The following is a 45,178-nucleotide window of genomic DNA, read 5'->3' as shown; positions in this document are numbered from 1 at the left end:
AGCGCGTGCGTCGAGATGGAGGTGGCAATGGCGTTGGAGGCGTCGTGGAAACCGTTGGTGAAGTCGAAGACCAATCCCACCACGATGATGACGACAAGCAGGGCGAGGGCGGTGCTGACCAAGAAGTCACTCCCATCTGCGAGCAAGAACGTGGCGCCCTTCAGCGTGAGGAACGGCGGCGCCGTTCACCGTGAGCGATCGCCACCAAGGCGCGGGCAGCGCTTCGCCCCCTGTTCATGCGGGACCCGTTCTGGCCCTGCGGCAGGCAACGACGAGCAGGTTAAGGTCCCCATCTCGGAGATCATGGGCGCCGCGGTGAACCACAAGTGAACAACGGATGAAGTCTTGGTCGCAGCGGGGCTCCCAGCCCTGGTCCGGACGGATCAGCCCGTGGAGTTGGCGTCGAGTCGCGGCGGCGCGACCTCCAGCGAAATGGATCGGGGTCAGCCGTTGAAGTTCGGGGGTCCGAGGTGCCAGGAGGCGTCGGCCTGCACCAGGAGAACCGCGATGACTGCTGCCGCGGCGAGCAGAGCAACCATGATGCCCATTCGCAGTGCCGCGCCGGGGACTTCTTCGCGCTGCGCACGAGCGCCGGCGCGGCGCAGGGCCGGTACCAAGCGGGCAAGTACGTGCAAGCCGGTCGCGACGGTCCAAGCTGCGAAGGTCGCCTGGTGCAGGGTGATCCAGTCGATTCGGAAACCGAGAGGTGCGAGCAAAGTCCGGCGGCTGGTGTCCTGGCCGAACACGATGAGTAGCACGCCGGTGGTCAGCAATGCCAGCGTGCTGACGACGACCATGGGTCCGAGCAGACGCAGGAGCAGCGGGGGCGGCCCGGCCCGCTCGTAGTCGGGGTTGCCGCGGTAGTAGCGGACGATTCGCCAGCCCGTGCTGGCGGTCTTGACCAGCGCGGGTGGGACCAGCAGTGCCCCGATGGCGACGTGCCAGCTGATCAGCCCGCGCACATCGAGCAGGGTGACCAGTTCGGCGAGGAAGAGCGCGAACAGTACGAGCCCCACCCACGCGGTGATCAGGGCGTTGCCGGCGGGTCCGCCTGTGCCCGCGCGGACCGGATCGTGCCGCTCGGACTGGCCGACCGCCGCCGCGGCCGCTTCCTGCAGTGACCGGTAGAGCAGGTCGACCATGCGGGAGCTGTTGCCCTGACCCGGTTCGATGTTCACTGGCGCATGGCAAGCCGCAGGGCCATCCGAGGGCACTCGCGCACGGCCGCCTCGGCGTCGGGCGCCACTTGAGGTGGAACGACCAACCCCGAGTGCCGTGGCATGGGATAGCCCCAGTCGTCGGGGCGGATCAGGTCGGGGAGCAGCTCGAGGCAGACTCCGCGGGCTTCGCATCTGGTCCAGTCAATGGTCAGTTCAACAGCCACGGCGTCCTCCTGGTCGTGGGCGCCTCGGCGCGCGCGGAACAGTGCCCTGCGAGGTGGTGCTGGACCTCATCGGCGAAGGTGCGCAGGGTGCTGCGCAGGAAGCGGGCCGTCCCATCCGGGTGACGGCAGGCACCTCGGCCTTCGACCAGGTTGCTGAGCCGGTACAGCTCCCGAACGGTCTGGGGTGTGCTGTGGCCATAGGCGAGCGCCTCGAGGTGGTCGGCGAGTGCGGGCAGGCCGTTGCGGCACGGGCCGCACTGGCCGGCCGACTCCCCGGCGAGATAGGCCACAACCCCCGCAGCCGCCTCCAGCCCACAGTGCGCGGCCGGGAGGGCGATCACCACGCCGGCACCCGGTGCGGCCCCGTGCGACTGCAGCCCCTGGGTGGTGAAAGGACAGTCCGCGGTCTCGGAAGTCCAGGGCACCCAACCGCCGTGGTAGCCACCGACGAGGAGCGCCTGCACCGCCTCGGTGGTCCCGCCAGCGGTGGCGATGAGATCACCGAGCGTGCTGCCGCCGCCGAATTCAAAGACACCCGGCCAGCGGACCGAGCCGGAGAGGCTGACCAGCCGGGTGCCGGGGTCCTGCGGAACCCCGCGGCAGCGCCACCAATTCGGACCGTACCTGACGATCAGGGCAAGGTGAGCGAGGGTCTCGACGTTGAGCACCAGCGCCGGCTGGCCACCCAGACCGCCCGCCACCAGCGGGCCGGTGAGCGTCGCCGGTTTCGCCGGCCGGCCCAGAGCTGCCGAAACCACCGAGGTCTCCTGACCGGTCACGAATCCCTCCGGTATGCCGACCAGTCGCACCCGCTCGCGCCGCTCGGCGAGGGCGCGGGCCAGGGGGCCATCCAGCACGTCGGGGGGTCCGGCGAGAGCGGTGCGACGAGTGCCGACCACATCACGGGCGAGGGCGAGCCCGTCGAGTACCAGATGGGGCGCCGAGCCGAGCAGCACGCGGTCCTTGCAACTGGCCGGTTCCCCCTCGGCGGCGTTGCCGACCACCAAGGCGTGGCGAGTGCCAGCCACCGCGGCCAGTTTGCGTGCCGTGGGGAAGTGTGCTCCGCCGCGCCCGGTGAGCCCGGCGTCGGCGACCTCGCCCAGCAGCTGTTCCGTCCGCAGGCGGGGAAGCGGCCCCAGCCGTTCGATGTGCTCTCGGTAGGTGGCGGCGCGAGCGTCCAGCAGGCCACTGACCTGGGGTGTCGCGCGCGGACCGGTTGCCGTGGTCACCGCAGGCCTGCCAGGTCACGTGGCGGCGGGATCCGGTTCGGCGGCTCCGGCGGGACGAACCGGGACCCGAGCAGTCGCCAGCCCACCGCGCCCGTGACCACGAGCACGCAGCCACCGACCACCCCGAGCAGCCACGTGGAGCCGCGGTCGGTGCCGGTCCCCACGGCATGCACCACCGCCAGCGGCCAGCAGCCGTAGGCCAACCAATGGATGGCCTGCCATGTCCTCAGCCCCAGCCGGTTGCGCAGCAGGCTGGAGACGACCAGCACGATCGCGAGGTCGAGCGCCAAGGTTCCCAGGCCCTGCCAGAACGGCCGGTAGGTCGACAGAAAGGGCAGCACCACGTCGGTGGCGCGCAACTGAGCGTAGGGGTCGAACAACAGGGTGACCACGTGCAACGCCAGAAAGGCAACTGCGGAGAGGCTCACCGTGCGGTGGGCCGTGGTCACTGCCACCCGGGGAAGCCCCGGCAGGGGACGTCCTGCCCGGGTGACGATGCCCAGGACCACCACGATGCTGAACAGCGCCAGGGCGCTGACCCCGAAGCCGCGTCCGAAGTACCAGAGCGCATTCGTCACCGCGGCCACTCCCCGAGGTAGTGCACCGAGCCGTCTGCGGCCACCAGCCGGGCCGGAAGTCCGGTGGAAGCGAGCAGGTCGGGCGCGTCGGCACCGGCCACGAGCGCAGCCGTGGACCAGGTGTTGGCTTCCACGCAGGTCTCGGCGGCCACGGTCACCGTGCGCCACAGCTTGCCAACCGAGTGCCCGCTGAGCGGGTCGATGACGTGGGGCGCGAGGTCGGGACCGGTCGTCCGGTGCAGGGACGATGAGGTCGCCACGGCGGCGTCGGCGGCGAGGTCCACGACAGTGGCCGGCTCGTCCTTCCCGTCCCGGACCAGTACCGTCCACGGCGCGCGTGGTTCTCCCGCCGTCCGTAGGTCCCCGCCCAGGCTGACCAGCACACCGCAGCCGAGCTCACGGGCGAGCATCTGGGCGGCACGGTCGACGGCGAAGGCCTTGCCTGTGGCCCCCAGATCGAGCAGCGTCCCGGGCGGCATCCGCACGACCGTTTCCTGGACCTGCACATCTCGCCACGTGGCCCTGCGGCGCATGCTGGCACGCACCGCCGGTGCCGGCCTCGCCAAGGCGGACAACACCGTTCCGACGGTGGGATCCACCCGGCCACCGCTCACCTCGGCGGCATCCAGGGCGGCAGCAAGCATGTCACCCAGCAGCCGGCTGACCTCATGACGCTCGACCGGGCTGGCGGCGAGGCGACAGACCTCGGAGTCGGTCCTGAAGCGACTCGCGGCGTCCTCGATGGCGGCGAGGTGAGCATTCAGTAACCTGGTTGCCTCCGCGAGCGCTGCCCCGTCATCGACCACTAGCCGCGCCGTCATCGTCCACAGGTCCCACTGGACCGCCGCCCGAGACCGGGCCCGTGTCGGGGTGGCGGTCATGACCCGCTCGACGTCGCCGACGGCTGCTGGCTCGTCGGTGGGGAGAGCACGACTCGCTGCTGGTGCCGCACCTTGGGCGTGCTGGTCGAAGTCCGCGCAGAGCTCCGCTGGCCCTGTTCGTCGCCGTGCTCGCTCCGCGAGCTGCCCTCGTGTCGTTCCTCGCCGCCCTGGCTGTGCCGCTCGACCTGTTGCTGCCCGGTCGACGCAGTCGTCGAGGTCGGCCGGGGTGCGGCCGCGGCCACGCCGGCGACAGCCGTGGCGCCGAGCGTGGCGCCGGCCACGAGGGTCCACGTCACCACCTTGGCGCGATGCCGGCCGCCGTCTGCCCTGGTCCTCGTCATGAGTTCTAGCCTCCGATCGCTCTGGAGCCCCTACTGTCCCGGTCGCGGCTGTGCGGACCCTTGCGCGCACCTCTGTGCAGGCTCTGAAACCGGCCTTCAGAGCAAATCCACAGCCACTGCTGAGGCTCGGGGCCCGTTCGACGGGTCACCATGAGTGGGTGAGTGCCGCCGACGCCGCCCCGTCACCGCCGACAGCCACTGCCTCGATCTCCACGTCCACCGAGCGCCTTGAGAGGAAGCCGGTGGCCCTCGTGGTCGATGACGAGCAGAGCCTGGCCGAGGTGCTGGCCAGCGTGCTCCGCCGTGATGGCTGGGACGCCCACACGGCCTACACCGGCTCCGACGCAATTCGGCGCACCCGTCGGCTGCAGCCCGACGTGATCGTGCTCGACATGATGCTGCCCGACCTGGATGGGCTCGGTGTGCTGGCCAGGGTGCGTGCTGCCGACCCGGACGTAGCGGTGCTGTTCCTGACCGCTCGCGACGAGGTCGAGCAGCGCATCGCTGGGCTCACCGCGGGCGCCGACGACTACGTCACCAAGCCGTTCAGCCTCGAGGAGGTCATGGCCCGGCTGCGCGGCCTGCTGCGGCGTACGGGGCACGGCAGTGCCCAGGGAGGCACGGACGGCCTGACCGTCGCCGACCTGGTCCTCGAGGAGGAGGGCCGCGAGGTCTTCCGCGGTGGCGCCCGCATCCAGCTGACCACCACAGAATTCGAGCTGCTGCGCTACCTCATGCGCAACACCGGGCGGGTCGTGTCCAAGGCACAGATCCTGGCCAACGTCTGGGACTACGACTTCGGCGGCCGGGCGCACATCGTCGAGCTCTACATCAGCTACTTGCGCAAGAAGATCGACGCTGACCGGGAACCGTTGATCCATACCGTCCGCGGCGCGGGCTACGTGCTGCGTACGCCGAGATGAGGCCCCCGCCAGCCCGCCCCCGACGCCGCACGGGCAGCTTGTGGGGACAACTGACCGCCGGCATGGTGGTCGTGTTGGTCGTGGCAGGCCTGGTCGTCGGCGCCGTGAGTGAGGTGTCCGTGCGACACTTCCTGATTTCTCGGATCGACGACCAACTGGTCTCTGCCGGCGGCCGCTACGCGGCCAGCTTGGAGCACGACAGGCAGCACGAGCCGACCGAGGACAAGGGCAAGCACGACCCCGACGACGTCATCCCCGGCCAGACTGAGGGAACGCTCGGGATCCGGCTACACGCCCACCACATCGCTCAAGCCATCGTCGTCGGTCACGACGGCACCACCCATCCGGTGACGCTGAGCGCGGCCGATGCCGCAACCGTGCACCGGATCGCCGCCGGCAACACCCAGGACGTCGACCTGAGCTCCTTGGGCGACTACCGGGTGCGGGCCGCACGTGGTCACGATGGCGACACGCAGATCACCGGACTCCCCCTGCACCCGGTCAACGAGACCCTGGTCCAACTGCTCATGGTCGAGGCAGCACTGTTTGCCGCCCTGGTGGTTCTCGGTGGTACGGCGGCCGGGTTGGTCGTACGCCGCAGGCTTCGTCCGCTCGACCACCTCGCCCACACTGCACTAGAGGTCTCCACCCTCGCCCTGGCCGGTGGGGACCAGCGGCTGCCCAGCACAGCTGCTCCGAAACGCTCCACCCGCGAAGTCGATCAGGTCAGTGCCTCGTTCGACCGGATGCTGGATCGGGTGCGCACCGCCATGACGGCGCGCGACGCCACCGAGGCCCGGCTGCGCCGGTTCGTCGCCGACGCCAGCCACGAGCTGCGCACGCCGCTGGCCACGATCCGCGCCAGCGCGGAGTACGGCGCCGATACCGACACTCTGCTGCCGGCGCAGACCACCGAGGCCCTGGCCAGGATCCGGGCCGCCGCCGACCGGATGGGCCTGTTGGTCGCCGACCTGCTGCTACTGGCTCGGCTGGACGCTGGCCGGCCGCTGGCCCGCGCCGAGGTAGACCTGACCCGGCTCGTCCTGGACGCGGTGATCGACGCGAGCACGAGTGCACCGGACCACCGCTGGGAACTGGATCTCCCCGAGGAGCCGGTGACTGTCCAGGGCGACGAGCAGCGTCTGCACCAAGTCCTGACGAACCTGCTCGCAAACGCCCGTGCGCACACCCCCGCCGGAACGACCGTGACCACAGGCATCGCCGTGCATCCCGACCGGGTCCAGACGTGGGTCCGCGACAACGGCCCCGGCGTGCCCGCGGACCTCCAGGCAGAAATCTTCGAACGATTCACCAGGGCAGACAGCTCGCGATCCCGTGCCCACGGCAGCACAGGACTTGGGCTGGCGATCGCGCATGGAATCGCCCGTGCCCACGGTGGGACCCTGACCTACGAAACGTCGCCCACCGGGGGAGCATGCTTCCTGCTGTCGCTGCCGAACCATCCGGACCAGTCCAGCCTGACACAGATCGAAGACCCCGGGGCGTTGGCGAGCGAGTAGGGCCGAGGCACCGACCCGGCTGCACTCGCGGGCCGCCACCGTGACTTCCTCCCTCACGAGCATCCCGAGGCGCCCGCCAGCTCTACCCCGGTGCACGACCTGGGCGCGCGTGCTGCCATCGTGCTCGCCGCTGTCTTCCTCGCCGTCGCCATCTCGCGACTTCGATCACGGAAGGACGTGCTGGTAGGCATCGGGCTGCTGAAAGAGCCAGCGGCGGTCCCATCGGTCCAATCCGAAATCAAGAGTTGCCGAACACGCGCGCCGCATCGCTCGACCGAAATGTCCCCCGCCAAGGATGCCGTCACGGATGCCGGCCGGTCGCCAATCGCCAGAGTGCGACGAGGACCGCGATGGCGCTGCCCGCCAGGCCGATGCCGAGCAACACCTGTGCGAGCAGGTCCCAGTTGAAGCCGCTGGGAAAGGCGAACGGGTACACCGTCCACAACCGCCACATCGCCACGATGCCCGCTGTCGTCGTGACGATGTCGCCGATGTTGCGCACCCAGGCAACGTCTGCCGCGAGGTAGACGAGGTTCGCGGCAATGCTGACGAAGAGCGCCAGGTCGATGACCGGCACGACGTCGTCCATCTGCGGCGTCAGGAAGGGCAAGATGTCCCAGCCCGGTTGGACATTGATGAGGAAGAGCAGGATGCCGTTGATGAGGACGGCACTGACGTAGCCGGATCTGTGGGTCGTCGCGCCGCGTCGCCGCGTCTCTAGTGTGGTCATGGTGAGACCTCCTACCTAGCAACTCCACCGTGCCGCAGCCGTGGCTCTGCTAGCAGGGCCGAAGGTCCCGTATGCCGGAGGTTGGCCGCAATGGACGGACATGGCGCGGCCGCCGAGTGGAGCGGGCGAGATTGCGCAAGGTGGTCGGGCGCCACTCGACCACCCCGGCGACGACCAGCACGGGATCTGCGATGAAGGCTCAGCCACGGTCCGCTCGACGAGCAGACCGGATGGGCAGCCGCGGCGCTCGGTCAGAGTCTGGGGCTGGCCGGACGGGGACGGGTCCGGGTCCGGTAATAGCTGCGCCAGATGAGTCGGTGGACCGGGACCCAGCGGGGGATGGACCGCAGTCCGGGGATCAGGGGCAGCAGGACCAGCGCGAGGGTGAGCAGGGCCATCAGGGCCCACACCTGGGCGTCGGCGTTGTCGGAGGTGGAGAACGGTGGGACCTGGTACCAGAAGGTGTAGAGCCACAGCCACGGCTGGCCGGGGTAGTTGCCGGTTTCGTTCATCATGCCCCACTGGTCGCCGCCGAGTTGCATGGCGCGTGCGTGGTTCTCCAAGTAGGCGCCGTCGGAGAGCAGCAACAGTGCACGGGTCTGGTCGCCTCCGTAGAAGGTACCCGAGGACGTCAGCGACCCTTCCAGTCCGCCGGACCTGGCGACGATGAGGAAACCGTTGGCGAGCTCAGGCACCGGTCCGTAGCGACCCGGGGCGACCGCGGTGGGGGCGCCGCCGGGTGCCTTGGTGAGGGCGTCGGCATACCGCTGGGCCCAGGCGGTCTGTCGCGGGGCAGGGGCGGCGGACCAACGGTTCAGCGCCCGCGCCACGGGGCGGTTGGTGGGCGCGGCGTCTGACAGAGGTTGGAGAATCAAGTCCGCGGAGTTAACTGGGATCCGGACGCCTCCCCATCCCTGCAGCGGAACCCCAAGGAGGTTTTGCCCGGCGCCGTTGTTGTTGTACGGCGGCCCGTAGGTGGCACTGGCTGATGTGCCGGCAAGTTCCGCGGTTGCGGTGGCCACGACGTCGTTTGGGGCCGCGTCGGCCCAAGCGCGCATGGTGAGGGCCTTGTCGTCGGGGGAGGAGAACGCCAGTGACAGGCCGAGCGTCAGCAACGCCACCGCGACGAGCGCGATCGCGAACTCCCGGACGAGATCGTAGGGGCGAGTTCCTCTGGCGACGCTCGTGGTGCCTGGGTGAGGCAGTGTCTCGGTGGCCACCTCACTCATCCCCTTCCGCATCGATCGGTGGAACCACTCCGTGGCGGCGCACCAGCAGCAGGTGCCCGCCGACCAGCGCGCCGACCAACGTGGGGAGCAGCACCACATGCCAGAGCAGCATCTGCGCGGGGTTGAGGACGTTGAACCACGCGCCGATCCCCACGGCGTTGAGCCCGTCCTTCGCTTGGGTGCCGATCCACTGCGAGTCGAAGTTGGACTGGGACAGGTAACCGGTGAAGGCGGTGCCGATCGAACCCAGGAACGCGAGCACCCCGGTCACCCATGTCAGTGTGCGACGCCCCCGCCAGGCAGCCATCCAGAACACCGCCCACAGGTGGATCACCATGAAGGCGAAGAACAGCTCGACACTCCACAGGTGCAGGGAGTTGACGAAGTGTCCGAGCGCGGAGACGTGCCACCAGGTCGCGCCACCGATGGCCAACCAGGCGCCGGAGAGCAGGACGACCACGAACGATGCCAAGGTGAGGACCCCAAACACGTAGAGCCAGGAAGTGACGTAGGCAGGCTGTCGGTCAGGCAGGAGCTGGCCGGGGGGCACCAGCTCCGAGAGACCCATCCTGAGCCGGCTGGTCCAACTGCGCGAAGAGTCGGAGGGTTGCGCCGCCCCGGCCGCGGTGGGACTGCCGGGCCGGGCGGTGCTCGTCACGACTCGCTCCCGTGCTCGGGGCCTTCCGGCAGAGGCTCGGTGTCGACGGCGGCATGGGGGAAGGGCAGGGCGATGGCGAGCAGGAAGAGCAACACCATCACCGCGATGACCACCAGATTGGCGACGCTGACATTGAGCACGCCCCAGTGAATGAAGGAGCCGCTGCCGGCTGCCAGGGGTACGGTGTGGGGACTGTCCATAACGCCTCCCGCGAGACTCGGGTGTCTCACCGCGACAGGCGCCCCAGACGGAATGCCTGCCCGGGCCGACACGCTGCGATGAGCGTGCCTCGCCCGATGTCCGCCCGGCAAGGGACCAAGGTCCCTATTTCGTTGACGAGCTCGCCGCAGCCCGAGGTGGCTCCGAACACGGGGCCGGTCCACTGGGTTGGCCCCTCCACCAGTTCACGGCGTGTGAGGGTCATGTCTGTGGCCGACACTGAACCGGGAGGCGCGGCGCTGCAGGCGGTGATGCGGGTTCGCCGACGGACGGCGCGGTGCACCGCGGTCGAGTTCAGCGAAGAAGAGCCGCTTGCCGGCCTCGATGAGGCACAGGTAGGCCGCGACGAGCGCTGCGAGCACGGCATACAGGCCGAGCGGCAGGTGCGCGAAGCCGAGCACACTGGCCAGCGGCGACAGTGGCAGGAGCGACCCCATGGCGACCGCGGCCGCAACCGCAGCCACCAACGGAACGCTCGGCCGGCTGCGCCACATCGGCCTGCGGGTGCGGATGGCCAGGACGATCAGGGTCTGGGTTGCGAGGGACTCGGCGAACCACCCGGCACGGAACAGTGCAGGGGTTGCGTGGAAGGGAACGAGCATGAGGGCGAACGTGAGGAAGTCGAACAAGCTGCTGATAGGTCCGAAGAAGAGCATGAAGCGCCGGACGCCCGCGATGTCCCAGTGCGAGGGCCGGCGCAGCTGCTCGGGGTCGACCCGGTCGGTGGGGATCGCCAGTTGGCTGGCGTCGTAGAGCAGGTTGTTCAGCAGGATCTGGCTCGGCAGCATCGGTAGGAAGGCGAGGAACGCCGACGCGGCCGCGGCACTGAACATGTTGCCGAAGTTGCTGCTCGTGCCCATCAGCACGTACTTGATCGTGTTGGTGAAGACGCGCCGGCCCTCGGCGATGCCGTCGGCGACCACGCCGAGGTCCTTCTGCAGCAGGATCACGTCGGCCGCGTCCTTGGCCACGTCGACGGCGCTGTCGACGCTGATGCCGACGTCGGCCTGGTGCAGGGCCAGTGCGTCGTTGACGCCGTCGCCGAGGAACCCCGCCCCTCGGCCGGTGCGGCGCAGTGCGCGGACGACCCGGGCCTTCTGCTCGGGCGTGACCCGGGCGAACACGGTCGTGGCCTCGACCGCGGCGGCCAGGGTCTTGTCGTCCATAGCGGCGATCTGCGCTCCGGTGAGGGTCGTTCCGGTGGGCATGCCCAGGTCGGCGCACAGCTTCTCGGCCACGACAGCGTTGTCACCGGTGCAGACCTTGACGTCGACGTCGAGACCGCGCAGCCGCGCCAGGGAACCTGCGACGCCCGGCTTGGCCGGGTCGGAGAAGACCAGGTAACCGCGGAAGGTCAGGTTGTGTTCGTCGTCGGGGTGAAGGGCCCAGTGGTGGGCCGGCCCGGGGCTTGTGGCGATCGCGACGACGCGCGCACCCTGGGAAAACAACCGTAGGGCCGTCGCTTCGGCCGCGGCGGGGACGGACGTCGACCGGGCCAGCACGGCTTCAGGCGCCCCCTTCACCGCGAGCAGGGTCGAGCCGTCGTCCAGCCGCACAAGGGCAGACGACATCTGCCTCTCGTGGTCGAACGGCAGGACGGCGAGGCACGACGTCGCGACGGTCGGCGCCGGAATCGCACTGTCCCACATGGCCTGGTCCAGGGGGTCCTCGGCGAGCGCACCCGGTGCCGGTGGCGACCCGGAGGCCGCGCGGCCGAGGGCCAGCACCTCGGGGCAGGTCCGGCCGTCGGCGTCGATTGAGGCCACAAGGTCGAGGTGGCCCCCGGTGAGGGTCCCCGTCTTGTCCGTCACCAGGACATCCATGTCGCCGAGGTCCTCCATGCACACCAGCCGCTTGACCAAGACCTTCCTGCGGGCCAGTGCACGGGATCCCGCCGCGAGGCTGGTGCTGACGACGGCGGGCAGCAGTTGGGGAGTGATGCCGACGGCGATGGCCAGCGAGAAGAGCAGGGCGTCGACCAGCGGCCGTTGCAGGACCACGTTGGTCACGAAGATGAGGCCAGTCAGGGTCGCTGCCACTTTGACGAGCAGAGCGGAGAACCGGCGCAGTCCCGCTTGGAACTCGGTCTCGGGCTGCCGTTCACCGAGCCGGGCAGCCACGCGGCCGAACTCGGTCCGCGCGGCAGTGGCGACGACGATGCCCGTAGCTGCCCCTTGGTGCACCACAGTGCCCATCAGGGCGCAGCAGTCCAAGTCCGCCAGGGCGGCGCCAGCCGGGACCGGGCCGACGGTCTTGGCCACCGGCAGCGACTCCCCGGTCAGCACGCTCTCATCGCACTGCAGGCCCTCGACGCTGAGCAGACGTAGGTCGGCCGGGACGACCTCACCGCGGGCGACGTGGACGATGTCGCCCGGCACCAGAGAGACCACGTCGACCGACTCGGGCCGGCCGGCCCGAGTCACCTCGACGTGGTGCGTCACCTGGGCGTGCAGCCGCTGCGTGGCCAGCGCGGCGCGGTACTCGTTGACGAAGCTGAGGCCGACACTCGCCAGCAGGATCACGCCGATCACCACGGTGTTGGTTCGCTCGCCGAGGAAGAAGGAGGCCAGAGCGGTCGCGGCCAGGAGCAGCAGCAGCGGGCTGCGTAGCTGGCGGCCGAGCAGCAGGAGCGGCTCCACCCGGTGTGTGCGGACGGCGTTGGGGCCGAAGCGGACGCGCCGTTGTTCAACGGCGGTCGGCCCCAGACCCTCGAGGGTCGATTCCAGACGTTCCAGGACGACGGGCGATGGAAGCGAGGCGGCCGAGCCGACCGTGAATGCCTGCTCTGCGTCTACGAGCGGGGCCCGGCGCACGAGAAGTGACATACGGTGAGCGTGGGCCCGCGCGGTGCTCCCTACCAGGGCCAAAGGGCCCGATGCCTGTCGTGTCGCGGGAGCAAGGGCCGCGCACGAGGCAGCCTTCGTCGGACGGTCACGCCGTCGGACCGTCGCACACAGGCTTCTCCGCAGAGCGAACGCTGATGTCGTGCAACGCGGCCAACTGTCCCCTTCGTACGACGGCGACAGGGCATTGCACGTGGTGCAGCACCTTGCGGCTCACCGATCCGAGCAGCAGGCTGGAGAACCCACCGCGACCGCGACTGCCGACCACCAAGAGCTCGGCGCTCCGGCTTGCCTCCACCAGGGCCTCAGGCGGCCGCATCCGTGCCACCACCGGTTCGGTCTTGACGTCCGGGTAGCGCGCCGTCCACCGGGCCAGGAGCGCGTTCACGGCCGACTGTGCCTTGGAGTCGATCTTCTCCCAATCCGATGGGTCGCCCGTGGGCAGGAACTGAGGGTTCATCCAAAACGCGTGCAGCGGCGCCAACGGGATGCCGCGCAGCGAGGCCTCTTGGAAGGCGAAGGACAGTGCGTCGTCACACTCGGGCGAGTCGTCGAGGCCCACCACGATGGAGCCAGAGAACCGGGTGTTCGGTTCGCCCTCGGCCCCGTGGGAGTGCTGAGCGCTGGGGACCACGACGACGGGGCACCTGGCGTGTGCAGCCACGGCGGCAGCTGTCGACCCCGTGGTGCCGGCCCTCGGGTGACGGCCGTGGCCGACCACCATCAGGCTGGCCCCCGCGGAGGCGGAGACCAGGCCCTCGTCTGGGGTAGTGCTCGCCATGGTGGTCACGAAGGGGATGTCCGGGTTCGACTCCTTGATCCGGTTGCCCAGTCCAGCCAGCACCGCCCGAGCGTTGGCTCGCAGCGTGTCCTGGCCCGCTCGATGTCGCCGGTCGGGACCGGGTACGGCCAGGCCCAGGGGTTGGTGACCGTGGGAGGGCCCGGGTCATTGGTCCCGTGGTCGTCGAGCATCGGGCAAGCGCGAGCCGAGGCGATGTCGCCAGGACGGAGGCTCGTGGTCAGCTCGCCGGCACACAACCCGGCAAGGAGCGGCACCCCGAGCCGACCGGCGCTGGCACACGAGCGCGGGGCCGGTCCTGTCGGACCGGCCCCGGCGACACCGTCGGGTGTTCGTGTCACCGTCAGGTGTGTACTGCGGGTGCCCGATGCACGTGCACGAGGCCAGCGTGATCTGCCACCTCGACAGCCCACACGATCAGGATCGCGGCCATGAATGCCGCCAGCAGGACCGGAGCCGCTGCGGACTCGGCCAGGGCAAGAGCCACCAGGCCGAGCACGCCGACGGCCGTTGCGGTCCAGGCCTCGAAGGCACCGAAGCGGTCGTGGGCGTTGCCCGTCCTGAGCACCACGAACGCCACGAGGCCGAGGACCAGCCCGACACCGGCCATGCCACGTGCATCCTGGACGAACGGCATGTCGCCGTACATGAGGTACCCGACATAGGGGACGGCGATGGCCGCCACCAGAACCGTTGCCACCAGATCACGAAGTGTGAGTTTCATTGCTGCACCTCCTTTCCGCACCCTCATCGTGCACAACGCGAAAGCTGACGTGTCAGGGCCGAACGTCCCGACTCCGCCGTACGCGGACCGGACGGTCAGAGCCAGTCCTCGCGCTTGAACAACGCACACAGCCGCAGGCCGAGTCCGAGATGTTGGCGGTGCTGGCCACGACTCGGTGATGACCTCGTGCGGGGTCGGGCACCAGGAACGACTCAGGCGACGGGTGCGCCTTCTCCGGGGCAGAACGGACGGGTCCGTGTCGGTCCGTTCGGCGGTTGGTGCGGCCGCAGGGATCTCTCCGGGGGCACGGCGACCCACTGCCTGCTGAGGGCGTCACGGCGCAACTCAGCCGAGCGCCCTCCGAGCCACGGGGCTGGGCACCCAGCGGCGTGGGTCCTCCTCGAACCTCGCGCGGCAGGCCTCGGAGCAGAACATGTAGCGCCGGCCGCGGGTGCATGCGTGCGGAGGGTCGGTGGAACGAACGGACAGCCCGCAGACGGGGTCGCGCTTGTTCCGGCCGTCGGCCGACCGAGGGTGCCCGGCCAGGAGCTCGTCCATGAGCTGCAGTTCGTTCAACACGAGCCGGGGGAGCAGGAAGTGCTCGCGGACCCGTTCCCGTCCCCGCTCGGCGAGCCGACTTCCCTCGTCGGGGTGGTTCAGCAGGCGCCGGATGGCGGTGGCGCAGCCGGCGACATCACCGACGAGGAAGCCGCCAACGCCGTCGGCCATCTGCAGCGGGATGCCGCCGGCCCGGCCGGCGACGACCGGGGTGCCCTTCCACAGCGCCTCGGAGACGACGAGGCCGAAGCCCTCCCGGGTGGACTTCTGCACCACGACGTCGGAGAGCCGTTGCAGCGCGTTGACCTCCACGTTGCCGACGCCGGTCAGGTTGGTGAACACGTGGACCAACGGGTCAGCACCGGTCTCAGCGCGGATCTGCTCGTAGACCCGCCACCCCTCGGGGTCGTCGAGCGCCATGGAACCCGCCAGCGCGAGTTGCAGACCGGGCACGTCCCGGCGCACGAGCCGGTAGGCGTGGATGACCCCGAGCGGGTCCTTCCACGGGTCGAACCGGGCCACTTGGGTCACCAGTGGTGCGTCCAGCCGGAGCCCGATCCAGTCGAGGACCTGGCGCGCGAGACCGCGCGGCAGCGGCAGGTTCTTGGGGCTGAGTGGGTCGATCGCCGGCGGAATCACCACGGTGTGTGGGATCGGCAGCTCCGGCGGGACGAAGCTGTCCATGGTGAACACGGCCGCGTCGTAGCCCTCCAGGAACGGGCGGACGAACGCCCAGACCTCGGTGGCGGGCTGGCCGGAGTCGATGTGGCAGCGCCACACCCACCGCGCGCTGCCCTTGCCGTGCCACCTCAGCACCCCCGCCGGCTGCGGGTCGTGGACCACAACGAGGTCGTAGGACTCCTCGAACAGCTCGGCATTGCGCCGGCTGTTGTCGATGTAGGTGGCCCGTTGCCGCTCGGTCAGGGCAGCGGGAGCTCCCTGTAGGCCGTTGTGGATCGCCTTCGTGACGTCGAAGAAGGCACTGTCGCCGGTGATGACCCGCCAGTCGGCGACCACGCCCAGGTCGCTGAGCAACGGCACCACCGAGCGCAGCAGCTCCGAGACACCCCCGCCGTACGGGGTCGCGTTCAAGTGCAGCACGCGTACCCCGCGCAACTGCGCCGCCGCTTCCCGGAGATCATCCAGCAGCGCGTCTGGGACCAGGCCATGGTAGGCCGAAAGCTGCCGCTCGCCGACATCGACCGACTGAAGCATCCTGCCCTCCCGACGCGCCGGTGCGAGGGCACCACCATGCAGCGGGTGGGGGCGGAGCGGAAGGGGCCAAGGTCCCTCACATCGGAGGCGGACGGTGAACGAATTCGGGACTTCCGGCCCTGCCCCGCACGCCCCTGAAGGACACGCTGGGGCATGACCAGCAAGCAGCAGCACCGTCCACCCAACTCGCCGTCGGGGCTGTCGTGGTGGAGCGACGCCCGGACCTGTTCCCGGTCAACTTCGTGTGGAACCACGGGACTGTCGTCTTCCGCAGCGCCTCGGGCAGCAAGCTCCTCTCCGCGGTGCCGCAGCCGGTGGCCTTCGAGGTCGACGGCTGGGACGAGGCGTCCGGCAGCGTCTGGAGCGTGGTGGTGCGAGGACGCGCGCGCAAGGCACACGCGCCGTATGAGGTGCTGGACGCCCTGACCCTGCCGCTGACGCCGTGGCACCGCGGCAGCCCTGGTTCGTCATCATCGAGCCCGAGAGCATCACCGGTCGCGCGTTCACGCCCTCCGATCCGGGCGGGTGAGCGGCAGAGGACCGTGATCGCATGGCAGGCGTCCGCTCCGGTCGCCCTGGCCTCTCACAGGCCTTCTGTCGGCGCGGGCGCGCGGGCCGACCTCGACCGGCTAAAGGCTGCGTTGGTCGCGGCGGTGATCGGCGCGCACGTCGTCATGGGCTAGGGCCACTTCGGCTCCTGGCCCTACCAGCGGGTGCACGGAGTCGCCCTCACGGGACATTCGGATGTGGTGGTGGCCGCCGTCTTCGCCCTCCCTGCCATGTCCCTCATGCCCTTCTTCCTGTTGGCCCGCAGGTTGGTGTCACGTTCACTGGCACACAAGGGGGCTCGCAGGTTTCTGACGGGCCGGCTGGTCAGGCTGGGGACGCCCTGGGCAGTGACGGCGCTCGTGGTGTGGCCGGCGTGCGCGCGTCTGCTACTTGGTGGACCGCCGGTCCACGGATGCTGGCTCGTCGTACTGGTCCAGCTTCACCCGTGCTCGGCCGTGCTCGACGCTGCCGCATCCGCCGTCTCGCCGTTCACGAAGACGGATGCCTTGGGGCGTGTGCACTGGTCAGCTCTCGCGGTGGCGGTGGTCGAGGGCATGGTCTCCATCGGGGCCTCGGTGTGGTTGCTGGGTCTCGGCGCGGCGCACGAGCGCCCGATGGCGGCACTGGGACGGGCGGCTGCGCGGGCGTCCTACGGTGCCTTCGCGCTGCAGGGCCTGGTGTTGCTGGTCCTTGCCACGGCGTTGCGCTCCACTGCGGCACCGGTCGGAGGAACGGCGGCCCTCGCGTCGATGGTGACATCCTCGCGAGCTGCTTCCTGTCCTGGCTCCTGGTCACGCGGACGGTGCTCGGGCGGGTGCTCTGAGGTGGTCATCCTTCCCGGGAGGCGGCGTCGTGTCGGCGCGGGCTGCCGGGGCGCGGCGGCGTCGTCCGACGGCACGCCATGCCTCGTCGCAGCCCCACACGACCAGGGGAAGGGGCAGCAGGGCCAGGACCTGCCAGGGTTGAGGCCGTGCGGTGCCGAAGACGTCCTGCAGGGCCGGCACCAGGACCACCGCCGCGGCGAAGACGACCTCGAAGGCGATGCCCCACAGCAGCAAGGTATTGCGCCACAGGCCGATCGCCCGGAGGGAGGCCCGTTGTGAGCGGGAGGCGACCCCGGCCCCGATCTGGCAGGCAACGATGCCCAGGAACGTCATCGTGGTCGCCTGCTGCCACACGTGGTGGGCGGGGCCCGAGGCTGTGGAGGCACCCGGGTGCCAGCCCCCGGTGGTGAGGGTGAGCAGGAACAGGATGGTCACCGCGATGCTGGACACGCCACCGAGGAGCAGCCATGCGCGCAGGAGCATGACCCGGTTGATGACGTTGTGTCCTCGCTGTCGTGGGGGGCGGTTCATGAGGCCCGGCTCGGCGGGTTCCCGGCCGAGGGCGAGGGCCGGCAGGGTCTCGGTGCCGAGGTCGATCGCGAGGATCTGCATGACGGTGAGCGGCAGGGGGACCTGGCCGCCGGAGAGCGCGTAGATCAGGAAGGGCACGACCTCGGGGGTCGCGTGGGCGAAGATGTAGACGATGAACTTGCGTACGTTGTCATAGACCTGTCGCCCTGCGCGGACGGCGGTGACCAGGGTCGCGAAGTTGTCGTCGGTGAGGACCATGGTCGCGGCCTCACGTGCCACGTCGGTTCCCGACCGCCCCATGGCCACTCCGATGTCAGCGCGGCGCAGGGCGGGTGCGTCGTTGGCCCCGTCGCCGGTCATGGCGACCACGTGCCCCTGTTCCTGGAGGGCGTCGGCGATTCGCAGCTTCGCCTCGGGGGAGCTGCGGGCGAAGATGATCTCGCGGTGGGTGGCCAGCAGCCGGTCCAGCTGCTTGTCGCTGAGGTGGTCCAGCTCGGTGCCGGTGACGACGGGTGTGTCGGCGTCGCCGATGCCGACCTGGGCGGCGATTCCCTTGGCTGTGAGTCCGTGGTCGCCGGTCACCACGATGAGTCGGATGCCGGCGGTGTGGCACTGGCCTACGGCGCTGCGCACCTCGGGTCGGGGAGGATCCTCCAGGGCCACCAGGCCGAGCAGGGTGAGTTCCTCCTCCACGCGGTCGCGGGGCGCGTCGAGGCCGGCGGGCTCCGTGAGGCGGTCTGCGATGGCCAGCAGGCGCAGGCCCTCCGCTGCCCACTGTTCGATGGTGTCGTGCAGGTGTGTCCGGGTGGCGTCGTCCAGGGGCCGGTCGCCTTCCGCAGCGGTGGCCAGGGCCGTGCACCGGGGCAGGATCTCCTCGGGGGCGCCCTTCACCGAGATGCGCAGCTGGTCGTGCTCGCGGTCGATGGTGCTCATCCGGCGCAGTGACGCCTCGAACGGGAACTGCTTGACGCGCTGGTCGCGCCCCGGTGGCTGTGCCGTGCCGAGGAGCGTCGGGAGCTCGAGGAGTGCCAGCTCCATGGGATCACCGGTCCGCTGGTCCTCCTGTGGTGCCCAGGTAGCGTTCGTGCAGCGGGCGGCGGCTGTTGTCAGCCGAGGGACGACGGGTGGCAACTCCGGAGGCCGCAGCTGCCCGTCGTCCAGGTCGACGCGGGAGCTGGCGGTCCACAGGCGCACCACGCGCATCCGGTTGAGGGTGAGCGTCCCGGTCTTGTCGGTGCAGATGACACTGGTGGATCCCAAGGTCTCCACGGCGGAGATCCGTTTGACGAGGGCGCCCTCCCGGGCGAGCAACCGCACGCCGACCGCCAGCGCCAGGGTGATCGTCGGCAGCAGTCCCTCCGGCACGTTGGCGACGAGCAGGCCGATCGCGAAGTTGAGCGTGTCGGTGAGGGACAGCCCGGCCAGTAGGGTGCCCAAGGGGATGAAGGCGAGTGCCATGGCGACGGCGACGACGGCGATCAGCTGCGCCACGCGGCGCACCTGCCGCTCAAGTGGACTGGGCTCGGGCTTGACCCGTTGCGACAGCGCGGCGATGCGACCGAGCTCGGTACGCTGCCCGGTGGCGTGGACGACCGCGCTCACCTCCCCGGAGGTGCAGCTGGTTCCGCTGAACAGGAGGTCCTCGGCGTCGAGCACGCACGCCGTCACGCGACTGCTGCTGGCGCTGCGAAGGACGGCGACCGACTCGCCGGTGAGCGTGGACAGGTCCATCTCCACCTCACCGGTGAGGATGCGGCAGTCCGCGGAGACCCGCTCGCCCTCGCCGATGGCGACCACGTCGCCCGGGACCAGGGTACGGGCATCGACGGCCTGCAGGACGCCGTCCCTGAACGCGCGCGCCCGGGGCGGCAGGTAGGCGGACAGTGCCTCGACGGCGCGCTCGGCATGGCGTTCCTGCAGGAAGGCGAATGCTGCGTTGACGACGATGACCACGATGATCGCGATGCCCAATGGAGCGGACCCGCTGACCCAGGCCAAGCCCGCGGCGGCCCACAGCAGCAGCGCCAAGGGGTGCAGCAGCTGGTCGACCACCTGCCGCGGCCACGTCCGCCGGTTCCTGCGGACCAGCTCGTTGGGGCCGTGCACCTGCAATCGGCGCGTTGCCTCGCGCGAGGACAACCCGACCCGCCGGGTGCGCAGGTCTCGCAGCAGGCGGCCGAGGTCCTCCTGTAGGTCGAGCACGGCCTCCTCGCGCGCGGCGTCGGACCTGGTATCGGGGGGCATCTGCTCAGCGCCCCCGCAGGGTTGCGCCAAGTCGGTGGTACTCGTCGGCGCCGATCTCACCGCGCGCGAAGCGCAGCGCGAGGAGGCGTTGGGCCTCGTCGTTCACCTGAGCGGGTCGCCATTGCTCGGCGTCCGTCTGCCGTGCACGCGTGTGGGCCAGCGACCGAGCCAGACCGAGGGCGACGACGGTCACCAGGATGAGCAGCCCGACGAGCAGTGGAAGGACCCACGTGTAGCCGTGGCCGTAGCCGCATCCCCAGTTGTACACCGGCCCTCACCGATTTCTGGTGCTTCCCACAGTCGATCGCCTGCCCTCGGGTGTCCCACGATGCAGGCGATCGGGGCCCTGCCTCGGCGTCATCGGAGGACGGGGTGGTTGCGGACGATGGTCAGCTTGTCCCAGGCCTTGCCGAGGCCGAGGGTGTGGCCGGCGCCGATGGCCAGCAGGGCCAGGGCGGCGATGGCGTAGATGAGGTGGTCGTCCAGGAAGGGGTTGTTGGTCGGCAGGAGGGTGGCCGACCACATCAGGACGAGCATGGCCACCGCGGAGATGGTGGACAGGCGCATCGCGATGCCGAAGGTCAGGCCGATGCCGATGCCGGCCAAGCCGATCATGAACAGGTAGTCGGCCCAGGTGGCGGCAGCCACGTAGGGGACCGTGCCGGTGACGATGGTCTTGGAGCCGACCGTGGCCGATGTCGCTGGCCGGGCAGACCGGGCGATCCGGCGCCGCTGCGGGCTGTCGATGGTGCTCATGGCTTACTCCCCTTCGCGGTGTTCGGTCGTCGTGTTCGGACGCTTCGAGTTTGGGCCTGCGTTTCCCGCGGAGACAGGGACCTTGGACCCGCCCTCGGTGCGTTGGCGGAAACAGTCATCCACGGACGACAGCGACTGGGCGGTCCACGCGTGCGAGGAGGTGCTGGCTGACAGACCCGAGCAGCAGCCCGCGGAGTCCGCCGCGACCCCGAGTGCCGACCACGACGAGCTGTGCTCGTTCGGAGCGCAGCACAAGCGAGTCGACCGTCATACCGTGGACCAGCAGCTGCTGGACCTGGACGTCGGGGTAGAAGGCTCTCCAAGGCGCGAGAACGGCGGCCATGGCGTCCTTCTCCTCGCGCAGGAACGTTCGACGCAGCTCCTCTGTCGGTACGAACCGGTCCAGTCCCCCGTAGGGATCCAGCCACCATGCGTGAACGGCCGTGATACTAAGCCGTCTGAGGGAGGCTTGAGCGAACGCATACTGGGCCGCGGCGCCTGAAGGTGAACCATCCACGCCGAGGAGGATCCGGTCACGGCTGAGGGCGCTGCTGGGAGATTGGCGGACCACCACGCACGGACACTGAGCGTGTGCGGCAAGCTGCGTGGGCACCGAGCCGAGCAGGGCGCCGCGCACACGGCCGGCTCCGGTGGCACCGACCACGACGGTGTCAGAGGTACGCGACAACCGCACCAGCGCTGCCGCGGCGCCGGCGTGCGCACACTCCGCGGTGATGAGCACGTCGGGGGCGATCGACCGTGTCTGCTGGGCGGCCTCTCGCAGAAGCGGCTGGTCTCCCGTGCTCGCCATGCGCGCCGCGGGACCCCTGAATGGCCCATCGACCCCTCGGCGTGCATGCACCAGGTGCAGGGCGAGACCGCGTCGCCGCGCCTCGTCGGTGGCCCAGTCGAGGGCCGCCATGCTGGGCGGGGACCCGTCGATGCCGACCACGACTCGATTGATGTCGCTTGCCACGCCGCCGCCTAGATGAAGAGCAACTGGGCGCCCGCGGTCTTCTCGATGAAGTCGCTGGCGCTGATGATGCCCTCCACGCCGTCATAGAGGTCTTCCAGACGGAGCTTGTTCATGTCGGCGGACATCCGGCACGCCCAGAGGTGACCGCCGGAGGCGACGATCTGCTCGAGGAACTCAGGCACTTCGGGGACGTCGACGTTGGCGATCGAGCGGCGGAGGCGCTTGGTGGCCAGGGCCGTCATGCCCGGAATCCCTCCCAAGCCCTGGGGGAGGTGGGTGGCGGTGTTGCCCAGAGGCGTGAATCTCAACCTGCCCATCGTCCGCTTCTTGATCATGTCGAAGCCCCAGAAGGTGAAGAAGAGGTGGGTCTCGACGCCTTCTCCCAGAGCGGCATTGGCCAGGACGAGGCCGGGATAGGCCATGTCCAGGTTGCCCTTGGAGCAGATGATCGCCAGCTTGCGCTCGACGTCAGCGTCATCGTCGAACCGCGGAATCAGGAGGCTTGCGGTCTGGGTGTCGGTGCTCATCGTCGTCCTCCTTCGGGACCGGGCGTGTCAGACACAGCCCTGTGGCTTGGGAAGCCCGGCGATGTAGGCCATCTTCTTCGCCGGCTTCTGCGGGAACAGCACGAACAGCTGCTTGATGGGCACCCCACCGACGGTCGAGACGCGGCGCAGTGTCGGGGTTTCGTGCCGGTCGGCGTAGTCACGGCGCAGGAACTGGATCGCCTTCCAGTGCTCCTCGGTCAATGTGATGCCGAGTTGTCCTGCGAGCGTCTGCGCCATGTCCTCATCCCAGTCCTCCGGGTGGCTCAGGAAGCCTTCCTCGGTGACGTGGACGGGTCGGTTGTCGATGGTGATGACTGGCATGTTGGGCTCCTCAATGAACGGCTGGTGACGTCTCTGTCGGGCTGGAAGCGTGCGGGGACGGCACGGGCAACGGGTGCCCTGGGAGCAGCACGTTCCAGTAGAGCCACTGGAACGCCAGCTTTCCCACGTGGTTGGCTCGGGTCTCATCCAGCAGGCTCAGTGGTCCCACGTGCCTGAACGGGTACCGGCCCGGCAGGGGCTCGTGGTCGTAGTCGAAGTCGATCAGGAGAGCCTTGCCGCGGCCGGACTCGATGAAGCAGTTGGCGTGCCCGTCGAAGCACGCGTCGAAGGGGCGGCCACGGGCCAGATTGAGGAAGTTGTGGGTGAACACCTCGGCGGCGTAGTGGGCGACTGAGCCAGCCTTGGAGGTGGGCAGGTCCGCGGCGTCACCGATGGCGAAGACGTTTGGGTGAACCCGCGATCGCAGCGTGTGCGGGTCCACCGGCACGTAGTTCAGCTCATCACCAAGATCCGAGCGGCCGACGAACCCGGCGCCCATGTTCAACGGGACGGTGACCAGCAGGTCGTAGCCGACCTCGCGCTCGTCGTAGGAGACCAGTGTGCCCCGGTTCTGGTCGATGTGGTCCACGTAGAAGTCGGGTTCCAGCGCGATGCCGCGGTCGGCGAGCATCGAGCCGAGCCGCTGGGAGGCGACGGGCTTGGTGAAGGCACCGGACATCGGGGTGACATAGGTGAGCTGAACCCGGTCCCGCCGGCCCAGGCGCCGGAGCAGGTCGTCGACCAGGAAGGTGAACTCCAAGGGGGCGACCGGGCACTTGAAGGGGACGTCGGTGACGTGTACGGCCAACCGGCCCTCGGTGAACCCACGCAATGCCGACCGCAGCGCGTAGGCGCCCTCGACGGTGTAGAACTCGTGGACGCTGCTACGCCACCGCGGGCCGAGCATCCCCGGCGTCTGGTCAGGGCGCGGCTGGCAGCCCGTGGCGACCAGCAGGTAGTCGTAGGGGACGCTACGGCCGTTGGACAAGTGCACCGTCTGCGCGTCGGGGTCGACACCGTCGACCTCGCACTGCAGGAAGTCCACCCCCGGTCGCAGCAGTGCGCGCCGGGACCGCGTCAGGTGCCCGATGGCACGTGGCTGGAAGGGAACGAACAGGAACCCCGGTTGGTAGTGGTGCGTGTCGTTTTGGTCAATGATCGTGATGCGCCAGTCGTCGGGAGGCAGTTCGCGGGAGAGCTTGTTCGCCACGATCGTGCCCGCGGTGCCGGCGCCGAGGATGAGCAGGCGCCTCGGTGAGGTGTTCACTTTCCGCTCCTTCCGGCGGGAACACCTCGAAGACTGCCCCCGGTCAGTACCTCGGCACCCGGGCCCTTGGTCCCGCCACATGTCCGGGCAGTGGATGGAACCCCAGACGATGCATCGACGAGACCCGATCCCAGCCCGCAGCCGCAGCGGTCGGGTTCCCCTTGGCTGGGTCCCGACTGCCACACCCGGGCCAAAGGTCTCTGGTCAAGAACGCGGAGCGGAACGAGCGTTGTCCTACCACCTTCGTCAGTGGAAGTGCGCACCTCGGAGGCGACCATGTGCACGACCAACACCGTTCACCCACGGCGTTCTTCTTCCCGCGCGGTCACCATGGTGACCCTCCTCGTCGGCCTGGGCTTGCCCTGACGGTGGTCCCGCCGAGTATCGGCCCTTCCGCGCTGGCCGCGGCCGTGTCGTGCTCGTCAACGACGCCCGTTGCAGACCGGCCGGTCCTCCGGATCGGCGACACGGGCAGCTGCGTCCGCGTCCTCCAGCAGTCACTGATCAACCGCGGTTACTCCGTCGGCAGCTCCGGCGCGGACGGCATCTTCGGCAATGCCACCTACCTCGCTGTCCGGCGCTTCCAGGCCGACTATGTCGGTGTGTCCATCGACGGAATCGTCGGACCACAGACCTGGCGGACCCTCGTCTCGGGTGGCGCACGGTATCCCCGGAGTACCGGCCCGAACCGGACGGGCAGGGTGGTCCTGAGTTTCGACGACTGCCCAGCGAGCCTTGCGGCATTCCAGAGCGCGGTCGCGGGAGCCGAGCGACTCGGTATCGCACTGGTCCTCTTTCCCACAGGCCAGTGCCTCCAGTCGGGCCGGTTCAGTCCGTCGTACGCCCGCAGCCACGGTGCCTACGTCTTCAACCACACCATCAGCCACCCCGACCTCACGACCCTCAGTTACTCCGGAGTCCTCTACCAGCTCGGCGCTCCGGGCATCGTGACGACGTTCGGCCGCCCACCAGGCGGCAGCTACAACACCTTGACCGTCCTCAACGCTTACGCCGTCAAGGCGATGCGGATCTGGACCTGGAGCGTTGACACCCGCGACTGGACGGGCAAGTCCCAGTCCGAGGTCGTCTCATACGTCCTGACGAACGCTCGCGCCGGTAGCACGGTCCTCATGCACATGGGCTGGCACGCCTTCAACACCAGCGCGCTGTCCCAGATCAAGTCCGGCCTCGCAGCACGTGGCCTCGGCGTCTGCCGCAACCTCGGACCGACCGCGGTCGCGCCTGCGGGCGTCAACTGCTGAGCGCAGGCTCTCCGGCCCGACACGGGCGTGCGGGAGGGCCGGCAGGGCGGAAACACCGTGGACGCGATTGACCTATCGACATCACACCATCCCGTCGTGCGAGCCTCGTGACGGTGAGCCTGCTCTTGGCGGCCGGTGGTTTTCGGCCGAAACAGTGATCACCCAGCACGCGGCGTGCGCCCTGCAGCAACTCCACGGGCGCGGCGTCCACGGCATTGCCGGACTCCCGACGAAGAGTGCGCGGCTCGCGCCGCTCCGATGGACCAATGTCGTGGCTGGGTCACCAGCGGCACCCTCGAAGATGTACCCCACGCGCACGAATGGCTCCTCAATGCGTCCAGTGGGCGGGGTCTAAGGTCCCGCGCACCAAGGTGGTGCCGCGCTCTCCGCCGACCACGTCAACTGCTCCCATTTCGGTCCGCAGCGGGGTTCCTCGGCGCCAGACGGCTCTAGCATCGTGCTCATGGAAGGCCGACCCGCTTCGTGGCCGTCCATGACGGCTCTGGATCTCGAGGACCTGCTCGAGGAGCTTCGCTCTCGGGCGTCGGAGGCGCGGGCCAGACAGGACCGGTTGTCCGGGTTGTTGGACGCGGTGGTCGCGATCAGTGCGGACCTGGAGCTGTCCGAGGTGCTGGGGCGCATCGTCGAGGCCGCGTGCGCGCTGGCGGGTTCGCGTTACGGGGCCCTTGGGGTGTTGTCCCCGCATGGCGAGGAGCTGGCAGCCTTCACCACACGCGGTCTCAGCGAAGAGCAGCGACGGGCGATCGATGATCGCGGTGCTCGCTGTCGCCGCGGGGGTCACCATTGAGAATGCACAGCTGTACGAGCGCGCAAGCCAGCAGCGGCAGTGGTCGGAAACGATCAGTGAACTCACGCGGATCCTGCTGGAGAACCAGGAAGAAGGCCAAGCGCTCCAGCCTCTCATGCTGCACGCTGTGCGGACCGCGTCCGCCTCGTTCGTGGCGGTCGCCCTGGTGGACGATGCGGACGAGCTGGTGGTGTGCGCAGCGCATGCGGAACGAGAGGTGACGAGCCAGGACTTGGGGGCTGTGTCGGTGGGCAGCGTCCTGACCGGCTCAATGTGGCACGCCGTCCGGGAGGCGCGTCGCCCGCTTCTGATCCTGTCGGGGACGGATGAGGGGGACAAAGACGACCCGCAGGGCCCTCAGCTGCTCAAGGAGCTCAACGCGGACGGCCCCGTGGCGGTGTTGCCCATCTCCGTCGGCAGCGACGACCTGGGCCTGCTCCTGCTCGCCTGGGACGAGACGGTGGCCGGCGCACCGGATGAGACCTTGTCGGCGCTTGCCGAGTTCGCTCAGCAGACAGGTCTCGTGCTGGTCGCGGGGCGTGCCCAGCGAGACCGCTCGCTCATGGCGCTCTTGGGGGACCGCGAGCGGATCGCCCGCGGCATGCACAACCACGTGATCCAACGGCTCTTTACCACCGGTCTGTCCCTGCAGGCAGCTGACCGGCTCGCACAACATCCGCTTGTCCGTGAGCGGCTCGACCGCGCCGTTGACGACCTCGACGAAGCGATCCGTCACATCCGACACACCATCTTCGAGCTGCACCAGCCGATCCCCAGCGGTGGGGTGCGTGAGCAGCTGCACACCCTCGTCGAGAGCGCAGGGCCTGACGCGGACGTGCCCACCATGAGGGACCTATGGCCCTGACCGCACCGACGGTGGCCGAGGCAGTCTGGACTTGGCGTAGCGAGACCCCGCCACCGCTTGGTCCCGGGAAGGAGGACACCATGTCAACCTTCATCAGCCCGCAGAACAGTGCGGTCGGCACGGATCACCGCGGCTCCCTCGTGTTGCCCCAGGCCGCGTGCCTGCAACGTGTGGCGGCAGTTCCGGTCGGGCGTGTGGGTTTCCGCAGCGGCGGTGACGTCTTGATCCTGCCGGTCAACCACCTCGTCAGCGGCACCACGGTCGTGTTCCGCACGGAGTGGGGCGCCAAGGTCGAGGCACTCTCGGACGGAACCCCGGTGTCGTTCGAGGCCGACGCCTTCGACGCGCGTTCTCGAACCGGGTGGAGTGTCCTCGTGAAGGGCACCGCCGAGTGGGTCACGGACGACTCGGAGTGCCAGGAACTCGACCGACGCGCGGGCGCCAGTTGGCTCCCGGCGGGTATGGACCCGGTCTGGATCAGGATCCGGCCGGAGGAGATCACCGGGAGGGAACTGGGCCCGCTCGAGCCAACGGCGGCCCCTGCCACACCTGCGTGAACGAGGCCTGCACGTCAAGACGCGGTCTGCGAGGAAGACGCGGTCTGCGCGGCCGGCAGCCTACCGGCACCTCGTGACCGAACGGCCTGTCCACGTGGGCGCAACGCGGGGATGATGGTTTCCAGTCCGATGGGAGCAAGGAGGCACGCCATGGTTCACTTCCCTGCCGGAAGCGTCGTCGTAGGCCTGGACGGCTCGCCCTCCAGCGACGCAGCCCTGATGTGGGCGGTGGAGGAGGCGGTCCGACGCACCATTCCGCTGCACCTGATGCACGCGCGTGCGGACGAGGGCTGGTGGATCCGCTCCGGCGCGTTCCCACCTGCGGAGCTTGAGGACCGCCCCGACCCCGTCCTCAGTGCTGGGCTCCTGCTTGCCCAGGAGCGAGGCCCGGACCTCGACCTTACCTGGGAATCGGCCGACACCACCGCGGCGGCCGCGCTCGTGGCGCGGTCCAGCCGGGCCGACCTGGTGGTTGTCGGCAGCCGAGGCAGGAGCGCGCTCCGCGGGGTCCTGCTGGGCTCGGTGTCCCGACAAGTCGCCGCGCACGCCGAGTGCCCCGTCGTCGTGGTGCACGACGAGGCGTACCGGCTGCGGGAGCAGGGCCGCATCGTGGTGGGGGTGGATGCCTCCGCCACCTCCTCGCGAGCCGTGGAGTTCGCGTTCGCGCACGCCGCAAGACGGTCGATGTCCGTGACCGCGGTATACGCTTGGTGGAGCGACGCCGAGGAGGACCTGTCCCGGTCCGACGACGAGCGGGCGGACGTCTTGGTGAGCAAGCAGCAGCGCATGGTGTCGAACGCCTTGGCGGTGTGGCGGGAGGAGTACCCGAACGTTCCGGTGCGGGAACGGGTCGTGCGGGCTCATCCGGCGGACGCGCTCGTCGCCGCGTCGGCGGCCGCGCAACTGCTTGTCGTGGGTAGGCGCGGATCTGGTGGGTTCCGCGGGCTGGTCCTCGGTTCGGTCAGCCACAGCGTGCTGCACCGTTCCCACTGCCCCGTCGCCGTCGTGAACCCTCGGCAGGAGTGAGGGGCAACCGGTACGCGGAGGGCCGGCTCGTCGAGTAGGGGCACGATCGAGGACAGTGCCGAGATGAGGGCTGGGTTGTTGGTGGTCTCGGTGCGCAGCACCCGCACCCGCGGGTTGCGGTCGAGCCACGCGTAGAGTCGGCGGACAGGGCGCCAGCCTCATCCAAGCCGAGCACCCCCGTCGGAGATCATCTCGCTCCAGACGCCCAGCCCGCTCCGGTGGATGAGCCGGGCCAGCGCGGCGTCGGGGATCCGCCCGACCCCCAGCTGCAGCACCGCCTCGTTCGCGATGCGCCCGGCGACCAGTTCGCTGGTGCGTGCGAGAGAGTCGGTGGCCGATGCGGCGGCCGGCGGCGGAGGGACCGGGAGTGTGTCAGCGTCCCCCCAAGGGACGGCGCACCCTGCGCCGCACTCATCTCGCCCGTCGGTCGGGCGCCGGCACAGGGTTGTTGGTCCCAGTGCCCGCGCTTTCAACCCTGCCACGACCTGCACGGACGTCGCGGTGAGGTCTGCGGAGAAGCGAAGTGCGGTGCCAATGGCCACAACTAACTGGCCGCCACCAGGTCCAGCCAGACACGCAGTTTCTGGAGGTCCGCATCGGCTGATCGGTAGCCGACGTGCCCGTCGGGGCGGACGGCGACCAGGCCGTGGCCCGGGGTGCCGTCGAGACGGTGCACGCTCACCCATCGTCCCAGTGCCGCGTCCGGCAGCGTCGGCGCATCGCGGTCGAGCAGCAGGTGGATCCCCGGGCATGATGTCAGCGCATGCAGGCGGCGGACGCGACCCGCCGCGGTGACGTCCCGGTCCGGGAGCCGGTCGCCCGGTAGGGGGCCGTCCCAGAAGCGCCCATCCCGAACGGACAGGGGACTGTTCCGGTAGCGCACCCAGCGCTGGGACAGCAACCGGAAGACGGCCTGCATCAGCCAGCGCTGCTCCAGCAGGTGCGGAGCCACAGGCACCGCGACGGGCACCAAGCTGCGGCGGCCCCAGCGCGCCCAGATCGAGGTGGAGGCCTCCGCGAAGAACACCAGCCGAGTGAGCGCAATGACGTGCCGTGCCACCGGTCGCCGCTCCTCGTCGTAGGAGCGGAGCAGCGTGACCGCCGGTCGGTGACGTGCCGCGAAGGCGAGCTTCCAGCCCAGGTTCACGGCGTCGAGCAGCCCGCTGTTCATGCCCTGCGCGGCCGCGGGGGAGTGGACGTGGGCCGCGTCGCCGACCAGGAAGACCGGACCCCGCTGGAAAGTCTCCGCCAACCGATGCTGCAGCGCCACCACCGAGGACCACCGGCATCCGGTGACGGTCGCGGCCAGCCCCGTTGCCTGGACGAGCCGGTCGAGCGCCACCTGCGCGTCGCCCGTCGACGTGCCGCTCGCGTTGGCGCCACGGGTCGCGAGGAGCCGCCAGGGTGCGCCCTCACCGAGTGGGAACAGCCAGACCAGCCCTGGTTCCCCCACCGTGACGTGCAGCCGCCCGTCAGCCGGGAGGCCGTCGAGGTTCACGTCGGCCAGCACCACCTCCTCCTGGTGCAGACCTCCCACGAAACCGATGCCGGCACAGTGGCGCACCGTGCTGTCCGAGCCGTCACATCCGGCGAGGAAGCAGCTCTGGACCTCCTCGGTCCGGCCGGCGGCCCCGAGCAGCGCCCGGACACCATGCTCGTTGGCGATCGGGTGGAGCTCCAGCAGCGCGGTGCCGCGCTCGACCACCACCCCAGCCTCCTCGAGCGCACGGGTCAGCACTTCCTCCACGTCCATCTGCCGGATCAGGACCATCGGTGGGAAGGGCGTGCCCGGCAGGTCCACCTGCGCCAGCCGCGCCGAAACGCTGCGGGCACCGGCATACAGCTTCGCGGTCGGGGACACGTCGGCACGATCCAGCAGGCCCTCCGTCACCCCTAACGGCCGCAGGCTCTCCAACGCCCTCGAGTGCAGGATCATCGCCCTCGATGGGCGGAACGCCGTGGTCCTGCGCTCGACGATCCGCACGCGCGCGCCGTGGTGCCGTGCCATGAGGGCCGTCGCAAGCCCCGTCGGACCCGCACCGACGACGAGGACGTCCACCTCTCCGGTCATTCGGTGCCCGTGACCCGCCACCATGCCCCCGACCGCTCTGGGGCGATCCGCTCAAGGAGGGCGGGATCGGCGAGCAGCTCGTCGCGACGCAGGCCCGGGACCACGCGGTAGTGGATCGAGCCCGGCACGCTCACCAGCGCAAGCACCCACCACAGCGCCCGGGCGTACGCCTCCGCCAGCGCGGGCCGGTCCCACTCGTAGAGGCCGCGGTATACGCCGTGGGCGTCGGCGGCGAGCCACAGCTTGGAGACGTAGCCCGGGAATCCCACGAAGAGGAGGGTGTTGAGCAGGCTCTCCAGCTCGAAGAGGCGGTGCCCCACCCCCCGCACCGCCCGCAGCCGGAAGGCCACCACCAGGACACAGCGGTCCGTGTCCGCTGGATGGTCGACGACGGTTTCCCGGTAGACCCGGCCGGTCGTGCCGTCGGCGAAGCGGATGCGCAGCCCGACCCGGGTGCGCGACAGGCGCACCTCCCGACGTGCCAGCAAGCGCGCCGTCGTCGCTACACACCGTGCCACCGCAACCGCCGCGGCGCGGGGCCGAAGCGGCTCCCGCTCCTCGAACCGCTCGTATGACGTGCCCCGCGCGTTGGTCCTGCCGTCCATGACACCCACGGTCAGGTACCAAGGCCGCCCACGACAGAGGCCAAGGTCCCATGTGCCGGGACGGGACCATCGCCCCTACTCGTGCCGGATCCCGCGGTCAATGCTGACCTCGAGAGCCCTGTCGGCATGAGGAGGTGCCCGGTGCAGGCGTCCGCGACGAGTGCTCAGACGGTGGTGGCGGGATACGACGGCTCCAGCGGCAGCCGCCATGTCCTGGACACGGCAGCCCGTGCTGCCGTGACTCGCGCTCAGCGGCTCACCGTGCTGGCCTTGGCTCAAAGCTGGCTGGGACACGCCGAGTCCCTCGGAGCGGTGCGATCCACCGAACAGGACGCCCTGCGGCGGGCTGGCGACGCAGTGGACTGCGCTGTGGCGGAGCTGTGCCGCGAGTGGTCCGACCTGCCGGTGCGCTCGCAGGTGACCATGTCGCCGGCGGAGCTTCGGGACACCGAGGTCGCTCGCGAGGCGTCCCTGCTCGTGCTAGGCCGCACCGGACACCGGGGGCGCCGGGTTCTCAGCTGGGACGCGCCCAGTGCGGCATTGGCCCACGCCCTCGCGTGCCCTGTCCTCGTCGCCTCGCCCCTGCCGGCGCTCGTCGCGGCCGGGGACGGGGCCGGCCGTACTGGGAAGGACGGGGTCGTCGTCGGGCTGAAGGCCAACGCGGTCGAGCCCGCGCTCGAGGTCGCGGCCGCCGAGGCGTGGCACCGGCGCGGCGTGCTGACACTGGTGCACAGCCTGCCCCGCGTGACGCCGGCGAATGCTGAGGGCCCCGACCACGCGATGGACAGCAGCCGGGCTGAAGGAGGTGACATGGAGCGAGAGGTCTGGAGCTGGGTCACCGAGCGGCCGCACGAACACGCCCTATTACGTGGGCTGGCCTGTGAGCTGCACCTGGTCGTGGGCGACCCCGTCGACGCTCTCGTCCGCCACGCTGAGCCTGACTCCCTACTGGTCATCGGCGCGCACAGTCGGGGAAGTCTCTTGAGCACCGCTGTCGGCTCCGTGGGCAGGGGGGTCCTGGACCGGGTCTCGTGCGAGGTGCTCATCGCGCGGTGATCCCCGTGCCGCTTCGCACGTCGAACACGGTGAAGATTCAAACCTGTTGACGGGGGACCTTAGGCCCTGCTGCACCGGATTCAGGCCGGGAACGCTGGAGCTGCAGAGTTCAAGGAGGCGGTAGCCATGTCCACGTCCATTGACCGGCCGGCGTACCCGGTACACGTCGACGCACGGCTTGACCCGCAACTGAGCAGGGGCCTGTGGCTCGTGAAGTGGCTGCTGGTGATCCCGCACTACGTCGTCCTGACGTTCCTGTGGATGGCGTTCGTCGTCCTCAGCGTGGTCGCGTTCTTCGCGATCCTGTTCACCGGCCGCTATCCGCGGGCGATCTTCGACTTCAACGTCGGGGTGATGCGATGGAGCTGGCGGGTCGCGTACTACGCCTACGGCGCGCTCGCGACGGACCGCTACCCGCCCTTCTCGCTGAGTGAGGAACCGGACTACCCGGCCCACCTGCAGATCGAGTACCCGGAGCACCTCTCCCGCGGGCTCGTCCTCATCAAGTGGTGGCTGCTGGCCATCCCGCACTACCTCATCGTCGGGATCTTCGTCTCCGGGGGCATCTATCTCTCCCGAGCCATGGAGAACGACCCCGTGCCCTGGGCCTCCGGCGCCGCCCCGTGGATGTGGGGCAACGGACTGATCGGCCTGCTGGCGGTGATCGCCGCAGTCGTGCTGCTCTTCACGGGCAGCTACCCGCGCCAGTTGTTCGACCTTGTCCTCGGTCTGAACCGGTGGGTGGTCCGGGTCGCCGCGTATGCCGGCCTCATGACCGACCAGTACCCGCCATTCCGGCTCGACCAGGGCGGCGACGACCCCGGCACCAGCGTTCCGCCACCCGCGCCGCCGACGGCACCGGGATCCCACACCGCGACACGAGGTGACACGGCACACGGCAGCACGTCGCAGACCCCTACCAGCCGGTGGGGCACCGGGCGGGTGCTGTCGGTGGTGCTGGCCAGCGTGGCCATGCTGTTCGCGATCGGGCTGCTGGCGGGCGGGACGGCCGGGGCGATCGCGAACTCGACGATGCGGGACCACGGCGGCTTCCTGATGAGCGAGACCGGGCAACTGTCCACCGGCACCTACGCGCTCAGCTCCCCGACGATCGAGGTGCACAGCGCCGACGTCGTCCGGAACATGCCGCATCGCATGTTCGGTGATGCCAAGGTGACCGTCACGACACAGAACGGGAAGGCCGTCTTCGTCGGTCTGGCCCGTGCCGCGGATGCGGATCGCTACCTGGCCACCGTGCGGCACGCCAACGTGTCCGGCAGCTACCTGCACCCGACCTACCGCGTCAGCGCTGGCGGAGGTTCCGCCACCCGGCCGGGAGACAGTGACATCTGGGTCGCGAAGGCTTCGGGTGCCGGCACCCAGTCGGTGGTGGTCCCCGTCTCGGACGGCCGCTGGACTGTCGTGGTCATGAACGCCGACGGGAGTGCCGGTGTGGACACGACGATGAGCGTCGGCGCCACCGTACCGGGGCTCACCGCCCTCACCGCCGTGCTGTTCTCGGTCGGGGGCGCCGTGCTCGTGGTGTCGCTGGTGGTCCTCGCCGTCGCCGTCCGGGGCGCCGGCCGGTGGCGCGAACCCGGGCAATGAGCCCCACCGCTCCTTCACGGAAAGGAAGTTCGTCATGCCACACGCACTGGTCGTCTATGAGTCCATGTGGGGCAACACCGCCCAGGTTGCCCGCGCCATCGCCAAGGGCCTGTCCGAGATGATGGACGTGGACGTCGTCGACGTCCACGAGGCGCCGGCCGAACCCACCGCCGACGTCAGTCTCGTCGTCGCCGGAGGCCCCACGCACGCCTTCTCGATGAGCCGCCCCAAAACGCGGGCCGACGCAGTCCGGCAGGGGGCGCCCGAGCCGGACGTCGACCTTGGCATTCGTGAGTGGCTCGAGGCCCTTCCCTCCGGTGACCACCCGCAGACCCTCGCCACATTCGACACTCGCGTGGACAAGGTGCGGCACCTTCCTGGGTCAGCCGCCAGGAGCGCCGCGAAGACCGCACGTCGGCGCGGCTACCACGCGACCGCGTACGCACAGAGTTTCTACGTGCGTGACATGGAGGGGCCGTTGCTCGACGGTGAGCTCGATCGTGCCACCGCGTGGGGCCGCCAGCTCGCGGCGTCCATGGTCGCCGCGGCCCCGTGAGGACTGGGGGTGAGGAACCGCGGTGCGGGGCATCCCGGCCGTCGTTCCCGGGTCGCGTCTTGTCGGCGTTGGCTGTGGCGTCCAACTGCACGCCACGGCTTTGAGTCGCCGGTCATCGCGGCAGCCCGGACCAGCGCCGGGAGGTGCCGTCAGGACGCGGTGGCAGTGACGTCGTGGACCTGGATGTCGTGCAGTTCGGGCAGCTGGCCGCGCCGCACGACCGCCACCGGGCAGTGCGCCCGGTGCAGCACCTTGCGACTGACCGACCCCAGCAGCAGGCTCGAGAACCCGCCGCGACCTCGGCTGCCGACGACGAGGAGCTCGGCGCTGCGGCTGGCCTCAACCAGCGCATCCGCTGCGCGCATGCGCGCCAGCATCGGCTGCACCTTGACCTCGGGGAAGCGGGCCTTCCACCGGGCGAGGAGCGCCTCGACCGCGGACTGGGACTTGGCGTCGATCTCGTCCCAGTCGGCCGGGATGGCCGTGGGGAGGAACATGGGGTCAACCCACCATGCGTGCAGGGGAATCAGCGAGATGCCGCGCAGGGACGCCTGCTGGAAGGCAAGACCCAATGCGTCGTCGCACTCCGGCGAGTCGTCCAGTCCTGCAACGACGGACCCCGAGAAGCGGGCGTCGGACTCGTCCTTGGCGCGCTCGGAGTCCTTCACCGTAGGCACCACGATGACGGGACACTTTGCATGCGCGGCGACAGCAGCGGCGGTCGAGCCCAGCGCGCCGGCCACCGGGTGCCGTCCGTGTCCGACGACGAGCAGGCTGGCCTGCTCCGAGGCCGTCACCAGGCCCTCCGCGGCGGTGCTGCTGGCAAGTGTCGCGACGTACGGGATGCCCGGGTGGGTCTCGGCGACCCGCTGGCCGACCGCAGCTAGAACCGCCTCCGCGTTGGCTCGCAGGCTCCGCTGCGCGGTCTCAATGTCGCCGGCCGGCATCGGATAGCCCCACATCCACGGATACTCGGCCGCGGCGGAGTAGGCGTGGACCACGCGCAGTGGCAGTTGCTGCCGGGCGGCCTCCGCGGTCGCCCATGCCAAGGCCGCGTCGCTGTCGCGGTCGGCGTAGCCCACGAGGATCGGGCGCTGGTCTACGGATGACGTGCTCATGACTACTCCTCCTGGTAGGTGACCCCGACTCTGCTCCGCCGAGGTTCGCCGCGCCCGGGTCCTTGGTCCCTTGATCTCCCCGCGAGTCGCTCGCGGGACCAAGGTCACTGTCCGCTGCCCGGCCGTCGCGGTGTGATGAGGGCAGAGGTCACGGCTCGGTCGGGAGGCGCCGGTGAAACCACAGATGCGTGCGTGGAGCGTTATCCACCCAGGACCACTGAACAGTTCCCCGCTCGTCCCGGCCGAGCGACCGAAGCCGGTTCCCCGTGGCTCGGAGGTCCTCGTGCGGGTCCGTACCTGCGGCGTCTGCCGGACCGACCTGCACCTGGCCGAGGGTGACCTCGCGCCGCGGCAACCGTCCGTGGTGCCCGGACACGAGGTGGTGGGTGAGGTGGTCGAGCGGGGCCCGGCCAGCACACGACTCCCGCTCGGGGCGCGAGTGGGCATCGCGTGGCTGCGCCAGACTTGCGGGCAGTGCCGCTGGTGCCACTCGGGGCGGGAGAACCTGTGCCAGCGATCGCTCTACACCGGCTGGGACGCCGACGGCGGCTATGCCGAGTTCGCGCTCGTGCCGGAGGCGTACGCGTACCGCATCCCGGAGTCGTTCGACGACGTCCACGCGGCACCGCTGCTGTGTGCTGGCATCATCGGGTACCGGTCGCTGCGTCGGGCCAACCTGCCACCGGCGGGACGGCTCGGCCTCTACGGCTTCGGTGCCAGCGCCCACCTGGTGGCGCAGGTTGCGCTCGCCCAAGGAGCCGAGGTCCACGTGATGACCCGGGGTGAGCGCGCCCAGCTGCTGGCCAAGGAGCTCGGCTGCACCTCCGTGTCCGGACCGAACGGAACTCCTGCGGTGCCCTTGGACTCGGCCATCATCTTCGCCCCCGCCGGTGAGCTGGTCCCGGTCGCCTTGGAGGCGCTGGACGACGGTGGCAGCCTCGCCCTGGCCGGTATCCACATGAGCGACGTTCCGACCCTCGACTACAAGCGGCACCTGTTCCGCGAACGCTCCCTGTGCAGCGTCACCAGCAACACCCGCCGCGACGGAGAGGAGTTCCTCCGCCTCGCCGCCCGCCTGGGGGTCCGCGCGCACACCACGCTGTACGAGTTCGAGGACGCAGACCAAGCGTTGCGCCACGTCGCCGAGGGGCGCGGGGGCGCGGCCGTCCTGCGTGTCGCCGGTGACGTTCGCGACCCGACGCCGGGCACCACACCCACCTGACCTGTGACGTCCATTCCCGACCGATCGAATAGGAGAACCGTCATGGACACCCAGATGACCCGTCAACCCACTGAGCTCACCCCTGGACCTGAGCCCTCAACCGTGCTGCAGCTGCCCACGGCACGCGACCTGGCCCGGCTGTTCTGGACGACGTGGCCCTTCGATACCGCCCAGGGGAGTTCATCGGAGGAGGCGGCGAGCTCCCATCCGATCCGGCTCGAGGAGGCGGTGGAGGAAGGGCAGCTGGTGATTCGCGCCGAGTTGCCCGGTCTCGACCCCGACAAGGACATCGAAGTCGTGGTGGAGGACAACGCGCTGACCATTCACGCCGAACGCCACCAGTCCGTGGAGGACCGGGACAGCAACGGATATCGAACGGAGTTCCGTTACGGGCGGTTCCTGCGCCGGGTGCCGCTGCCGCCGGGGACCAGCGTGGAGGTCGTGTCCGCGTCGTACCGAGACGGCGTGCTCGAGGTCCGTATGCCCGCCGCGCCGCCACAGCACAGCGCACGTCGCATCGCGGTCGACCGCGGCTGAACTGTCGGGTGGGGTGGAAGCGCCGTGAGCGCCGTCGCTGCACCGCGGAGCCCGTCGCGGGTGTCGACCCGCGTCCTCGTGCCCGAGGGTTATGACGCCTTGGACGCCAACGGAAGCCCCCTGCACGTGCGGCCGGTCACCGCGGGCGATGTCCCGGCGCTCGCGGCGCTCTGCCACCACCTGTCGCCGCGGAGCCGCTACCAACGGTTCTTCGGCACCTCGTCGGTCGTGGCCGAGGGCTACCTCACGCGTCTGCTGACCGGTGAAGCCACCCTGGACGCGGTCGTCGCCGTGAGAGGCGGTCAGGTGGTCGGGGTCGGCTCCACACATCCGATGACAGTCCATCGGGCCGAGCTGGCACTCGTCGTCGATGACACCGTGCAGGCTGCGGGCATCGGGACACTGCTCGCCGAGGACCTCGTCGCCCGCTCCCTCGTCCGCGGGGTGCGGCAACTCTGCGCCGAGGTGCTGCGGACGAACGCACAGGTGCTGGACCTGCTGCGGCACCTGGGGCCCCCGACCGTGCCACGAGCCGAGGCCGACTCGCTGTCGATCCACGTCGGGCTAAGCGACCTCGCCGGTTACCGGCGTGCCGTCGCACAGCGAGACCTGTCGTCCCGTGCGCGCTCGGTCACCACTCGTCCGGTGCAGCTCTCCTCGGCGTCGCCAGCACTGCCCCTGCCGCTTACCCACGGGACCGGATACCTGCTGCCGCACGCGAAGCAAGCGCTCGCGCTGCAGCAGTCCCTGCGGCAAGCCGGACTGGACGTCGCCCTCGTCGTGCCAGCAGGGAAATCCCGAGTCCTGACCGCTCCGGACGTGGTCGCTGCCGCGGCCGGCGGCACCGGTCCCCGGGTGGCCGTGGTGGAGGCGCTCTCGGTCACGAACCCGTCAGCCCTCGCCCGCGTGCACGCCGCTTGCGGCGTGGCGTTGGTGGTGCTGGTCGACCCGATCGACGTGGACGCCGATCAGGTCACCAGCTGGTGCCGGCGGCACGGGGTCCGGACTGCTGACTCGGCTGCGGAAGCCGGCCGGGTGGCGGCGGATGCAGCACGCGCACGGCATACCGACCGTGCGGAGCACTTCGGACACGGCCTGGACGCACGCATACGGGGAGCGCTGTGCCACAACGATTTCGGACGTGCCGGCTGGATGACCTACACGGAGACCGCCGCACTCCTGCGCGCGTATGACGTCCCGCACGTGCCGGTTATCGTCGTCGACGACGCCGACACCGCAGTCGAGGCGACGTCGTTGCTGCGGCTGCCGGTGACCGTCACCGCCTGCCGGTCGGACGGCACACCCGATCCCCAGCCGACGACCATGCGGAACGTCCCCTCCGCGGAGCAGCTGCGCGCGGCCGTCGCCCGACGTGAGTACTGCGAGGAGGGGCTCGTCATCCAGAGCCAGCCGGGCTCCGACCTGGACCTCCAGCTCACCCTCCGTCGCCACCGGCGGTGGGGCGTCACCGCCGAACTCTCTTTCCTCCGCGATACCGGGGCGGAGCGTGCAACCCCTGTCGCGTTGTGCCTGCCGCCCGACCCTGCCGAGGTCACGGCGGCCATCCGTGGCCTCTGCTCGGCGAAGGATGGCGGGTGGCTGGCGAGAGCGACCCGCACATTGACCCAGCGCCTGCCGACCCTCCTGGCGCAGCTGTCCGAGCTCCTCGAGGACCGGGCGGACATCCTTCGTCTGGAGCTGGAGCTGGCGAGCACCCCGTCGGGGCACCTGCTGGCCTCCTCGACGAGAGCCGTGAGGGATGGCTCCGATCCCGACGAGGTCGCAATCCTGCGCGAGGTCCGCCGACTCTGACCACCGCCCATCACTCAGGAGGCGTCATGTTCCGTGTTCTGTCGATCCTTCCCGCGGGCCTGCTGGTGGGCAGCGCGCTGGTCACGTCCCCCACCGTGGGCAGCGCTCCGGTGTCCATCTCTACTACGGGTCCGGCAACCGCCGTGCACTACGCCCCGGCGGCCAGCGCCAGGCAGTTCAAGGGGCTGGCCTTCGACACCTGTGCCGCGCCATCCTTGGCCACCATGAAGGCGTGGACCGGCTCGCCGTACCGCGGGGTCGGCGCCTACATCGGCGGGGCGAGCCGCACCTGCCGGCAGGACAACCTCACCCGCGACTGGGTCACCGGCGTCACGGATCTCGGGTGGCGAATCCTGCCCATTTACAAGGGACTTCAACCGCCCTGCGGCGCCCGTCCCACGGATCCGAAGATCAGCCGTGACCCCGCAACCGCTCGGGCGCAGGGTGCGACCGCGGCCGACGATGCGGTACGCGCCGGAACCGTCCTGGGGATGGCCGGCGGCAGCGCCTTCTACAACGACATCGAGAACTACTCCACCACTGACACCACCTGCAGGGTCGCGGTGCTCAACTACGCCACGGGCTGGACCCAGCGGCTGCACACCCGTGGTTACCTCTCCGGGGTCTACGTCAACCTCTCCTCCGGGACCCAGCACCTGTCGGCCGCCTACTCCTCTCCTTCCTACGCTCGGCCCGACGCGATCTGGATCGCCCGCTACGACCTCGACCCGGCGCTGCGCGGGTGGGCCGGGGTGCCCGACACCCAGTGGCCGTTGGGTCAGCGGGCCAAGCAGTACCGCGGTGACCATGTCGAGAGCTACGGCGGGGTGTCCATGAACATCGACAGCGACCAGGTGTACGCGCCGGTCGCGACGGTCCCGAGGACTTTCCGGGTGACCAGCAGCGCCGCCCTGAACGGGCGCAGCGGCCCGTCCACGTCGTACCCGGTGGTGGAGACGCACCAGCCCGGGTCCGCGGTGTCCGTCGCCTGCCAGGCGGCGGGCGCCACGGTGGCGAGCACGAAGGTGTGGGACAAGCTGGTCAGTGGCGCGTACGTCACCGACTACTACGTCAGCACCCCGTCCCAGACGACGTGGAGCGGTGGGGCCCCGCCGTGCCGCTACCCCTACCAGGTTGCCCCCTCCACCGGGGTCAACACGCGCAGCGGCCCTGGGACGTCGTACCCGGTCACCGGGTCCCTCGGGGCCGGTGCGCTCGCCCGGGTCGTGTGCCAGCGGGCCGGCTCCATGGTCGGCACCACGAACGTCTGGGACCGTCTCGGCGACGGCAGCTACGTCACCGACTACTACCTCGCCACGCCGAGCAAGACCACCTACAGCAGCCCGCTCCCTCGCTGCTGAGCAAGGGACACGTCGCCAGCGTGTGCACTCGTCCGCTGGACAGTATGCCGTGTGTGGACGGCCGGCGCCTTCACCAGACCTGGGGCCGTAGCCGCCCAGAGACGATGGCGGTGAGGGCAAAGGCCCCGGCCACGAGCCCCCAGCCGACCGGGCTGACCGCTTGGGCCGTCAGGAGCAGCTGGAGGGGGTGGAACAATGCCGGCGCGAGGAGGAGGAAGCCGGCGGCGCCGAGGGAGAGCGGCAGCGTCAGTCGTTGCCGAGTTCGACGCCGTCCGCCGCGGGCCCGCACGCCCCAGCCGACGCCGAGCTGAGCGGCGCCCAGAGTGAACAGGACCATCGACTGGGTGAGCGGGGCGTCGACGACTCGTGCGGCGCCCAGGGTGACGAGGGCGATGAGCACAGCCAGCAACGACGTGCGCCACCACAGTCCGCCACCGAGCACGGCCTCCTTGGGGGATCGCGGGCCGCGGTCGAGCACGCCCGGATCGGCCGGCTCCAGCCCTAGGGCGGTGCCGGCGAAGGAGTGGGTCAGCAGATTGATCCACAGGATCTGCACCGGTAAGAGCGGCAGTCCCAGACCGAGCAGCGGCCCGGCGACCATGACGAGGATCTCGGAGGCGCCACCGCTGAGTCCGTAGGCGAGGAAGCGCCTGAGGTTCGCGTAGGCGCGTCGCCCCTCGCGGACGGCCACGACCAGGGTGGCCAGGTCATCGTCGAGCAGGACCAGGTCGGCGGCTTGTCGCGCGACCTCGGTCCCACGGCCGCCCATGGCGACCCCGATGTCGGCCTGCCGCAGCGCAGGTGCGTCGTTGACGCCGTCGCCGGTCATGGCGACGACGTGTCCCTGTGCCTGCCAGCCGCGGACCAGTCGGAGCTTGTCCTCCGGGGTTGTGCGCGAAATCACGCGCGCAGCGAGCAAGCCCCGCTCATCAACATCCTCGCTCCACGGTCCCAGGTCGACTGGTGGGCCCACCAGCCCCACGGCTTTTCCGATCGCTGCCGCGGTCGCAGGGTGGTCTCCGGTCACCAGCGCGATGTCGATGCCGGCGCCACGGCAGGTGTCCAGGGTGTCGCGGGCATTGCTGCGCGCCGGGTCCAGCAGCCCGACCAGCCCCAGCAGCCGAAGACCGCGCTCCTCGAGTCCTGCTGGAGCGTGAGCCTTCTGGGCGACCGCCAGCACTCGGGCACCCGCCGCGGCCATCTCGTCCGCCTGACGGCGGGCATCGGCGATCAGCGACGGTGGCTCGGTCAGCAGCTCAGGGGTGAGGACCTGCTCGGGTGCCCCCTTGCAGATATCCAACCGCTGCCCTGCACCGTCGACGTGCGCGGTGGTCATCCGCTTGCGGATGCTGTCGAACGGCAACTCGTCGTACCGGCGCCACCGCGAGCGCAGAACGGCGACGTCGACCCCCGCCGCGGCCGCTCCGCGCAGCAGCGCGACCTCCATGGGATCGCCGATCTCCTGACCATCGCCGTGGATCGCTGCGTCGTTGCAGAGCACCACTGCCTCCCACAGCAGCGTGGGGTCCGTCGACGCCGGCGACCAGTGCTGTCCGACACGCATCCGGCCTTCGGTCAGCGTCCCCGTCTTGTCAGTCGCCAAGAGGGTCACGGCGCCCAGTGCCTCGGCGGCCGACAGGACCCGCACCGCGGCGTGGGCCTTGGCCATCCGGCGGGCGGCCAGCGCCAAAGTGATCGTCACCACCGCGGGCAGCGACTCCGGCACCGCTGCCACGGCGAGGCTGATCGCGGTGAGCACCATGAGCTCCAGCGGTTCGCCCCGGAGCAGGCCGAGAACCAACACGCCAGCGCACAACCCCAGTGCGGCGACCGCCAAGGTGGCGGAGAGCCCGCGCAACCGGCGTTCAAGCGGAGTCGGCGTCCGGCGCCGCTGCACCATGGTGGCGATCCGTCCGAGCGTGCTCCGCGGCCCCGTCGCGGTGACGAGCGCCGACCCGCGGCCGTGGACGACGACCGTGCCGGCGAAGAGCTCACCCTCCCGATCGGGGCCGTCCGCAGCCGCCTTGTCGACCGGCGCCGATTCCCCGGTCAGCAGCGACTCATCAGCCCGAAGTGCGGCCGCCTGCAGCAGGCGGCAATCGGCCGGGACGAGGTCGCCCTCGGCGAGCAGGATGAGGTCGCCGGGGACCAGTTGGTCCGCTGGCAGGCTCTGCTCGCTGCCGTCCCGCCGCACCCTCGCCAAGGGAGTTGTCAGCGCCGCCAGCGCACGGACCGCCGCATCGGCGGTGATCTCCTGCCGGACGGCGAGGGTGGTGTTGATGACGATTACCGCTCCGATGACCATGGCATCGGTCCAGTCACGCGTGACAATGGTGAGAGCGACGGCGAACAACAGGAGCAGGACTAGCGGGTCGCGCGCGCTGGCCACCACCCGCTGCCAGAGGGCGACCGGTGGGGTCGCCGGGGGCTGGTTCGGCCCGTCTGCGGCCAGTCGAGCCGCCGCCTCGGCGTTCGTGAGGCCGAGCTCATCACGATCGTCAGCGCACCGTGAGGTCGTCGCGGATGCTACGGGACCGTTGACCGACACGACGCCCCTCCTTGGTTACGAGACCGTCAGCTGCTCCCGCGCCGGTGATTCCACGTCCAGGTCCTCCAACCCGGCACTGGGCACCCGGCGGACCACTGCGACAGGGCAGGTCGCGTGCACGAGCACGTCGCGGCTCACCGATCCGAGCAGGAGGTCGCTGAATCCTCCATGTCCGCGGGTGCCGACGACCAGGAGCTCTGCGCCACGCGAGATCTCCACCAGCGCGTCACCAACGGGTAGGCGCGCAAGGGCACAGGACAGTTTTACGTCGGGGTAGCGAGCCATCCAGTGCCCCAGCCCTAGGAAGTCCTGCCGGCCGCGCTCACCGCCGGACACGTCGAATGCCAGCGTGACGGGATCCTGCCCGGAGACCGGCCGCCACCACGTCGCGTGGACCACCAAGAGTGGCACGCGTCGTGCGGCTGCCTGCACGAAGGCGCACTCCAGGGCGCCGGCGCACTCGGGTGAGCCGTCCACTCCCACGACCACTTTGCCGGCTCCCAGCTGACGGTGGTCGTCGTCTGGGGCCACCGGGGAGACATGCTCGCCAGCCACGGCGGGGACCATCACCAGCGGCGCCTGGGAATGCGCGGCGACCGTGAGCGCTGTGGACCCGTGTGCCATGGACCGCTCCGCGGCGCGCCCGACCACCACCAGTCCGGCATGGCGAGAGGACTCCACCAGGCTCGCACTAGGCGACACCGACACGAGCGCCGAGCTGAGTGGCAGTTCCGGCCAACGGGTGCGTACTCGTTCCAGCGCGTCCTCGAGAATGCTGCGGGCGTTGGCGCGCATCATCGCCCCGAAGTCACGGGCGTCGTCGATCGGCAGCGGGACCCCCCACGCCAACGGGGAGATCGGGTCCGGGCAGTAGGCGTGGATCACGCGCAATGGCACGCCGCGCCGGCCCGCCTCCGCGGCGCCCCACTGCAGGGCCGCGCCGCTCGTTTCGTCGCGGTAGCCGACCACCACGGGGCCGCCACCGGAGAGTGCACCGCTCATGACCTGCTCCATTCCCTCGTGCCTGTCTCCGAGTGTGCTCGGCGGCCGGGTTGAGCACCCGGGCCCTTCGTCCCGCTATGGACGGATGACGACGGGGAATGGCGAGGAGGTGGGACCTTCGTCCCTGACCGGCAGGCCGCTCAACGGCAAGAGTGGGACTTGGCCCCACGCCTACGAGCGCTGGGCAGGGAGCAGCGCTCGTGGGCCTGGGCATCCAAGCTGGCAAGAAGGAGTGCGCGATGAAGGCGATGGTCTACCAAGGACCCGGGAAGCGCGACTGGCAGGAGGTGGCGGATCCCACGCTGAGGGACGACACCGACGCGATCGTGCGCGTGGACGCGGTCACGATCTGTGGCACCGACCTGCACATCCTCAAGGGCGATGTTCCCGAGGTACGTGAGGGGACGGTGCTCGGCCACGAGGCCGTTGGCACCGTCGAGCAGGTCGGCAGTGGTGTCAAGAGCGTGCGCCCCGGCGACCGGGTGCTGGTCTCCTGCATCTCATCGTGCGGCCGCTGTGAGTTCTGCCGGCGGGCACGTTACGGCCAGTGCACCGGTGGCGGCGGGTGGATCCTCGGGCACACCACCGACGGGGTCCAGGCCGAGCAGGCACGGGTCCCCTTCGCCGACACTTCCACCTACCAGGTTCCCGCGGGCGTCTCCGATGAGGAGGTGCTGATGCTGGCGGACATCGGCCCCACGGCATACGAGGTGGGTGTGCTCAACGCGGGGGTGACGCCTGGGGAGTCGGTCGTCGTGGTGGGTGCCGGACCGATTGGCCTCGCGGCGGTGATGGCCGCCCGGCTGTTCAGCCCCGCCCACGTGATCGTGGTCGACCCGGCCACGTCGCGCCGCGAGGCGGCGCTGCGCTTCGGCGCGGACGCGGCCCTGGACCCGGCGGAGGCCGACGTCGCTCGGCTGCGCGAGCTCACCGATGGCCGAGGCCTGGACGTGGCCATCGAGGCCGTCGGCATCCCGGAGACCTTCGAGCAGTGCGCGGCGCTGCTGCGTCCGGGCGGTCGGCTGGCGAACGTCGGCGTCCACGGGGCGCCCGCCCAGCTGCACCTGGAGCGGTTGTGGATCCGGGACATCACCGTGACTACCGGGCTGGTCGACACGTACTCGATGCCGACCCTGCTGCGGCTGCTGGCACGGCGCCAGATCGACCTCCGTCCGTTCGTGACCCATCGGTTCGGCCTGGACGACTTCGAGCAGGCCTACGCCACCTTCGGCGACGCCGCGCGCACCGAAGCGCTCAAGGTCGTCCTCTCGAGGAGCTGAGCAGGCGAGGAGCTGAGTAGGCGCCGATGGCCGTGGA

At 70.1% G+C, this 45,178-nt stretch carries 42 protein-coding genes; 16 read left to right on the top strand and 26 right to left on the bottom strand.

The window, feature by feature from the left end; all coding sequences use genetic code 11:
- Nucleotides 1–443: 443 nt before the first annotated feature.
- The 6 genes from VFL99_RS11875 to VFL99_RS11850 are packed head-to-tail and all read right to left on the bottom strand — an operon-like array spanning nucleotide 444 to nucleotide 4,413.
- Nucleotides 444–1,142 carry a hypothetical protein gene (locus VFL99_RS11875; protein ID WP_325106565.1) on the bottom strand — a complete coding sequence of 233 codons (699 nt, stop codon included), beginning with the start codon at nucleotides 1,140–1,142 and terminating at the stop codon, nucleotides 444–446.
- A gap of 32 nt (nucleotides 1,143–1,174) precedes the next feature.
- On the bottom strand, nucleotides 1,175–1,384 hold the full coding sequence (locus VFL99_RS11870; protein WP_325106564.1) for a ferredoxin: 210 nt from the start codon (nucleotides 1,382–1,384) through the stop codon (nucleotides 1,175–1,177).
- Entirely contained in the window at nucleotides 1,369–2,613 is a 1,245-nt protein-coding gene (locus VFL99_RS11865) for an NADH-ubiquinone oxidoreductase-F iron-sulfur binding region domain-containing protein (RefSeq protein WP_325106563.1), read from the bottom strand. The genes VFL99_RS11870 and VFL99_RS11865 overlap by 16 nt, the downstream gene beginning before the upstream one ends.
- Nucleotides 2,610–3,191 (bottom strand): ferric reductase-like transmembrane domain-containing protein, encoded by a 582-nt coding sequence (locus VFL99_RS11860; protein ID WP_325106562.1) that lies wholly within the window; start codon nucleotides 3,189–3,191, stop codon nucleotides 2,610–2,612. The genes VFL99_RS11865 and VFL99_RS11860 overlap by 4 nt, the downstream gene beginning before the upstream one ends.
- On the bottom strand, nucleotides 3,188–4,072 hold the full coding sequence (locus tag VFL99_RS11855) for an FAD:protein FMN transferase (protein WP_325106561.1): 885 nt from the start codon (nucleotides 4,070–4,072) through the stop codon (nucleotides 3,188–3,190). The genes VFL99_RS11860 and VFL99_RS11855 overlap by 4 nt, the downstream gene beginning before the upstream one ends.
- Nucleotides 4,069–4,413 (bottom strand): hypothetical protein, encoded by a 345-nt coding sequence (locus tag VFL99_RS11850; RefSeq protein WP_325106560.1) that lies wholly within the window; start codon nucleotides 4,411–4,413, stop codon nucleotides 4,069–4,071. Before VFL99_RS11850 ends, VFL99_RS11855 begins: the two co-directional genes overlap by 4 nt.
- A 206-nt stretch (nucleotides 4,414–4,619) precedes the next feature.
- Between VFL99_RS11850 and VFL99_RS11845 the strand changes: the two genes are divergently transcribed.
- Both VFL99_RS11845 and VFL99_RS11840 read left to right on the top strand, forming a co-directional pair.
- Nucleotides 4,620–5,336: a response regulator transcription factor gene (locus tag VFL99_RS11845; RefSeq protein ID WP_325106569.1), complete on the top strand. Its 717-nt coding sequence runs from the start codon at nucleotides 4,620–4,622 to the stop codon at nucleotides 5,334–5,336.
- 62 nt (nucleotides 5,337–5,398) lie between these two features.
- Entirely contained in the window at nucleotides 5,399–6,856 is a 1,458-nt protein-coding gene (locus VFL99_RS11840) for a sensor histidine kinase (protein WP_325106559.1), read from the top strand.
- A gap of 301 nt (nucleotides 6,857–7,157) precedes the next feature.
- Here VFL99_RS11840 and VFL99_RS11835 read toward each other — a convergent pair whose 3' ends face one another.
- The 8 genes from VFL99_RS11835 to VFL99_RS11800 all read right to left on the bottom strand — a co-directional run bounded on the left by VFL99_RS11835 (nucleotide 7,158) and on the right by VFL99_RS11800 (nucleotide 15,831).
- A complete protein-coding gene (locus VFL99_RS11835; protein ID WP_325106558.1) occupies nucleotides 7,158–7,586 on the bottom strand; it encodes a hypothetical protein in 429 nt (142 codons plus the stop codon).
- A gap of 251 nt (nucleotides 7,587–7,837) precedes the next feature.
- The gene (locus tag VFL99_RS11830; protein WP_325106557.1) at nucleotides 7,838–8,806 is read right to left on the bottom strand and encodes a hypothetical protein; all 969 of its coding nucleotides are present in this window, start codon (nucleotides 8,804–8,806) and stop codon (nucleotides 7,838–7,840) included.
- A 1-nt stretch (nucleotide 8,807) separates the two neighbouring features.
- Entirely contained in the window at nucleotides 8,808–9,287 is a 480-nt protein-coding gene (locus VFL99_RS11825; RefSeq protein WP_325106556.1) for a cytochrome b N-terminal domain-containing protein, read from the bottom strand.
- A 182-nt stretch (nucleotides 9,288–9,469) separates the two neighbouring features.
- Complete coding sequence (locus VFL99_RS11820; protein WP_325106555.1) at nucleotides 9,470–9,673, bottom strand: hypothetical protein; 204 nt, start codon at nucleotides 9,671–9,673, stop codon at nucleotides 9,470–9,472.
- Between the two features lie 204 nt (nucleotides 9,674–9,877).
- On the bottom strand, nucleotides 9,878–12,517 hold the full coding sequence (mgtA, locus tag VFL99_RS11815) for a magnesium-translocating P-type ATPase (protein WP_414713750.1): 2,640 nt from the start codon (nucleotides 12,515–12,517) through the stop codon (nucleotides 9,878–9,880).
- A gap of 106 nt (nucleotides 12,518–12,623) precedes the next feature.
- Nucleotides 12,624–13,379, bottom strand: a complete 756-nt coding sequence (locus tag VFL99_RS11810) for a universal stress protein (protein ID WP_325106554.1) — start codon at nucleotides 13,377–13,379, stop codon at nucleotides 12,624–12,626.
- A 298-nt stretch (nucleotides 13,380–13,677) separates the two neighbouring features.
- Complete coding sequence (locus VFL99_RS11805) at nucleotides 13,678–14,058, bottom strand: hypothetical protein (protein WP_325106553.1); 381 nt, start codon at nucleotides 14,056–14,058, stop codon at nucleotides 13,678–13,680.
- Nucleotides 14,059–14,403: 345 nt separating this feature from the next.
- Entirely contained in the window at nucleotides 14,404–15,831 is a 1,428-nt protein-coding gene (locus VFL99_RS11800; protein WP_325106552.1) for a glycosyltransferase, read from the bottom strand.
- Between the two features lie 206 nt (nucleotides 15,832–16,037).
- Between VFL99_RS11800 and VFL99_RS11795 the strand changes: the two genes are divergently transcribed.
- A complete protein-coding gene (locus tag VFL99_RS11795) occupies nucleotides 16,038–16,514 on the top strand; it encodes a pyridoxamine 5'-phosphate oxidase family protein (RefSeq protein WP_325106551.1) in 477 nt (158 codons plus the stop codon).
- Nucleotides 16,515–17,171: 657 nt separating this feature from the next.
- Here the strand turns inward: VFL99_RS11795 and VFL99_RS11790 are convergent.
- The 7 genes from VFL99_RS11790 to sqr all read right to left on the bottom strand — a co-directional run bounded on the left by VFL99_RS11790 (nucleotide 17,172) and on the right by sqr (nucleotide 23,847).
- Nucleotides 17,172–19,979 carry a cation-translocating P-type ATPase gene (locus VFL99_RS11790; RefSeq protein ID WP_325106550.1) on the bottom strand — a complete coding sequence of 936 codons (2,808 nt, stop codon included), beginning with the start codon at nucleotides 19,977–19,979 and terminating at the stop codon, nucleotides 17,172–17,174.
- A 4-nt stretch (nucleotides 19,980–19,983) separates the two neighbouring features.
- Nucleotides 19,984–20,247 carry an SHOCT domain-containing protein gene (locus VFL99_RS11785; RefSeq protein ID WP_325106549.1) on the bottom strand — a complete coding sequence of 88 codons (264 nt, stop codon included), beginning with the start codon at nucleotides 20,245–20,247 and terminating at the stop codon, nucleotides 19,984–19,986.
- Nucleotides 20,248–20,336: 89 nt separating this feature from the next.
- Nucleotides 20,337–20,735: a hypothetical protein gene (locus tag VFL99_RS11780; protein ID WP_325106548.1), complete on the bottom strand. Its 399-nt coding sequence runs from the start codon at nucleotides 20,733–20,735 to the stop codon at nucleotides 20,337–20,339.
- 115 nt (nucleotides 20,736–20,850) lie between these two features.
- The gene (locus tag VFL99_RS11775) at nucleotides 20,851–21,687 is read right to left on the bottom strand and encodes a universal stress protein (protein ID WP_325106567.1); all 837 of its coding nucleotides are present in this window, start codon (nucleotides 21,685–21,687) and stop codon (nucleotides 20,851–20,853) included.
- Between the two features lie 32 nt (nucleotides 21,688–21,719).
- Nucleotides 21,720–22,238: a DsrE/DsrF/DrsH-like family protein gene (locus tag VFL99_RS11770; protein ID WP_325106547.1), complete on the bottom strand. Its 519-nt coding sequence runs from the start codon at nucleotides 22,236–22,238 to the stop codon at nucleotides 21,720–21,722.
- 27 nt (nucleotides 22,239–22,265) lie between these two features.
- On the bottom strand, nucleotides 22,266–22,580 hold the full coding sequence (locus tag VFL99_RS11765) for a TusE/DsrC/DsvC family sulfur relay protein (protein WP_325106546.1): 315 nt from the start codon (nucleotides 22,578–22,580) through the stop codon (nucleotides 22,266–22,268).
- A gap of 10 nt (nucleotides 22,581–22,590) precedes the next feature.
- A complete protein-coding gene (gene sqr / locus VFL99_RS11760; RefSeq protein WP_325106545.1) occupies nucleotides 22,591–23,847 on the bottom strand; it encodes a type III sulfide quinone reductase, selenoprotein subtype in 1,257 nt (418 codons plus the stop codon).
- A 410-nt stretch (nucleotides 23,848–24,257) separates the two neighbouring features.
- Here sqr and VFL99_RS11755 point away from each other — a divergent pair, with 410 nt between their 5' ends.
- The 5 genes from VFL99_RS11755 to VFL99_RS11735 all read left to right on the top strand — a co-directional run bounded on the left by VFL99_RS11755 (nucleotide 24,258) and on the right by VFL99_RS11735 (nucleotide 28,365).
- Entirely contained in the window at nucleotides 24,258–25,109 is an 852-nt protein-coding gene (locus VFL99_RS11755) for a peptidoglycan-binding protein (protein WP_325106544.1), read from the top strand.
- A 463-nt stretch (nucleotides 25,110–25,572) separates the two neighbouring features.
- The gene (locus tag VFL99_RS11750; RefSeq protein ID WP_325106543.1) at nucleotides 25,573–25,917 is read left to right on the top strand and encodes a hypothetical protein; all 345 of its coding nucleotides are present in this window, start codon (nucleotides 25,573–25,575) and stop codon (nucleotides 25,915–25,917) included.
- Nucleotides 25,877–26,782 (top strand): histidine kinase, encoded by a 906-nt coding sequence (locus VFL99_RS11745; RefSeq protein WP_325106542.1) that lies wholly within the window; start codon nucleotides 25,877–25,879, stop codon nucleotides 26,780–26,782. Before VFL99_RS11750 ends, VFL99_RS11745 begins: the two co-directional genes overlap by 41 nt.
- A gap of 80 nt (nucleotides 26,783–26,862) precedes the next feature.
- A complete protein-coding gene (locus tag VFL99_RS11740; protein WP_325106541.1) occupies nucleotides 26,863–27,339 on the top strand; it encodes a pyridoxamine 5'-phosphate oxidase family protein in 477 nt (158 codons plus the stop codon).
- A 150-nt stretch (nucleotides 27,340–27,489) separates the two neighbouring features.
- Entirely contained in the window at nucleotides 27,490–28,365 is an 876-nt protein-coding gene (locus tag VFL99_RS11735) for a universal stress protein (RefSeq protein WP_325106540.1), read from the top strand.
- 544 nt (nucleotides 28,366–28,909) lie between these two features.
- Here the strand turns inward: VFL99_RS11735 and VFL99_RS11730 are convergent.
- The gene (locus tag VFL99_RS11730) at nucleotides 28,910–30,436 is read right to left on the bottom strand and encodes an FAD-dependent monooxygenase (RefSeq protein WP_325106539.1); all 1,527 of its coding nucleotides are present in this window, start codon (nucleotides 30,434–30,436) and stop codon (nucleotides 28,910–28,912) included.
- Nucleotides 30,433–31,041, bottom strand: coding sequence for a hypothetical protein (locus tag VFL99_RS11725; protein WP_325106538.1), 609 nt, complete (start codon nucleotides 31,039–31,041; stop codon nucleotides 30,433–30,435). Before VFL99_RS11725 ends, VFL99_RS11730 begins: the two co-directional genes overlap by 4 nt.
- Nucleotides 31,042–31,167: 126 nt before the next feature.
- On the opposite strand from VFL99_RS11725, the gene VFL99_RS11720 reads away from it, so the two are divergent.
- The 3 genes from VFL99_RS11720 to VFL99_RS11710 all read left to right on the top strand — a co-directional run bounded on the left by VFL99_RS11720 (nucleotide 31,168) and on the right by VFL99_RS11710 (nucleotide 34,261).
- Nucleotides 31,168–32,097: a universal stress protein gene (locus tag VFL99_RS11720; RefSeq protein WP_325106537.1), complete on the top strand. Its 930-nt coding sequence runs from the start codon at nucleotides 31,168–31,170 to the stop codon at nucleotides 32,095–32,097.
- Nucleotides 32,098–32,223: 126 nt separating this feature from the next.
- Nucleotides 32,224–33,705: a DUF4389 domain-containing protein gene (locus VFL99_RS11715; RefSeq protein ID WP_325106536.1), complete on the top strand. Its 1,482-nt coding sequence runs from the start codon at nucleotides 32,224–32,226 to the stop codon at nucleotides 33,703–33,705.
- A 34-nt stretch (nucleotides 33,706–33,739) separates the two neighbouring features.
- The gene (locus VFL99_RS11710; protein WP_325106535.1) at nucleotides 33,740–34,261 is read left to right on the top strand and encodes a flavodoxin family protein; all 522 of its coding nucleotides are present in this window, start codon (nucleotides 33,740–33,742) and stop codon (nucleotides 34,259–34,261) included.
- Between the two features lie 149 nt (nucleotides 34,262–34,410).
- On the opposite strand, the gene VFL99_RS11705 is transcribed toward VFL99_RS11710, so the two are convergent.
- Nucleotides 34,411–35,379 carry a universal stress protein gene (locus VFL99_RS11705; RefSeq protein WP_325106534.1) on the bottom strand — a complete coding sequence of 323 codons (969 nt, stop codon included), beginning with the start codon at nucleotides 35,377–35,379 and terminating at the stop codon, nucleotides 34,411–34,413.
- A gap of 184 nt (nucleotides 35,380–35,563) precedes the next feature.
- Between VFL99_RS11705 and VFL99_RS11700 the strand changes: the two genes are divergently transcribed.
- Genes VFL99_RS11700 through VFL99_RS11685 form a run of 4 tightly spaced genes read left to right on the top strand, consistent with a single transcriptional unit; the run spans nucleotide 35,564 to nucleotide 40,311 of the window.
- A complete protein-coding gene (locus tag VFL99_RS11700; protein WP_325106566.1) occupies nucleotides 35,564–36,601 on the top strand; it encodes a zinc-dependent alcohol dehydrogenase family protein in 1,038 nt (345 codons plus the stop codon).
- 42 nt (nucleotides 36,602–36,643) lie between these two features.
- Nucleotides 36,644–37,138: an Hsp20/alpha crystallin family protein gene (locus tag VFL99_RS11695; RefSeq protein WP_325106533.1), complete on the top strand. Its 495-nt coding sequence runs from the start codon at nucleotides 36,644–36,646 to the stop codon at nucleotides 37,136–37,138.
- A gap of 24 nt (nucleotides 37,139–37,162) precedes the next feature.
- Nucleotides 37,163–38,950, top strand: a complete 1,788-nt coding sequence (locus VFL99_RS11690) for a GNAT family N-acetyltransferase (protein ID WP_325106532.1) — start codon at nucleotides 37,163–37,165, stop codon at nucleotides 38,948–38,950.
- A 26-nt stretch (nucleotides 38,951–38,976) separates the two neighbouring features.
- A complete protein-coding gene (locus tag VFL99_RS11685) occupies nucleotides 38,977–40,311 on the top strand; it encodes a glycoside hydrolase domain-containing protein (RefSeq protein ID WP_325106531.1) in 1,335 nt (444 codons plus the stop codon).
- 70 nt (nucleotides 40,312–40,381) lie between these two features.
- Here VFL99_RS11685 and VFL99_RS11680 read toward each other — a convergent pair whose 3' ends face one another.
- Together VFL99_RS11680 and VFL99_RS11675 are read right to left on the bottom strand one after the other, a co-directional pair.
- Entirely contained in the window at nucleotides 40,382–42,859 is a 2,478-nt protein-coding gene (locus tag VFL99_RS11680; RefSeq protein WP_325106530.1) for a cation-translocating P-type ATPase, read from the bottom strand.
- Nucleotides 42,860–42,874: 15 nt separating this feature from the next.
- On the bottom strand, nucleotides 42,875–43,861 hold the full coding sequence (locus VFL99_RS11675) for a universal stress protein (protein WP_325106529.1): 987 nt from the start codon (nucleotides 43,859–43,861) through the stop codon (nucleotides 42,875–42,877).
- 200 nt (nucleotides 43,862–44,061) lie between these two features.
- On the opposite strand from VFL99_RS11675, the gene VFL99_RS11670 reads away from it, so the two are divergent.
- Entirely contained in the window at nucleotides 44,062–45,141 is a 1,080-nt protein-coding gene (locus tag VFL99_RS11670) for a zinc-dependent alcohol dehydrogenase family protein (RefSeq protein WP_325106528.1), read from the top strand.
- Nucleotides 45,142–45,178 lie beyond the last annotated feature (37 nt).

It is taken from the genome of Segeticoccus sp., assembly GCF_035708005.1.
This window is presented reverse-complemented; position numbering and strand designations above follow the sequence as displayed.

Excerpts from the sequence above, each read along its gene's own strand:
- VFL99_RS11770 (WP_325106547.1), bottom strand. The coding sequence starts at position 22,238 with ATGAGCACCGACACCCAGACCGCAAGCCTCCTGATTCCGCGGTTCGAC.
- VFL99_RS11840 (WP_325106559.1), top strand. The coding sequence starts at position 5,399 with ATGGTGGTCGTGTTGGTCGTGGCAGGCCTGGTCGTCGGCGCCGTGAGT.
- VFL99_RS11800 (WP_325106552.1), bottom strand. The coding sequence starts at position 15,831 with ATGCTTCAGTCGGTCGATGTCGGCGAGCGGCAGCTTTCGGCCTACCAT.
- VFL99_RS11850 (WP_325106560.1), bottom strand. The coding sequence starts at position 4,413 with ATGACGAGGACCAGGGCAGACGGCGGCCGGCATCGCGCCAAGGTGGTG.
- VFL99_RS11740 (WP_325106541.1), top strand. The coding sequence starts at position 26,863 with ATGTCAACCTTCATCAGCCCGCAGAACAGTGCGGTCGGCACGGATCAC.
- VFL99_RS11710 (WP_325106535.1), top strand. The coding sequence starts at position 33,740 with ATGCCACACGCACTGGTCGTCTATGAGTCCATGTGGGGCAACACCGCC.
- VFL99_RS11720 (WP_325106537.1), top strand. The coding sequence starts at position 31,168 with ATGAGGAGGTGCCCGGTGCAGGCGTCCGCGACGAGTGCTCAGACGGTG.
- VFL99_RS11835 (WP_325106558.1), bottom strand. The coding sequence starts at position 7,586 with ATGACCACACTAGAGACGCGGCGACGCGGCGCGACGACCCACAGATCC.
- VFL99_RS11700 (WP_325106566.1), top strand. The coding sequence starts at position 35,564 with ATGCGTGCGTGGAGCGTTATCCACCCAGGACCACTGAACAGTTCCCCG.
- mgtA (WP_414713750.1), bottom strand. The coding sequence starts at position 12,517 with ATGTCACTTCTCGTGCGCCGGGCCCCGCTCGTAGACGCAGAGCAGGCA.
- VFL99_RS11745 (WP_325106542.1), top strand. The coding sequence starts at position 25,877 with ATGATCGCGGTGCTCGCTGTCGCCGCGGGGGTCACCATTGAGAATGCA.
- VFL99_RS11695 (WP_325106533.1), top strand. The coding sequence starts at position 36,644 with ATGGACACCCAGATGACCCGTCAACCCACTGAGCTCACCCCTGGACCT.
- VFL99_RS11725 (WP_325106538.1), bottom strand. The coding sequence starts at position 31,041 with ATGGACGGCAGGACCAACGCGCGGGGCACGTCATACGAGCGGTTCGAG.
- VFL99_RS11875 (WP_325106565.1), bottom strand. The coding sequence starts at position 1,142 with ATGGTCGACCTGCTCTACCGGTCACTGCAGGAAGCGGCCGCGGCGGCG.
- VFL99_RS11780 (WP_325106548.1), bottom strand. The coding sequence starts at position 20,735 with ATGAGCACCATCGACAGCCCGCAGCGGCGCCGGATCGCCCGGTCTGCC.
- VFL99_RS11805 (WP_325106553.1), bottom strand. The coding sequence starts at position 14,058 with ATGAAACTCACACTTCGTGATCTGGTGGCAACGGTTCTGGTGGCGGCC.
- VFL99_RS11765 (WP_325106546.1), bottom strand. The coding sequence starts at position 22,580 with ATGCCAGTCATCACCATCGACAACCGACCCGTCCACGTCACCGAGGAA.
- VFL99_RS11715 (WP_325106536.1), top strand. The coding sequence starts at position 32,224 with ATGTCCACGTCCATTGACCGGCCGGCGTACCCGGTACACGTCGACGCA.
- VFL99_RS11730 (WP_325106539.1), bottom strand. The coding sequence starts at position 30,436 with ATGACCGGAGAGGTGGACGTCCTCGTCGTCGGTGCGGGTCCGACGGGG.
- VFL99_RS11790 (WP_325106550.1), bottom strand. The coding sequence starts at position 19,979 with ATGCCCCCCGATACCAGGTCCGACGCCGCGCGCGAGGAGGCCGTGCTC.
- VFL99_RS11735 (WP_325106540.1), top strand. The coding sequence starts at position 27,490 with ATGGTTCACTTCCCTGCCGGAAGCGTCGTCGTAGGCCTGGACGGCTCG.
- VFL99_RS11685 (WP_325106531.1), top strand. The coding sequence starts at position 38,977 with ATGTTCCGTGTTCTGTCGATCCTTCCCGCGGGCCTGCTGGTGGGCAGC.
- VFL99_RS11750 (WP_325106543.1), top strand. The coding sequence starts at position 25,573 with ATGGAAGGCCGACCCGCTTCGTGGCCGTCCATGACGGCTCTGGATCTC.
- VFL99_RS11675 (WP_325106529.1), bottom strand. The coding sequence starts at position 43,861 with ATGAGCGGTGCACTCTCCGGTGGCGGCCCCGTGGTGGTCGGCTACCGC.
- VFL99_RS11820 (WP_325106555.1), bottom strand. The coding sequence starts at position 9,673 with ATGGACAGTCCCCACACCGTACCCCTGGCAGCCGGCAGCGGCTCCTTC.
- VFL99_RS11855 (WP_325106561.1), bottom strand. The coding sequence starts at position 4,072 with ATGACCGCCACCCCGACACGGGCCCGGTCTCGGGCGGCGGTCCAGTGG.
- VFL99_RS11705 (WP_325106534.1), bottom strand. The coding sequence starts at position 35,379 with ATGAGCACGTCATCCGTAGACCAGCGCCCGATCCTCGTGGGCTACGCC.